This is a genomic window from Pseudomonas putida (assembly GCA_041071465.1).
Lineage (GTDB): Bacteria > Pseudomonadota > Gammaproteobacteria > Pseudomonadales > Pseudomonadaceae > Aquipseudomonas > Aquipseudomonas putida_P.
This window is the reverse complement of record CP163498.1, coordinates 3,964,119-4,021,789: the sequence shown is the minus strand read 5'-3', so window position 1 is coordinate 4,021,789 and position 57,671 is coordinate 3,964,119. Positions and strand designations below refer to the sequence as shown.

Annotated in this window: 43 protein-coding genes and 4 pseudogenes (2 of these 47 cut by a window edge); 23 read left to right on the top strand and 24 right to left on the bottom strand. The window is 62.9% G+C overall.

Going from position 1 to position 57,671, the window contains the following annotated elements; all coding sequences use genetic code 11:
• From mqo to AB5975_18530, 3 genes are all read right to left on the bottom strand, one after another.
• Positions 1 to 884 carry the 5' portion of a malate dehydrogenase (quinone) gene (gene mqo, locus AB5975_18540; GenBank protein XDR18616.1) on the bottom strand. 697 nt of this gene lie to the left of the window's left edge, so the window shows 884 of its 1,581 coding nt (coding positions 1–884); its start codon is at positions 882 to 884; the stop codon falls past the left edge of the window.
• A 184-nt stretch (positions 885 to 1,068) separates the two neighbouring features.
• Positions 1,069 to 2,685, bottom strand: coding sequence for a methyl-accepting chemotaxis protein (locus AB5975_18535; protein XDR18615.1), 1,617 nt, complete (start codon positions 2,683 to 2,685; stop codon positions 1,069 to 1,071).
• 170 nt (positions 2,686 to 2,855) lie between these two features.
• Positions 2,856 to 4,619: an ABC transporter transmembrane domain-containing protein gene (locus AB5975_18530; GenBank protein ID XDR18614.1), complete on the bottom strand. Its 1,764-nt coding sequence runs from the start codon at positions 4,617 to 4,619 to the stop codon at positions 2,856 to 2,858.
• 209 nt (positions 4,620 to 4,828) lie between these two features.
• Between AB5975_18530 and AB5975_18525 the strand changes: the two genes are divergently transcribed.
• Positions 4,829 to 5,002, top strand: coding sequence for a PA1571 family protein (locus tag AB5975_18525; GenBank protein XDR18613.1), 174 nt, complete (start codon positions 4,829 to 4,831; stop codon positions 5,000 to 5,002).
• A 59-nt stretch (positions 5,003 to 5,061) separates the two neighbouring features.
• Here AB5975_18525 and pdxB read toward each other — a convergent pair whose 3' ends face one another.
• The 3 genes from pdxB to rlmM all read right to left on the bottom strand — a co-directional run bounded on the left by pdxB (position 5,062) and on the right by rlmM (position 8,402).
• Complete coding sequence (gene pdxB, locus AB5975_18520) at positions 5,062 to 6,204, bottom strand: 4-phosphoerythronate dehydrogenase PdxB (protein XDR18612.1); 1,143 nt, start codon at positions 6,202 to 6,204, stop codon at positions 5,062 to 5,064.
• A 60-nt stretch (positions 6,205 to 6,264) separates the two neighbouring features.
• Positions 6,265 to 6,507: a sulfurtransferase TusA gene (gene tusA / locus AB5975_18515; GenBank protein XDR18611.1), complete on the bottom strand. Its 243-nt coding sequence runs from the start codon at positions 6,505 to 6,507 to the stop codon at positions 6,265 to 6,267.
• 830 nt (positions 6,508 to 7,337) lie between these two features.
• On the bottom strand, positions 7,338 to 8,402 hold the full coding sequence (rlmM, locus tag AB5975_18510; GenBank protein ID XDR18610.1) for a 23S rRNA (cytidine(2498)-2'-O)-methyltransferase RlmM: 1,065 nt from the start codon (positions 8,400 to 8,402) through the stop codon (positions 7,338 to 7,340).
• A gap of 224 nt (positions 8,403 to 8,626) precedes the next feature.
• Between rlmM and acnA the strand changes: the two are divergent.
• Positions 8,627 to 11,367: pseudogene (acnA, locus tag AB5975_18505) on the top strand (aconitate hydratase AcnA).
• 161 nt (positions 11,368 to 11,528) lie between these two features.
• Positions 11,529 to 13,094 carry a methyl-accepting chemotaxis protein gene (locus AB5975_18500; GenBank protein ID XDR18609.1) on the top strand — a complete coding sequence of 522 codons (1,566 nt, stop codon included), beginning with the start codon at positions 11,529 to 11,531 and terminating at the stop codon, positions 13,092 to 13,094.
• Positions 13,095 to 13,181: 87 nt separating this feature from the next.
• Here AB5975_18500 and AB5975_18495 read toward each other — a convergent pair whose 3' ends face one another.
• From AB5975_18495 to AB5975_18475, 5 genes and pseudogenes are all read right to left on the bottom strand, one after another.
• On the bottom strand, positions 13,182 to 14,066 hold the full coding sequence (locus tag AB5975_18495; protein ID XDR18608.1) for a pseudouridine synthase: 885 nt from the start codon (positions 14,064 to 14,066) through the stop codon (positions 13,182 to 13,184).
• Positions 14,067 to 14,117: 51 nt separating this feature from the next.
• Complete coding sequence (locus AB5975_18490; protein XDR18607.1) at positions 14,118 to 14,426, bottom strand: transcriptional regulator; 309 nt, start codon at positions 14,424 to 14,426, stop codon at positions 14,118 to 14,120.
• 65 nt (positions 14,427 to 14,491) lie between these two features.
• Positions 14,492 to 14,923, bottom strand: coding sequence for a D-Ala-D-Ala carboxypeptidase family metallohydrolase (locus AB5975_18485; GenBank protein ID XDR18606.1), 432 nt, complete (start codon positions 14,921 to 14,923; stop codon positions 14,492 to 14,494).
• A gap of 107 nt (positions 14,924 to 15,030) precedes the next feature.
• Complete coding sequence (locus AB5975_18480; GenBank protein ID XDR18605.1) at positions 15,031 to 15,270, bottom strand: glutaredoxin family protein; 240 nt, start codon at positions 15,268 to 15,270, stop codon at positions 15,031 to 15,033.
• 73 nt (positions 15,271 to 15,343) lie between these two features.
• A pseudogene (locus tag AB5975_18475) lies at positions 15,344 to 16,551 on the bottom strand (ammonium transporter).
• Positions 16,552 to 16,863: 312 nt separating this feature from the next.
• Here AB5975_18475 and AB5975_18470 point away from each other — a divergent pair.
• From AB5975_18470 to dacB, 8 genes are all read left to right on the top strand, one after another.
• Positions 16,864 to 17,178: a YqjD family protein gene (locus tag AB5975_18470; GenBank protein XDR18604.1), complete on the top strand. Its 315-nt coding sequence runs from the start codon at positions 16,864 to 16,866 to the stop codon at positions 17,176 to 17,178.
• A 9-nt stretch (positions 17,179 to 17,187) separates the two neighbouring features.
• Positions 17,188 to 17,562 carry a phage holin family protein gene (locus AB5975_18465; protein XDR18603.1) on the top strand — a complete coding sequence of 125 codons (375 nt, stop codon included), beginning with the start codon at positions 17,188 to 17,190 and terminating at the stop codon, positions 17,560 to 17,562.
• Entirely contained in the window at positions 17,559 to 17,888 is a 330-nt protein-coding gene (locus AB5975_18460; protein ID XDR18602.1) for a hypothetical protein, read from the top strand. Before AB5975_18465 ends, AB5975_18460 begins: the two co-directional genes overlap by 4 nt.
• Positions 17,889 to 17,969: 81 nt before the next feature.
• Entirely contained in the window at positions 17,970 to 19,301 is a 1,332-nt protein-coding gene (locus tag AB5975_18455) for a deoxyguanosinetriphosphate triphosphohydrolase (GenBank protein ID XDR18601.1), read from the top strand.
• A gap of 283 nt (positions 19,302 to 19,584) precedes the next feature.
• Positions 19,585 to 20,202, top strand: coding sequence for a response regulator (locus AB5975_18450; GenBank protein ID XDR18600.1), 618 nt, complete (start codon positions 19,585 to 19,587; stop codon positions 20,200 to 20,202).
• Between the two features lie 8 nt (positions 20,203 to 20,210).
• Entirely contained in the window at positions 20,211 to 23,843 is a 3,633-nt protein-coding gene (locus tag AB5975_18445; protein XDR18599.1) for a transporter substrate-binding domain-containing protein, read from the top strand.
• 41 nt (positions 23,844 to 23,884) lie between these two features.
• Positions 23,885 to 24,229, top strand: coding sequence for a YggL family protein (locus AB5975_18440; GenBank protein XDR18598.1), 345 nt, complete (start codon positions 23,885 to 23,887; stop codon positions 24,227 to 24,229).
• Between the two features lie 199 nt (positions 24,230 to 24,428).
• Entirely contained in the window at positions 24,429 to 25,886 is a 1,458-nt protein-coding gene (gene dacB, locus AB5975_18435) for a D-alanyl-D-alanine carboxypeptidase/D-alanyl-D-alanine-endopeptidase (protein ID XDR18597.1), read from the top strand.
• A gap of 69 nt (positions 25,887 to 25,955) precedes the next feature.
• Here the strand turns inward: dacB and AB5975_18430 are convergent, their stop codons facing one another.
• Positions 25,956 to 28,346 (bottom strand): diguanylate cyclase, encoded by a 2,391-nt coding sequence (locus AB5975_18430; protein ID XDR18596.1) that lies wholly within the window; start codon positions 28,344 to 28,346, stop codon positions 25,956 to 25,958.
• 94 nt (positions 28,347 to 28,440) lie between these two features.
• Entirely contained in the window at positions 28,441 to 30,633 is a 2,193-nt protein-coding gene (gene rlmKL, locus AB5975_18425) for a bifunctional 23S rRNA (guanine(2069)-N(7))-methyltransferase RlmK/23S rRNA (guanine(2445)-N(2))-methyltransferase RlmL (GenBank protein ID XDR18595.1), read from the bottom strand.
• 560 nt (positions 30,634 to 31,193) lie between these two features.
• Here rlmKL and AB5975_18420 point away from each other — a divergent pair.
• On the top strand, positions 31,194 to 31,409 hold the full coding sequence (locus AB5975_18420; GenBank protein ID XDR18594.1) for a ribosome modulation factor: 216 nt from the start codon (positions 31,194 to 31,196) through the stop codon (positions 31,407 to 31,409).
• 96 nt (positions 31,410 to 31,505) lie between these two features.
• On the opposite strand, the gene AB5975_18415 is transcribed toward AB5975_18420, so the two are convergent.
• Entirely contained in the window at positions 31,506 to 32,531 is a 1,026-nt protein-coding gene (locus tag AB5975_18415) for a quinone-dependent dihydroorotate dehydrogenase (protein XDR18593.1), read from the bottom strand.
• A gap of 137 nt (positions 32,532 to 32,668) precedes the next feature.
• On the opposite strand from AB5975_18415, the gene AB5975_18410 reads away from it, so the two are divergent.
• The 5 genes from AB5975_18410 to cobA all read left to right on the top strand — a co-directional run bounded on the left by AB5975_18410 (position 32,669) and on the right by cobA (position 38,324).
• Positions 32,669 to 33,883: a CmpA/NrtA family ABC transporter substrate-binding protein gene (locus tag AB5975_18410; GenBank protein ID XDR18592.1), complete on the top strand. Its 1,215-nt coding sequence runs from the start codon at positions 32,669 to 32,671 to the stop codon at positions 33,881 to 33,883.
• Between the two features lie 11 nt (positions 33,884 to 33,894).
• The gene (locus AB5975_18405) at positions 33,895 to 34,470 is read left to right on the top strand and encodes an ANTAR domain-containing response regulator (GenBank protein ID XDR18591.1); all 576 of its coding nucleotides are present in this window, start codon (positions 33,895 to 33,897) and stop codon (positions 34,468 to 34,470) included.
• A 203-nt stretch (positions 34,471 to 34,673) separates the two neighbouring features.
• Positions 34,674 to 35,885, top strand: coding sequence for a nitrate/nitrite transporter (locus AB5975_18400; protein ID XDR18590.1), 1,212 nt, complete (start codon positions 34,674 to 34,676; stop codon positions 35,883 to 35,885).
• A gap of 1 nt (position 35,886) precedes the next feature.
• On the top strand, positions 35,887 to 37,557 hold the full coding sequence (locus AB5975_18395; GenBank protein XDR18589.1) for a protein kinase: 1,671 nt from the start codon (positions 35,887 to 35,889) through the stop codon (positions 37,555 to 37,557).
• Between the two features lie 26 nt (positions 37,558 to 37,583).
• The gene (gene cobA, locus AB5975_18390; GenBank protein XDR18588.1) at positions 37,584 to 38,324 is read left to right on the top strand and encodes a uroporphyrinogen-III C-methyltransferase; all 741 of its coding nucleotides are present in this window, start codon (positions 37,584 to 37,586) and stop codon (positions 38,322 to 38,324) included.
• A 96-nt stretch (positions 38,325 to 38,420) separates the two neighbouring features.
• On the opposite strand, the gene AB5975_18385 is transcribed toward cobA, so the two are convergent.
• The 8 genes from AB5975_18385 to ppsA form a co-directional block, all read right to left on the bottom strand.
• Entirely contained in the window at positions 38,421 to 39,455 is a 1,035-nt protein-coding gene (locus tag AB5975_18385) for an OmpA family protein (protein ID XDR18587.1), read from the bottom strand.
• 111 nt (positions 39,456 to 39,566) lie between these two features.
• Positions 39,567 to 40,133 (bottom strand): RNA polymerase sigma factor SigX, encoded by a 567-nt coding sequence (gene sigX / locus AB5975_18380; protein ID XDR18586.1) that lies wholly within the window; start codon positions 40,131 to 40,133, stop codon positions 39,567 to 39,569.
• Positions 40,134 to 40,247: 114 nt separating this feature from the next.
• On the bottom strand, positions 40,248 to 41,072 hold the full coding sequence (locus AB5975_18375) for a mechanosensitive ion channel domain-containing protein (GenBank protein XDR18585.1): 825 nt from the start codon (positions 41,070 to 41,072) through the stop codon (positions 40,248 to 40,250).
• A gap of 2 nt (positions 41,073 to 41,074) precedes the next feature.
• Positions 41,075 to 41,347, bottom strand: a complete 273-nt coding sequence (locus AB5975_18370; protein XDR18584.1) for a CrfX protein — start codon at positions 41,345 to 41,347, stop codon at positions 41,075 to 41,077.
• 87 nt (positions 41,348 to 41,434) lie between these two features.
• The gene (locus tag AB5975_18365) at positions 41,435 to 42,430 is read right to left on the bottom strand and encodes a zinc transporter ZntB (protein ID XDR18583.1); all 996 of its coding nucleotides are present in this window, start codon (positions 42,428 to 42,430) and stop codon (positions 41,435 to 41,437) included.
• A gap of 27 nt (positions 42,431 to 42,457) precedes the next feature.
• A complete protein-coding gene (gene rraA, locus AB5975_18360) occupies positions 42,458 to 42,949 on the bottom strand; it encodes a ribonuclease E activity regulator RraA (protein XDR18582.1) in 492 nt (163 codons plus the stop codon).
• 157 nt (positions 42,950 to 43,106) lie between these two features.
• Entirely contained in the window at positions 43,107 to 44,099 is a 993-nt protein-coding gene (locus AB5975_18355; GenBank protein ID XDR18581.1) for an alpha/beta fold hydrolase, read from the bottom strand.
• Positions 44,100 to 44,200: 101 nt separating this feature from the next.
• Positions 44,201 to 46,576 carry a phosphoenolpyruvate synthase gene (ppsA, locus tag AB5975_18350; GenBank protein XDR18580.1) on the bottom strand — a complete coding sequence of 792 codons (2,376 nt, stop codon included), beginning with the start codon at positions 46,574 to 46,576 and terminating at the stop codon, positions 44,201 to 44,203.
• A 191-nt stretch (positions 46,577 to 46,767) separates the two neighbouring features.
• Here ppsA and AB5975_18345 point away from each other — a divergent pair, with 191 nt between their 5' ends.
• On the top strand, positions 46,768 to 47,586 hold the full coding sequence (locus AB5975_18345; GenBank protein XDR18579.1) for a pyruvate, water dikinase regulatory protein: 819 nt from the start codon (positions 46,768 to 46,770) through the stop codon (positions 47,584 to 47,586).
• A gap of 165 nt (positions 47,587 to 47,751) precedes the next feature.
• On the opposite strand, the pseudogene AB5975_18340 reads toward AB5975_18345, so the two are convergent.
• Positions 47,752 to 52,619: pseudogene (locus AB5975_18340) on the bottom strand (NAD-glutamate dehydrogenase).
• A 273-nt stretch (positions 52,620 to 52,892) separates the two neighbouring features.
• Here AB5975_18340 and AB5975_18335 point away from each other — a divergent pair.
• Positions 52,893 to 53,246, top strand: a complete 354-nt coding sequence (locus tag AB5975_18335) for a hypothetical protein (protein ID XDR18578.1) — start codon at positions 52,893 to 52,895, stop codon at positions 53,244 to 53,246.
• Positions 53,247 to 53,254: 8 nt separating this feature from the next.
• Here the strand turns inward: AB5975_18335 and AB5975_18330 are convergent, their stop codons facing one another.
• On the bottom strand, positions 53,255 to 54,160 hold the full coding sequence (locus AB5975_18330) for a LysR family transcriptional regulator (GenBank protein ID XDR18577.1): 906 nt from the start codon (positions 54,158 to 54,160) through the stop codon (positions 53,255 to 53,257).
• A 123-nt stretch (positions 54,161 to 54,283) separates the two neighbouring features.
• Between AB5975_18330 and lysA the strand changes: the two are divergent.
• The 4 genes and pseudogenes from lysA to AB5975_18310 form a co-directional block, all read left to right on the top strand.
• Positions 54,284 to 55,515 (top strand): annotated as a pseudogene (lysA, locus tag AB5975_18325) (diaminopimelate decarboxylase).
• A 108-nt stretch (positions 55,516 to 55,623) separates the two neighbouring features.
• The gene (locus AB5975_18320; protein ID XDR18576.1) at positions 55,624 to 56,124 is read left to right on the top strand and encodes a sigma-70 family RNA polymerase sigma factor; all 501 of its coding nucleotides are present in this window, start codon (positions 55,624 to 55,626) and stop codon (positions 56,122 to 56,124) included.
• Positions 56,125 to 56,128: 4 nt separating this feature from the next.
• Positions 56,129 to 57,064 carry a FecR domain-containing protein gene (locus AB5975_18315; protein XDR18575.1) on the top strand — a complete coding sequence of 312 codons (936 nt, stop codon included), beginning with the start codon at positions 56,129 to 56,131 and terminating at the stop codon, positions 57,062 to 57,064.
• Positions 57,065 to 57,174: 110 nt separating this feature from the next.
• Positions 57,175 to 57,671 carry the start of a TonB-dependent siderophore receptor gene (locus AB5975_18310; protein ID XDR18574.1) on the top strand. It continues 1,990 nt past the right edge of the window, so 497 of the gene's 2,487 nt are visible here — the first part of the coding sequence; it begins with the start codon at positions 57,175 to 57,177; its stop codon lies beyond the right edge, outside the window.

Genomic DNA, 57,671 nt, shown 5'->3' with positions numbered 1-57,671 from the left:
TCGGTCATCAGGAACTGGCCCCCCACCGGGAAGCCCGCATAGCCTTCGGCCTCGGGGATGCCCGACTTCTGCAACAACTTCAGTGCGCCGCCACCGGCACCAATGAAGACGAAGCGGGCATTGACAGCCTTCTCCTTGCCGCCGTTGGCCAGGTCGGCCACGACTACATGCCAGGTGCCATCGTCGTTACGTACGATGTCACGCACTTCATGACGCACATTCAGCGACACGTTGGGGTTGCGAGTCATTGCAGCGAACAGCTGGCGGGTGATTTCGCCGAAGTTCACGTCGGTGCCGATGGCCATGCGCGTGGCGGCGATCTTCTGCCCCGGGTCACGGCCTTCCATGACCAGCGGCGCCCATTGGCGAATCTGCTCGTGGTCCTCGGAGATTTCCATGCCGCGGAATAGCGAGCTGTGTTGCAGGGCATCGACGCGCTTGTGCAAGAAGGCAATGTTCTCGTCTCCCCAGACGAAACTCATGTGCGGCACATTGTTGATGAACGATCTTGGGTTGTTCAGCACGCCCTGCTCGACCTGGTAGGCCCAGAACTGCTTGGACACCTCGAACTGCTCGTTCACCCCCACGGCCTTGCTGATGTCGATGCTGCCATCCTTGCCGACGCTGGTGTAGTTCAGCTCGCAGAATGCAGAGTGACCGGTGCCGGCGTTGTTCCAGGCGTTGGAGCTTTCTTCGGCGACCTGGTCCATGCGCTCGTAGACGTCGACCTTCCAGGACGGTTCCAGCTCGGTGAGGTAAGTGCCCAGGCTGGCACTCATGATGCCGCCACCGATCAACAGCACGTCGACGGTTTTCTCAGGTTCGGCAGGTTTGGAGCAGCCGATGACGCCCAGGCAGAGGAACGTCAGCAGAAATTTCTTCATTGATGTTATCCAGTTGTTGTGTGCACGCGCGCCGCTTGGAGCAGGGAATGTGCCAACTGGGGTTGGGCTAACAAATATGGGGTAAAACGAAGGGTCGCATGGCGGCAACCCGCCACAGGGCAATGGTTTTAGCGGTCTGGTGGCGGATTTCCCCCAGGGGCCGAGTGACGGCCCCTTTTCAAGGTCAGGCGCTCAGGCGCGAGGTGACTTCGCCCAGTTGCCCCGACAAACCATGCAGGCGATGCCCCGCCTGCTCGGTATGGTGCACCGCTTCCTGGTTGGCCGTGGCAATGCGGGTAATCTCGATCAGGTTGCGCGAGATATCGTCGGCTACGCTGGTCTGCTCTTCAGCTGCCGTGGCGATCTGCCGGTTCATGTCGCGTATCGCCTCCACAGCCTGGGTGATACGTTGCAGCATCTGCCCGGCCTGCTCGACCTGTTCAGCCCCTTCCTGGCTTCGCTGCTGGCCGCTTTCGATGGCCTTCACCGCCTCCACCGCCCCAGACTGTACCGCTTCGATGATCTGGTTGATTTCGGCAATCGACGCCGCCGTGCGCTGGGCCAGGCTGCGCACCTCATCGGCGACCACCGCAAAGCCGCGCCCGGCTTCACCAGCACGGGCCGCCTCGATGGCCGCGTTGAGCGCCAGCAGGTTGGTTTGCTCGGCAATGCCACGAATCACTTCCAGCACTTTGCCAATGCGCGTGCTGTCATGCTCCAGATCGCGGATCACCGACGCCGTGCCAGCGATTTCACGGTTGACCACACCGATGATGTCGATGGTCTGCTGCATCACCTGCTCGCCCGCCTGGGCGCTGTGGTCGGCGTCATCCGCTGCACGGGCTGCCTCGGCGGCGTGGCGAGCCACCTCCTGTGCGGTGGCGGACATCTCGTGCATGGCCGTCGCCACCTGGTCGGTACGCTGGAACTGGTCATGAGTACCGCGAGCCATGTCGCCGGCAATACTGCGCAACTGGCCACTGGCGCCTTCCAGCTCCTGCGCGTTGTCCTGCAACCGGCCAACCGTGTCGGCCAGGAAATCGCGCAGGGTGTTGGCCGCCCGCGCCAGCCGCCCCAGTTCGTCCTCACGGCGGCTGTCGACCCGGGCGGCAAAGCGGCCTTGGCTGAGTTGCGCAACATACTCGATCAACTGGCGGATCGGCTCGATCAGGCTGCGATTGACCAACCACAGGCTAAGCAGCCCCACCAGCACCGCAGAAGCCAGCATCACCAGCAGGCCCAGCCATACCGTGCGCTCGGCGCTGGCGCTGATGCTCATCGCACGCTGGCGGGCATCGGCACGCAGTTGCTCGACCAGTTGGCTCATCTGCTCACTGGCGGCGCGATCCACGCCCTTCACCGCCTGGTCGCCTGCTACCGGGTCGCCACCTGCGGCAAGGAAGGCCTGCCGCCCCTGCGCATAGGCCTGGCCCAGCTGGCGGTGGCTGTCGCGCAATTGCTGTAGTGGCTCCTTGAGCCTGGCGTCGCTGCTGTCGATTAGTTGCCCGAGCAATTGTTGCACCTGCTGCTCGCGGGCCTGGAACTGCTGCCAGTACTTGTCCATCTCTGCCGGTTGGCGCCCGCGCAGCAGCACGTTCTTCCATTCCTGCACCTGGATCTTGAACTGCAGGTTGGCTTCGTCAATCAATTGCGAGGCCCGCAGCGGCCCGTCCACCAGCTCGGCGTAGCCACGCACGCTGGACGACAGAAACTGGAAACACACCAGGGCGATCAGCAGCATCGCCACCACGCTGCCGCCGAGCAGCGAGAGAATTTGCACTCTGAGGGATTTACGCAACATCGAGGGTCTCGGAACCAGAGGGGTAGGCTGAGGCCGCTGTACAGCCCCATTACTGGCAGGCCAAAAAAAGGCTGCCATCAAGCAATGGCAGCCAGGTCAAGCACTTACGCAACAGTTGAGGCAGATACTCTCAGGCAATTACTACAAAAATATTACAAAGCCGCGACAAGCTAACCGGTGGTGAACTGCAGCGCTGCCAGCCGCGCATACAGCGGGCTTTCCTCGATCAACTGACGGTGAGTGCCCACCGCCACTACCCGACCCTTGTCGATGACCGCGATGCGCTCGGCATGCTGCACCGTGGCCAGACGATGGGCGATCACCAGCGTGGTGCGCCCAGCCATCAGGCTGGGCAGCGCTTGCTGGATCAAGTGTTCGCTTTGCGCGTCAAGGGCACTGGTGGCTTCGTCCAGCAACAGGATCGGCGCATCGACCAGCAATGCCCGGGCAATCGCCAGGCGCTGACGCTGCCCGCCGGAAAGCCCTATGCCGCCTTCCCCTAGCGGTGTCTGGTAGCCCTGCGGCAGTTGTTGGATAAACGCGTCGGCGTGGGCACCGCGAGCTGCGGCTTCGACTTCAGCCAAGGTTGCCTCGGGCCGGCCATAACGGATGTTGGCCTCCACCGTGCCACGGAACAGCGACGGGTTTTGCGCCACCAGGGCGAACTGCCGGCGCAGTTGGTCAGGATCGAATTCGGTAAGCGCCTGGCCATCGAGCAGAATGCGCCCTTGCTGGGGGTCGTAGAAGCGCAGCAACAAATCGAACAGGGTCGACTTGCCTGCCCCCGAGGGGCCGACCAGCGCTACGGTCTGCCCGGGCTCGATGGCCAGGCTCAGGCCGTCCACTGCCGCCACCGTGGGCCGTGACGGGTAGGCGAACACCACCTGCTGCAGCTCGATACGCCCGCTGGCCCGCTGCTGTGGTTGCGCCTGTACCACGGCGGGCGGCAGGATCGCACTGTGCGCCGCCAACAGTTCGGCAATGCGCTCGGCCGCACCTGCGGCGCGCTGCAGCTCGCCAATCACTTCGCTGAGCGTACCGAAAGCGCTGCCGACGATCAGGCTGTAGAACACGAATGCAGCCAGTTCGCCTGCGGAAATACGCCCGGCGATCACATCCATGCCCCCGACCCACAGCATCACACCCACCGCCCCCAGCACCAGCACGATCACCAAGGTGATCAGCCAGGCACGCTGAGCAATTCGCTTGCGGGCCACAGTAAACGCCGCTTCGACTGTGCCGGCGAACAGTTCGCGGTCGTGCGCCTGGTGGTTGTAGGCCTGCACAGTCTTGATCTGCCCAAGCGTCTCGGCCACGTAGCTGCCTACATCGGCGACCCGGTCCTGGCTTTGCCGTGACAGGCTGCGCACCCGACGGCCGAACAGCAGAATCGGTGCCAGCACCAGCGGCAGGGCCACCACCACGATGCTGGTGAGCTTGGGGTTGGTGATGAACAGCAACACCACGCCGCCAATGACCATCAGCGCGTTGCGCAGGAACATCGACAGCGATGAACCGATGACCGATTGCAGCAGGGTGGTGTCCGCTGTCAGCCGTGACTGGATCTCGGAGCTGCGGTTGTCTTCGAAAAAACCTGGGTGCAGACCGATCAGGTGGTCGAACACGGCACGACGGATATCGGCCACGCAGCGCTCACCAATCCACGACACCAGGTAGAAACGGCTGAAGGTGCCCACTGCCAGGGCCAGCACCAGCACCAGGAATAGCCCGATGGTCTGGTTGAGCTGGTGCACGGAGCGCGTCATGAAGCCCTGGTCCACCAGCAAGCGGATACCCTGGCCCATGGACAACGTAATGGCGGCGGTAACCACCAAGGCCAGCAAGGCCAGCAGCACTTGCCGACGATAGGGGCGTACGAACTGCCAGGCCAGGCGCAAGGCACGGCGTTGACGTGGGGAAACCGATTCGGGCATGGCGACGACCACAATGCTGGGGAAACCGCAGACTACCATTCATCCCGAGCGGGGGAATGGCTTCAGGGTGCTATAACGCATTGGTCTAAGCAGATGATGGAGCTTTCACAGGGTTTCTGTTGGACTGTTGCTGCCGTGACACAGAAGCTGTCACAGGCCAGTCACGGCACAAGGCTACCCTGAGCTCGAACCTGAAGAGGAGACAGTGCATGAGCTTGCAGCATGGCAGTGACAACCAGAAGCCCCAGACCACTCAGCAATCACAGGTATGCGGTTCGATCATCGACGCCAAGGGACGTGAAGTGCCCATCACCGAGCAGATGATCCAGCAGGCCTGCAAGGCCCTGGAAGAAAGCCGGGTCGAGCGCGTACGCAAAGGTTGATCGGCGAATTTTTTGCAACCCGGCGCTTGCGCCGGGTTTTTATTGCTCGGCAAGGTCGCTTAGACCAACGCCCCACCCAAGGCACTGACCAGCTGCGCCAACTGCGGCGACTCCCCGCGCAAGCGCACTGCCAGCCCCTCGATTTCGCGCCGTGGCGGATAGTGCTTGCGCAACTGGTCGAACGCCGCTCGCTGTAACTGCGGGTCATCGCTCAGGCTACGACGGAAATCGGCATCGTCGCGGCGCGGGTCGTACACGGCGCGGCACAGGGTGGCCAGCGCCCAGGCCGGGTCGGTACTGGCATCCAGTTCGACCTGCGCCAGTGCTGGCCGGGGCAACAGGTCGGCCAGTTGCACCTGCTCGTCTACTCCCAGGAAGCGGCAAAGCGCCTGGTAGATCTGTGCCGTGCCACGTTGGCGACCATCGAGGCTGTAGCCGGCAATGTGTGGCGAAGCCAGGGTGCACAGGTCGGCCAGCTGCAAGTCGACCTGCGGTTCACCTTCCCACACATCCAGCACCGCATGCACGTCTTCGCGGTCCAGCAGCAGCTCGCGCAGGGCGATGTTGTCCACCACCGGGCCACGGCTGGCATTGACCAACCAGGCCCCAGGGCGCAACTGTGCCAGCTGCGCCGGCCCCAGCAGGTGCCAGGTGGGGTGTTCGCCGCCGCGCTGCAATGGGGTGTGCAGGCTGATCACATCACACTGCTGCACAATGGTTTCGAGGCTGACGTAGTCTCCACCCTCGGCGGCTTGGCGCAACGGGTCGCAGACCAGCACCTTCCAGCCCAGCCCGTGCAGTACCCGCACCAGGCGCCCCCCCACCTCTCCCGCGCCCACAACGCCGTAGACGCGTTCGGCCAGCGCTACGCCATCCAGCTCGGCCAGGGTCAGCAAACTGCCCAGCACGTAATCGACCACGCCCCGGGCATTGCAGCCCGGCGCGCTGCTCCAGGAGATACTGGCTTGGGCAAAGTAGTCCAGGTCCAGGTGATCGGTGCCGATAGTGCACGTGCCGACAAAGCGTACACGGCTGCCTTCGAGCAGTTGGCGGTCGACTTTGGTCACCGAGCGCACCAGCAGGATATCGGCGTCCTTGACGCTGGCGGCATCGAGGCTTCGGCCGGGGTAGCGGCGAATTTCACCGAAACCCTGGAAGAAGGCATCGAGCAGCGGGATGTTCTCGTCGGCAACTATCAGCATGGCGCTCTCCTGTCTGGGGAACGCAGTGTAGGCGGTACGCCGGGCTTGATCCAGAGCGATTCAGTCGGCTTTTTTGCGGATCCAGTACAGGAACGTGCCGGCGTCTTCTTGCTGCTGTAGCAGCTCATGGCCGAGGAAGTTGCAGAACTTGGGAATGTCGCGGCGTGTCGACGGGTCGGTGGCGATGACCTTGAGCAGGCCGCCGGCGGCCAGGTTACGCACGTGCTGGTGCAGCATCATCACAGGTTCCGGGCAGTTCAGGCCGGTGGCATCGAGGACGGCGTCGGGGGTGAAATCGGTCATGGGGGGCTCCGAAAATGATCGTTATTGTCGCGCATAGCGCGACGCGGTCCAAGCACCGCTTACGAATCGCGCTACGCGCCCGCTCTCCCTCGCCTCGCTCTTGATCTTGATCTTGATCTTGATCTTGATCTTGATCTTCGCGACTTCAGGAGGCCGAACGCAGGCCTTGCGGAGGGAGGTGACGGGCATGGATGCCCGTCAAGCGCTGGGCCCCAGGATGGGGCCTGCAGCGCGGTCCTCCCGGGAGCAAGGCCGGAGTGAGGGAACCCCGGAGCGCAGCGTAGGGGCCGGATGATGGGAGCGCAGCGTTTTTTGGTTACTTTTTGTCGCGTTTGACAAAAAGTGACTCGCCGTAAGGGCGAAAGGGTGAGTCAGTGTCGCCATCGCAAACGGACTGTTCGCTGAGTCAAAACAGTCAAAACTGCCTTGCTTCTTGCTTCTTGGATGTGGGCCTTCACACCGAGTAAACATTCATTCACTCAGGTGGCGCAAAGTCACCTTTCCGCCCTTACGGCGGGTCCCTTTTTGTCGTGGCAAAAAGGAACCAAAAACCGTCCGCTCCCATCATCCGGCCCCTGCGCTGCGCTCCGGGGTCCCCTCGCTCCGGGCTTGCTCCCGGGAGGACCGCGCTGCAGGCCCCATCCTGGGGCCCAGCGCTTGACGGGCATCCATGCCCGTCACCTCCCTCCGCAAGCCCTGCGCTCGGCCTCCTGAAGTCGCAACCTGCGTCGCCTGGACTATCGCGCGCTTAGAAGCAAAAGCCGAAGCAAGAGCAAAGAGCAAAGAGCAAAGAGCAAAGAGCAAAGAGCAAAGAGCTAGGCGCGCTGTGCTTAGCGCGGTTTCAAATCAAGCCGACGCAGGTGACAAGTCACTTCCTCCCGGTCGTGATACAGCTGCTTGCAAGCAATCGACACCCGAATTTTGCGTGCCTTGAACGTCGCCTCCATGCGGTCGAGCAGCCGCCGTACTTCGGCATAGCGCTGCTTCATCGGCAATTTCAAGTTGACCACCGCCTCGCGACACAGTCCCTCCCCCAGCCAGGTCTCGATCAGTGAGGTAGTACGCGCCGGCTTCTCGACGATGTCGCACACCATCCAGTCCACCGGCTGCTTCGGCTGCCAGGTGAACCCATCAGCCATCAGGTGCTGAACCAGCCCAGTATCCATCAGGCTTTCGGCCATCGGCCCGTTGTCGATCGCCGTCACCAACATGCCACGGCGCACCAGCTGATAGGTCCATCCCCCCGGCGAGGCCCCCAGGTCGACGCCGGTCATGTCATCACCCAGGCGCTGTTCCCACTGCTCACGCGGGATGAACTGATGCCAGGCTTCTTCCAGCTTGAGGGTCGAACGGCTAGGCGCCTCGCGGGGGAACTTCAGGCGCGGAATCCCCATGGGCCACAACGCGCTGTTGTTGGCTGGGGCAACACCGACAAAGACCCGCCGGCCACTGATGAAGCTGAGCAGCAAGCGCGGCCGACTGGCATCGTCGACCAGCCGGCCGGCCTTCTCCAGCGCCTTGCGCAACGGCACTTCGAACTTGCGGCAGAAGGTGGACAATTCCTTGCCTTCATTGCTGTCCAGCACCTCCAGCCACAGGCTGCCGAACACCGGGAAATCGGCCAGCTGCGACAGCAGCACACTGATGCGGTCAGTTTCCGGCAACTCGACAAAACCACCACGGGCCCACTGCCGCGGGAAAATCAGCTGGTTGAAGCGCAGCTCCCCCATCAACCGCTCGGCACCGCCCTCCTCGCTGCAGACAAACTCGGCGCTGGCACTTTGCGGCTTGCTTTTGGCATAGCCGGAAACACCCAGGCGGGCGGCATGTTCGCTGATTTCGGCGCAAACCTCACCCTCGAAACCGGGCCGGCAATGCATGAACAGGGTATTCATTTCTCACTCCACTACGGCTGGCGCACCACAGGCGCCGGCAGGGCGGCGATGATAAAGGAAGTTCGGAACCTGCGACATGCCCCGCCGGTCCAGAAAAGGGTCAGTTAGGCGAAACCGGTCTAACCTGACCATTCAGCCAGGTCCGTGCCGTGCGGACCGATATAGAGCGGTGCTACCGGCAAACCGTGAGTAGTTGCCGGGCACCGGTGCAGAAGGAGTTGGCAATGCCCTCGCTCGATAGCCTGAACACGCTCAAGCCCCTCAAGGTCGGTGACCAGACCTACCACTACTTTAGCCTCACCGAGGCCGCCCGCCAGCTGGGTGACCTGCAGCGCCTGCCCATGTCGCTGAAGGTGCTGCTGGAAAACCTGCTGCGCTGGGAGGACGGCCATACCGTCACCGGCGACGACCTGCGCGCCCTCGCCCAGTGGCTGGGCGAGCGGCGTTCCGACCGCGAAATCCAGTACCGCCCGGCGCGGGTGCTGATGCAGGACTTCACTGGTGTACCGGCCGTGGTCGACTTGGCCGCCATGCGCGCCGCCATGGCCAAGGCCGGTGGTGACCCACAACGGATCAACCCGCTGTCTCCGGTAGACCTGGTGATCGACCACTCGGTGATGGTCGACCGCTACGGCACGCCGCAAGCCTTCAGCGAAAACGTCGACATCGAAATGCAGCGCAATGGTGAGCGCTACGCCTTCCTGCGCTGGGGCCAGAGCGCCTTCGACAATTTCCGCGTGGTGCCACCGGGCACCGGCATCTGCCACCAGGTCAACCTGGAGTACCTGGGCCGCACAGTGTGGACCCGTGAGGCCGACGGCCGCACCTATGCCTTCCCCGACACCCTGGTCGGCACCGACTCGCACACCACCATGATCAACGGCTTGGGCGTGCTCGGCTGGGGGGTCGGTGGCATCGAGGCGGAGGCCGCCATGCTCGGCCAGCCGGTGTCGATGCTGATCCCCGAAGTCATCGGCTTCAAGCTGACCGGCAAGCTGCGCGAAGGCATCACTGCCACCGACCTGGTGCTGACGGTGACGCAGATGCTGCGCAAGAAGGGCGTGGTGGGCAAATTTGTCGAGTTCTACGGCGACGGCCTGGCTGAATTGCCCCTGGCCGACCGCGCGACCATTGCCAACATGGCCCCGGAATACGGCGCTACCTGTGGTTTCTTCCCGGTCGACCAGGTCACCCTGGACTACCTGCGCCTGTCGGGCCGCCCCGAAGCGACCGTACAGTTGGTCGAGCAGTACTGCAAGGCTCAAGGCATGTGGCGCTTGCCCGGCCAGGAGCCGTTGTTCAGCGACACGCTGGCACTGGACATGCACGAGGTCGAAGCCAGCCTGGCCGGGCCGAAACGGCCACAGGACCGCGTGGCACTGGGCCAGGTCAGCCAGGCCTTCGACCATTTCATCGAGCTGCAACCCAAACCACTGGCCAAAGAAGTTGGCCGCCTGGAAAGCGAAGGCGGCGGCGGTGTGGCAGTGGGCAACGCCGACCAGGCCGGTGAGATCGACTACAGCCATCAGGGCCAGACTCACACCCTGCGCGATGGCGCCGTGGTGATTGCCGCAATCACCTCGTGCACCAACACGTCGAACCCCAGCGTGATGATGGCTGCCGGGTTGGTGGCGAAAAAAGCGCTGGAAAAAGGCCTGCAACGCAAGCCCTGGGTCAAGAGCTCGCTGGCGCCGGGCTCCAAGGTTGTCACCGACTACTTCAAGGCAGCCGGGCTCACGCCTTACCTCGACCAGCTTGGTTTCGACCTGGTCGGTTATGGCTGCACCACCTGCATCGGCAACTCCGGCCCGCTGGACGAAGCGATCGAGAAGGCCATCGGCAGCGCCGACCTCACCGTGGCCTCGGTGCTATCGGGCAACCGCAATTTCGAGGGCCGCGTGCACCCCCTGGTCAAGACCAACTGGCTGGCTTCGCCGCCGCTGGTCGTGGCCTATGCGCTGGCCGGTAGCGTACGCATGGACCTCACCCGTGATCCGCTGGGCACCGGCAAAGACGGCCAACCTGTGTACCTGCGCGATATCTGGCCCAGCCAGCAGGAAATTGCCGAAGCAGTGGCCAAGGTCGACACGGCAATGTTCCACAAGGAATACGCCGAAGTGTTCGCAGGTGATGCGCAGTGGCAGGCCATCGAGGTGCCACAGGCCGCCACCTACGTGTGGCAGGCTGACTCCACCTACATCCAGCACCCGCCGTTCTTCGACGGCATCGGCGGGCCGCCACCAGCCATCGCCGACATCCACGGCGCGCGGGTGCTGGCACTGCTGGGCGACTCGATGACCACCGACCACATCTCCCCCGCTGGCAACATCAAGGCCGACAGCCCGGCCGGGCGCTACCTGCGCGAACAAGGCGTAGAACCACGCGACTTCAACTCCTACGGCTCGCGGCGTGGCAACCACGAGGTGATGATGCGTGGCACCTTCGCCAACATCCGTATCCGCAACGAAATGCTGGGGGGGAAGAAGGCGGCAACACCTTGCACGTGCCCACTGGCGAGAAGTTGTCGATCTATGATGCGGCCATGCGTTACCAGCAGGAAGGCACCCCGCTGGTGGTGATCGCCGGCCAGGAATACGGCACCGGCTCGAGCCGCGACTGGGCAGCCAAGGGTACCAACCTGCTGGGTGTCAAAGCCGTGCTCGCAGAAAGCTTCGAGCGTATTCATCGCTCCAACCTGGTCGGCATGGGCGTGCTGCCTCTGCAATTCAAGGCCGGGAACGACCGCAAGCAGCTGGGGCTCACCGGCAAGGAGCAAATCGATGTGCTGGGTTTGAACGGCGCGCAGATTCGCCCGGGCATGAGCTTGCCCTTGCGCATCACCCGCGAGGATGGCCAGCAGGAACAGATCGACGTGTTGTGCCGGATCGATACCCTGAATGAAGTGGAGTATTTCAGGGCCGGGGGCATTCTGCATTATGTGTTGCGTCAGCTGATTGCTGGCTGAGGTGCCTGGCTGAAGATATGCAGCGCCTGTGAAATCGAGCGCCGCCCGCGCGGCGCTCGATTTCACAGGCGCCATAGCTCCAACGACGCTCCATTAAATAATCATTCAATAAAACCAGCCGCTTGCCGATAACCGTCCAAAGCCCTGCGGACTATCAACCCATGCGTAACAACCAGCCGATTACCCAGAGAGAACGGACTTTCCCTGCCCAGCAGCGGTTGATCTCCACCACCAACGCCAAGGGCGTGATCACCTACTGCAACGATGCCTTCATCGAAATCAGCGGTTTCACCCGCGAAGAGCTGACGGGCGCGCCGCACAACCTGGTACGCCACCCCGACGTGCCGGCTGCAGTGTTTGCCCACATGTGGCAAACCCTCAAGCAGGGCCAGCCATGGATGGGTATCGTCAAGAACCGCTGCAAGTCTGGCGACCATTACTGGGTCAACGCCTACGTCACACCCATCTTCGATAACAACCAAGTTGTCGGCTTCGAGTCGGTGCGAGTCAAACCCACCGCCGAGCAGATCCGTCGCGCCGAAGGCCTGTACCAGCGCATCAACCAGGGCAAGCCGGCCGTACCTCGCAGGGACAAGTGGCTGCCAGTGCTGCAGGACTGGCTGCCGTTCATCCTCATCAGCCAGGTAGGCTTCCTGATCGGCAACTGGCTGGGCCATTCCTGGGGCTTTGCCCTGGCTGCCGGGCTATCCGTGCCCTTGGGCCTGCTCGGCCTGAGCTGGCAGCAACGCGGCCTCAAGCGCCTGTTGCGTCTGGCCGAACAGACCACTTCCGACCCGCTGATCGCACAGATGTACACCGACAGCCGTGGCGTGCAGGCGCGCCTGGAAATGGCCATGCTCAGCCAGGATGCCCGCATGAAAACCTGCCTGACCCGCCTGCAGGACAGTGCCGAGCACCTCAGCGACCAGGCGCGTCAGTCCGATGCCCTGGCGCACAAGAGCTCCTCGGGGCTGGAACGCCAGCGAGTGGAGACCGAGCAGGTTGCCGCTGCGGTAAACCAGATGGCCGCCACCACTCAGGAAGTAGCCAACCACGTGCAGCGTACTGCCGACGCCACCCAGGAAGCCAACCGCCTGACCAGCCAGGGCCGGCAGATTGCCGGGGAAACCCGCGAGGCCATTGAACGCCTGTCGGCGGCGGTGGGCGAAACCGGCCAGACGGTGACGCAACTGGCCAAGGACAGCGATGAAATTGGTGGCGTGGTCGACGTGATCAAGGGTATCGCCGACCAGACCAACCTGCTGGCGCTGAATGCGGCCATCGAAGCGGCGCGTGCCGGTGAAATGGGCCGCGGCTTTGCCGTGGTAGCCGATGAAGTGCGCCAGCTGGCCCAGCGCACCGCCGAATCCACCGGGCAGATCCACGGCCTGATCGCCAAGTTGCAACAAACCGCCAGCAATGCCGTGCTGACCATGGAAACCGGCCACCGCCAGGCGCAGGAAGGTGTCGACCGGGTGATGCAGGCTGACGAAGCATTGGTGGGGATCAGCGAAGCGGTGGCCAACATCACCGACATGGCCACCCAGATTGCCGCAGCGACCGAGGAGCAGACCGCAGTGGCTGACGAAATCAGCCGCAACATCAGCACCATTGCCGAACTGGCCGACCAGACCGCCGAGCAGGCGCAGCACTCGGCACTGCTTAGCGAGGAACTGACCAGCACGGCAGGGAGCCAGTATTCGTTGGTGGAGCGGTTCAACCGCTGATTGCAGCAGGCTTGCGCCGTCCCTGTAGGAACGCCCTTTCGCGACACAAGGCTGCCTGCAGGGACCGCGTAAGCCCGGCTTGCTGCATTACCAGTCCAACTGCAAGCGGCTTTCGAAAAAGCGCTCTTCGCCGCTTAGCGGGTCGTCGAAACGCAAGCTGTGCGCCAACAGTTTCAGCGGTCGCTGATAGTCATCTTCTTCGTTGCGCAACTGCGGATAGAAAGGGTCGTTGCTGATCCCCGCCCCCAACGCTGCCATGTGCACGCGTAGCTGATGGGTCTTGCCTGTCACTGGCGACAAGCCATAGCGCCACAGCTCACCGTTCTTTTCCAGCACTTGGGCCAGGGTTTCACTGTTGGCCTCGCCCTCAACTTCGTGCATGCGAAAAAACGGCTCGCCATGCACCAGGCGGCTTTTGTGCACAAGTGGAAATGCATGCTGCGGCAGGGCAGCGGCAATGGCCTGGTAGCGCTTGTCGATACGCCGCTCGGGGAACAGTCGCTGGTAGGCGCTGCGGCTTTGCGGGTTGGCGGAAAACAGCACAAGCCCTGCGGTGTGCCGGTCAATGCGGTGCAACGGCACCAAATGTGGGTTGCCCAGACGACGGATCAGTCGGCGCAGCAAGGTCTGCTCGACGTACTCACCCGTCGGCGTCACCGGTAGGAAATGCGGTTTGTCGGCCACCACCAAGTGCTCGTCCACATGCAGCACCACCTCCTGCACCGGGATTGGCCGTTCGTTCGGCACTTCGCGGAAGTAGTGCAAACGCATGCCACGCTTGTAAGGCAGCTCGGCGGAAACCGCCTGCCCCTCGGCATTCAACACCCGGCCACGGGCAAAGCGGTCAAGCCACTGGGCGCGGTCGATGGCCTTGAAATGGTCACACAAGCAATCGAGCACTGTCGCCCAATTACCGGGTGGCAGGCACACCGTGCTGGCTTGCTGGCGGGCGGGGTCGAAAGGCGTGGTCATGGCAAGGCTCGTAACGTTCACGGCCGCGCATTATCGCCCAAGCCCGCGCCCTCAACCAGCCTCGGCCACTGCCTCGCTGCGTTCCTTCAGCCAGCGCAGCACCTGCACAGGTTCCCAGCGGCCAGGGTCATAGAGGGCATAGAGCAACCCCTGGTAGCCCACCACATCCAGCCCACGGTGGTAACCGGCACGCTGGAACAAGGCCTCGATCTCGGCGAAGCAGGTATTGAAGTGGACCTTGCCGAACGGCGTGCGGTCGTCGGTCACCAGGCCTTCGAGGCGCAGTTCCAGAACGGCGTCGGCCACCCGCTCCACGGGCATGCGGTTGACGCTGTACTTGAGTTGCTCGACGTTGAGCATGGCTTCACCTCAATACTGTATTTATATACAGCATACGAACATACCCTTGCTGCCGTCAATGCGCTTCATTGCAGCCCCGCCAGGTAGCCGCTCCCTTTGCGTATGGTCAGCACCTGTCTACGCGGCGTGTCTCGCGTCACTGACAGATGCACCCACTTGTCGAATTCCAGAATGAGTTGATCGAAGGGCACGCCACTTTCGCTGATCCGCCGCACGGTCTCACGCGGGCTGACCTCGACCACCGTGAAGTCCGCCGCCAGCCCTTGCACATGCTGGCTGCTCACGGCACCGCCGATCAGCCGGTTGACCTTTTCACTGCGATAGCCGCTGCTGACAATGATGGGCGCGTCGAACAGTGCACGTACCTGTTCCAGCGCACAGCACAGCAACAGCAGGTTGGCCCTGGCTTCAGGGGGTGGGGTGTTATCGAATCCGTCCCTGGCGGCGAGCTGGGAAACGGTCATTTCATCGAAGGTGAAATGGGGAGTGATCAACATGGCGAGCGATTCCGATGATGGAGAAGGTCTGGGCGCCAGTGCGCCGGAACCTGATCATCAGCTCGCTTCACAGACCATGGAGCAGGGTTGCAACTCCTCTGCGGCCTTCATTGCCCAAGAAAGGCCACCACCTGTTCGGCATCGAACGGCCAGTGCAACTCGGCGCTGTTGTCGCAGCGCCGCAGCACCGGAATGATCAAGCCATAGCGCTCGAACAAGGACTCGCTCTCGGCGATGTCGACCAGTTCCACCAGCAGGCCGTGATCGACGAAAGGCATCAGCACAGCCTCGGCCACTTCGCACAGGTGGCAGCCGAGGGTGCCGAACAGTTGGCATTCAGGCAGCATGGAGCAGATCCCGGTTTGGCATGCAGAGAAACCTATTCTAGGTCTGTCGCGCCCGTCATGCACCTGACCTGGCTCAATCCTGGCTGGTGGCGCCAATACGGTGCAACGACAAGTCCGCGCCCTGGAACTCCTGCTCATGGCTCAAGCGCAGGCCGTGCAGCGCACGAATTGCCCCGTACACGGCAAAGCCACCGACCAAGGCCACCAGCACGCCCATCAGGCTGCCCAGCAGTTGGCTGACCAGGCTGACACCCCCATGCCGCCCAACGCCACCTGGCCGAAGATGCCGCAGGCAATGCCACCCCACACACCGCACAAGCCGTGCAATGGCCACACGCCGAGTACGTCGTCGATCTTCCAGCGGTTCTGCGCTGCGGTGAAGGTCCAGACGAACAGCGCACCCGCCACCAGGCCCGTGGCCAGTGCGCCAATCGGGTGCATCAGGTCGGAGCCGGCGCAAATTGCCACCAGCCCGGCCAGCGGCCCGTTGTGCAGGAAGCCCGGGTCGTTGCGCCCGGCCAGCAGGGCCGACAGTGTGCCGCCGACCATGGCCATCAGCGAGTTGATCGCCACCAGGCCGCTGACACCCTGCAAGGTCTGGGCGCTCATGACGTTGAAGCCGAACCAGCCGATGATCAGGATCCACGAGCCCAGTGCCAGGAAAGGAATGCTCGACGGCGCAAACGCCACCAGCCGCCCATCGCGGTAGCGCCCACGGCGCGCACCCAGCAACAGCACCGCCGCCAGCGCCAGCCAGCCGCCCATGGCATGCACCACCACAGAGCCGGCAAAGTCATGGAACGGCGCGCCGAAGCGTGCTTGCAGCCAGGCCTGCACGCCCAGGTTACCGTTCCATACCACACCCTCGAAGAACGGGTAGACGAACGCCACGATCAACGCCGTGGCACACAGCTGCGGAACGAAGCGCGCCCGCTCGGCGATACCACCCGAGATGATCGCCGGGATCGCCGCCGCGAAGGTGAGCAGGAAGAAGCACTTGACCAGCGCATAGCCATGGTCGGCAGCCAGGGTCGCCGCTGGCTGGAGGAAGTTGACCCCATAAGCGATCCAGTAGCCTATAAAGAAGTACACCAGCGCTGAAATGGCAAAGTCGCTGAGGATCTTCGACAAGGCGTTGACCTGGTTCTTGTGGCGCACCGTGCCCACTTCGAGGAACGCGAAGCCGGCATGCATGGCCAGCACCAGAATGGCGCCCATGAGTATGAACAGGGTGTTGGAACCGTGGACCAGGGAGTCCATCGCGCTGTGCATGTTTTCCATGAAATAGGCAGACCTGCTGAAAAGGCACCAGGACAGTTCAAGAACCTGCATCCCTGCACCGAATCGGTGCCAGCCCCCTGCCCTGCTTCGGTGAGCCGGGCGAAGCCTGCGTGGTTTTTTCTTGGGTTTGTCGTGGATTGGGTTAAGGTTTATCGGTATTCGCTGCGTATGGCGCCCTGAAACGGCGCAAAACCCGCCAGAGGCGCCCGCAACGTGGCAAAGGCTTAGCAAGGCCCATACCAGCACCGGCACTTGAACCTTCCACGCGTGCTGTTACTCGAACTACCAACACTCATCGACAGGGAGAGACCCATGGCCAGCAAATCGGCAAAGACTGCACAAGAGATATTGATGGCTGACTTCCAGGCCTTGGTGCGCGACACCGAGAAGCTGCTGGCGGACACCGCCAACCTGGCCGGAGACCAGGCCGACGAATTGCGCGAACAGATTCACGACCGTCTGGCCCAGGCCCGCGAAACCCTGCAACTGACCCAGGACTCGGTGCGTGATCGCGGCCAGGCGGCGCTGGGCAGCGCCGAGCAGTACGTACAGGAAAACCCGTGGCAGGCGATCGGCATCGCGGCCGGCGTCGGCCTGTTGATCGGCCTGCTGGCCAACCGGCGCTAAGGGGTTCCCATGGAGAATGAAGCCAACGCTTCCGGCGCCTCGGGCAGGCGCCTGGGCGCGGCCGCGCTGGGACTGCTGCACAGCCACATCGAGCTGTTCGGCATCGAGCTGCAGGAGCAGAAAGGCCGGACCTTGCGCCTGCTGCTGTTCGCCGGGCTGGGCCTGGTGTTCGCCCTGCTGCTGCTGACCGCACTGTCCGGGCTGCTGCTGGTGCTGCTGTGGGACAGCTATCGACTGGCCGGGATCATCGGCCTGTGCGTGTTCTATGGCATTGCTGCGCTGTACTGCGGTGTACGCCTTAAGGCGGCGGTGTTCGACGAGTCATCGCCCTTCGGCGCCACCCTCGAAGAACTTGCCAAGGACCGGGAGCGCCTGTTGCCATGAGCCTGCCAGAACTGCCGAACACGCGTAACCCGCGAGAACTGCGCAAGGCGCTGTTGCGCCTGCGCATGGAGATGCACCGCCAGGAAATTCGCCACGAGTCCGGGCAGTTGCTTGAGCCGCTGCGCCGCGTACGCGGCATGGGCAGCTCGCTGCAAGATGGCCTGGGAATCAAGCATGCGCCCCTGTGGGGCATCGGCGCCGTGGTAGCGCTGGGCTTCCTCACGGGTAAAGGCGTGCGCAGCGGCAACCTGACGCGCCTGGTACGGTTGGGCACCAGCCTGCTGCCGCTGGTACGCCTGTACCTGCAAGGCAACCGCCGCCCCTGAACACGCGCGCAGCCTGCAGGAGCTGCCTTGTGCTGCCCCTACAGGCTATGCTGCTGGCTTCGAACGACCGGAGACCGCGCCTTGGACTGGCACACCCTGCTTACCCGCGAACGCCTGGGCAAAGCCCTGTACAGCGCCGATGAACTCGGGCGCAGCCCCTTCCACAAAGACCACGACCGCATCATCTTCTCTGGTGCCTTTCGCCGCCTCGGGCGCAAGACCCAGGTGCACCCGGTTTCCAGCAACGACCATATCCACACGCGCCTGACCCATTCGCTGGAAGTCAGCTGCGTGGGTCGCTCGCTGGGCATGCGCGTCGGCGAAACCCTGCGCGACAGCCTGCCGGACTGGTGCGCCCCCAGTGACCTGGGGATGATCGTGCAGTCGGCCTGCCTGGCCCACGACATCGGCAACCCGCCCTTCGGCCACTCCGGCGAAGACGCCATTCGCCACTGGTTCCAGCAGGCCGCCGGGCGTGGCTGGCTGGACGACATGAGCGACGACGAGCGAGCCGACTTCCTCAACTTCGAAGGCAACGCCCAAGGCTTTCGCGTGCTCACCCAACTGGAGTATCACCAGTTCGACGGGGGCACCCGGCTGACCTATGCCACCCTCGGCACCTACCTCAAGTACCCCTGGAGCGCCCGCCATGCCGACGCCCTGGGCTACAAGAAGCACAAGTTCGGCAGCTACCAGAGCGAACTACCCCTGCTCGAGCAGATAGCCCGCAAGCTCGGCCTGCCCCAACTGGAGCACCAGCGCTGGGCGCGCCACCCACTGGTTTACCTGATGGAAGCTGCCGATGACATCTGTTACGCGCTGATCGACCTGGAAGACGGCCTGGAAATGGAGCTGCTGCAATACGCCGAAGTCGAAGCGCTGTTGCTCGACCTGGTCGGCGAAGACCTGCCGGAAACCTACCGCCAGCTCGGCCCGCGCGACTCCCGCAGACGCAAGCTGGCAATCCTGCGCGGCAAGGCCATCGAACACCTGACCAACGCCGCCGCCCACGCCTTCGTCGAACAGCAGCAGGCGTTGCTGGCCGGGCGACTGCCGGGTGACCTGGTCGAGCATATGCACGGCCCGGCCAAGCGCTGCGTGCTGCAGGCCAAGGACATGGCACGCAACAAAATCTTCCAGGACAAGCGTAAGACCCTGCACGAAATCGGCGCCTACACCACCCTGGAAATACTGCTGAACACCTTCTGCGGTGCGGCACTCGAACAGCACGGAGGGCGCACGCCATCGTTCAAGAGCCGCCGGGTGCTGGACCTGATCGGCAACAACGCACCAGACCCGCACGCCTCGTTGCACAGCGCCTTCCTGCGCATGATCGACTTTATCGCCGGCATGACCGACAGCTACGCCAGTGAAATGGCGCGGGAAATGACCGGGCGCTCCAGCCCGACCTGAACCACGTCGGTGCAGCCTGGGCTCGGCCCAGCGCTGCTCCGCGTGTTGCAGGAAACTTCCTACGCATGCTGGCTGAAAACTAAACACCACGTATAAATATCAATGAAAAGTTACTAAGTGCGCTTTGACATTGCGTTAAGCATGCCTATTTCGTAGCCCGTTTTGTTTTATCTTGTAAGCCATTTCCCATATGGCGCTAACAGCCCTTCCTCCCATGCCAGACGACTTCCAACTGCGATAAGGTGCCACCTGTCACCGTCAATCGACCGCAGGGAAGTTGAACATGCACTCCATATTTATTGTTGACGACCACCCGGTCATCCGCCTGGCCGTCCGTATGCTGCTGGAAAACCAGAACTACAAAATTGTCGGCGAGTCGGACAATGGCGTAGACGCCATGCAGATGATCCGCGAGAGCAACCCCGATCTGGTCATCCTCGACATCAGCATTCCCAAGCTAGACGGCCTGGAGGTGCTTTCCCGGTTTCAGTCCATGGCCCTGCCCTTGAAGGTGCTGGTATTGACTGCACAATCCCCGGCATTGTTTGCCGTACGCTGCATGCACTCGGGTGCCGCAGGTTACGTGTGCAAGCAGGAAGACCTGAGTGAACTGCTCAGTGCTATCAAAGCCGTACTGGCCGGTTATAACTATTTCCCCAGCCAGGCCATTAAGCACAACCAGGTGATCGATACCGACTTGCAACTTTTTCGCCAGGTAAATGACCGTGAATTGATGGTACTGCAACTTTTCGCTCAAGGCCGCAGCAACAAGGAAATTGCCAAGGGCATGTTTCTCAGCAGCAAGACCGTCAGCACCTACAAGAAGCGCCTCATGCACAAGCTACAGGTCAACACGCTGGTCGACTTGATCGAAATGGCCAAGCGCAATGCGCTGGTCTGAGAGTGGTCATGACCTGCGCGCTCGCCCGCCTGTTGCTCGCGCTGCTGCTGTTCAGCGGTGGGACACAGGCTGCCCATCTTGAAGCCTCGTCCTTTACGTTGCTGGCACGCACATCGTCCGCCCCGGCTCAGCCCCGGCTCACGACCGAACAACGGCAATGGCTGGAAGGTCGTCAGGAACTGGTGCTGGGTACCTCGGCCCCCGACTATCCGCCGTTTGACATCACCAGTGGCGGCCATGATTACCAGGGCCTGACCGCCGACTACGCCAGCCTGATCGGCAAAGCCCTGCAGTTGCCGGTACGGGTGCTGCGCTTCTCCAGCCGACAGGCTGCGGTAGAGGCGCTCAGAAACGGCGATATCGACCTGCTGGGCAGTGCCAATGGGTACGAGGCGGACAATGACGCCCTGGCGCTGTCACACCCCTATGCCATCGATCAACCGGTACTGGTAACGCGTGAAGACGAAAACTGGGCGCTGGACCTGGACCTGACCGGCATGCGCCTGGGCATGCTCTACCACTACCTGCCCAGACAGGAAGTGCTCAGCGCCTACCCCAAGGCAGAGCTGCTGGCCTTTGGTTCTTCCAGCCAGGCATTGAACGCCGTGGCGTTCGGCCAGGCCGACGTGTTCATCGGTGACACCATCTCCACGCACTACCTGCTCAACCGCGGCCACCTGCCACGTCTGCGCATGGCCAACTTCAGCAAGCATGAGGCCATCGGCTTCGGCTTTGCCCTGCGCCAGCAGGATACCCTGCTGTTGGAACTGGTGAACGCCGTCCTCGACAACCAGCCCCCAGCCCTGCGCGCCAGCATCTTCAAACGCTGGAGCGCCGGCAGCGACCTGCTGTTGACCGACCGCAACCTGCAGTTGAGCGAAAGCGAGGAACAATGGTTGCAGGATCACCCGGTGATGCGTGTGGTCATCGACGACACAGCTGCCCCGCTATCCTATTTCGACGACGCGGGGCATTTTCGCGGCATCACCGCCGACCTGCTGGAGCTCATTCGCCTGCGCACTGGTTTGCGTTTCGAAGTACAGCGCGCCAGCGGCATCGCCGACATGATCGCTCGCCTGAAGGATGGCCGGGCGGATGTGATTGCTGCATTGGCTACCACGGAGGTGGGCGAGGACAACCTCCAACTAAGCCGTCCCTACCTGGAAAGCACCTATGTGCTGGTCAGTTGCAAGGACAATCCGGCCTTCAATTCGCTGGATCAACTGCAAGGTCATCGCATCGCCATCGCCCGCTACAGCGCCATGGACGCCATGCTGTCGCGGCACTATCCGCAGGTCGGCTGGGTCGAGACCGAAAGCGCGTTCTACTCGATGGCGTTACTCAACAGCGGTGCCGTAGATGCGGTGATCACCACCCTGATAGATGCTAACCACGCCTTGGCCAGCAACCCCGAACTGGTGATCCGCACCTCGATCGGTAGCGAACCGGCCAATTTCGCGATGGCCACCACTGCCCAGTCACCTGCGTTGGTGTCGATCCTCGACAAGGCCCTGCTGAGCATCTCACCGGAGGAGCTGGGGGTAATCAACAACCGCTGGAGCGGCTTTGGCCGACATGAAGATAACAACGTCAGGGACTATAGCCAGCTTGCCCTGCAGGTGGTGCTGGGCACGGCCCTGCTTCTGCTGCTGGCCTTGCTCTGGAACGCTCGCCTGCGCCTGCAGATTCGCCAGCGTCAGCATGCCGAGCGTGCGCTGAACGACCAGCTGGCATTCATGCGTGCCCTGCTTAACGGCACCCCCCACCCGATGTATGTGCGTGACCGCGAGGGGTGCCTGAAAAGTTGTAACTACAGCTACCTCGAAGCCGTGCAGGCCAGCTCTGATCAGGTTATCGGCAAACAGCTGGACTGCAGCCTGTTCGCCGATAGCGAGCAGACTCGGCAGATCCAGGCTGATCACCTGGAAGTCATGGCCGCGGGCTCACCGCTGATCAAGGACCGTCCACTACGGATCAAGGGTCGGGAACTGACCATCTACCACTGGATCTTGCCGTACCGCGACTCCCTGGGTGAAGTGCAGGGCATCATCGGCGGCTGGATAGACATCAGCGATCGCCGCCAACTGGTCATGGATCTGCGCCAGGCCAAGCAGCAGGCGGACGATGCCAACCGCGCCAAAAGCACGTTTCTGGCCACCATCAGCCACGAAATTCGCACCCCGATGAACGCCGTCATCGGCATGCTCGAGCTGGCAGTCAAGCGTGCCGACCAGGGCCGGGTGGACCGCAGCGCGCTGGAACTGGCACACCATTCGGCCAAGGACCTGCTGGGCCTGATCGGCGATATTCTGGATATCGTACGGATCGAGTCCGGGCACTTGTCCCTGGCCCCGGAGGCGGTCGACCTGGCGGCCTTGATCGAATCGGTGGGGCGCATTTTCGATGGCCAGGCGCGGCAAAAAGGCCTGGTCCTGGAAGTGATGATCGCGCCGGCCGCACGTTGCCACGTTCTGCTTGACCCCCTGCGCTTCAAGCAGGTGCTGTCCAACCTGGTGAGCAACGCCATCAAGTTCACCGAGCACGGCCAGGTGCGTATTTGCGTCGACCTGCTGAACGAGGGCGCTGACACGCCAGCAACGCTGGAGCTTGAAGTGCGCGACAGTGGCATCGGCATCCACGCCGACGACCTGCAGCGCCTGTTCAACCCGTTCATTCAGGCCAACCCGCACAGCCAGGGCGCCCGTGCAGGTACCGGGCTGGGCCTGGCCATCTGCCGCAACCTGTGCGACATGATGGGCGCCAACCTGTCCATCAAGAGCCTGGAAGATGTCGGCACCCAGGTGCGGCTGAAGATGCCATTGCTACGGGTCGATGGCGCCGTGCTGCCGGCACCGTTGCCCGAGCACCTCGATGTCCCCGACCCACGGCTGAACGTGCTGGTGATCGATGATCACCCGGCCAACCTGCAGCTGATGGCGCAACAGCTTGCCTACCTGGGCCTGGAACACAGCAGCGCCCGCGATGGCCGCGAGGGCCTGGCCACCTGGCGAGCGGGCGAATTCGATGTCGTGGTACTCGACTGCAACATGCCGCACATGAACGGTTACCAACTGGCGACGGCCGTGCGCACCGAAGAACGCCATGGCAAGCGGCCACGCTGCACCATCCTTGGCTACACCGCCAACGCACAGCCGGAAGTACGCCGCAAGTGCCTGAGCGCAGGCATGGACGACTGCCTGCTCAAGCCCATCAGCCTGAGCACCCTCAGCCAGCGACTGGCGGGTATTCGCCCTCGCCGCCAACACCGCCCCCGACGCAAGCTGTACCAGCTGGACGGCCTGGCCGCCGTGGTAGGGCCTGACCCACTCGAGCGCCAGCGCTTCCTGCTGGCCTTGCAGCAGAGCCTGCAGGCCGACCTCGCCAGCTTGATGATGCTGCATCCGCAACATGACAGCGGCGCGATCACCGAGCACGCCCACAAGGTGCTGAGCGCCGCGCGCATGCTGAAAGCCCCTTACCTGATGGCGGCCTGCGAAGCGCTTGAAGCCGCTGGTTTGCCCACTGCCCAGGTGCGCTTGCGGCGCCAGGCACTGGCACGGCATATGTGCCGCGTGGAACGTGCGCTGACCAAGGAGTTGGCCACAAGCACAGATACTCAGGCAGGCAGCCAAGCGTGTTAACTGGTAGACTGCGCGGCGTTATTACCTAAGAGGATTGTTTCATGGCCACAAACCGCTCCCGTCGTCTGCGCAAGAAGCTGTGTGTCGACGAGTTTCAGGAATTGGGCTTCGAGCTGAACCTGGAATTCAAGGAAGATCTGGATGACCAGGCAATCGATGCTTTCCTCGACGCGTTCCTGGAAGAAGCCATGGACGCCAACGGCCTGGATTATGTAGGCGGTGACGATTTCGGCCTGGTTTGCTCGGTCAAACGTGGCTCGGTCAGCGAAGAACAGCGTGCTGCCGTTGAAGCCTGGCTCAAAGGCCGTAGCGAACTGACCAAGATCGAAGTCAGCCCGCTGCTGGACGCCTGGTACCCGGAAAAGCCGATCAACAAGGCTGAGTGAGACTTGTCAGCTTCGTGCTGAAAGGTTGATTGCTGAAAAGGCCACCCCCCGAGGTGGCCTTTTTATTGGCGATGCTTTTCCGTCGAACGTGGCGCATCGACGCTGCGCTTGGGGCATAATGCGTATTCTTTACGTCGTGGGGCCATCATCTCTTACAGCCCCAAAGCCCTTTTCCCTCGCCGCAGGGTATTTACTCACTATGATCAAAACGCTTCGTCCCCTCTTTCTCGCCGGCTTGCTGTTGCCAATTGCCTTGCCCAGCCACGCCGCCGCCGTCAATACCACCCTGCCTGCCAAAGTGCAGCAGGCACTCAAGGCCAACAAGCTGCAGGACACTGCGCTGTCGCTGGTGATGCTGCCGCTGGACGGCCCCGGAACCCCGACCGTGTTCAATGCCGATGTTTCGGTGAACCCGGCCTCGACCATGAAACTGGTCACCACTTACGCCGCCCTCGAGCTGCTGGGCCCGACCTTTCAGTGGAAAACCGAGTTCTATACGGACGGCACCCTGAGCAACGGGGTGCTCAACGGTAACCTGTACCTCAAAGGTGGCGGGGACCCCAAACTGAACATGGAAAAGCTGTGGTTGCTGATGCGTGACCTGCGCGCCAATGGCGTGCGCACCGTCACCGGTGACCTGGTGCTGGACCGCAGCCACTTCGTGCAGCCCAACCTGCCGCAGTTCAACGACGACGGCGGCGATGAAAACAAGCCGTTCCTGGTCAAGCCCGACTCGCTGCTGGTCAACCTCAAGGCCCTGCGCTTCGTCGCCCGTAACGACGGCGGCAAAGTTACCATCGCAGTGGAACCACCGATTGCCAGCATCCGTATCGACAACCAGGTCAAGGCCGTGGCATCGAAACAGTGCACCGGTGATGTGCGCTACAACCCGGTGCCCCAGGCCGACGGCATCAGCGTGACGGTCAGCGGCCAGTTGGGTGACGGCTGCAACTCGCAGACTTACCTTTCGCTGCTCGACCACCCGACTTACGCCGCCGGTGCCGTGCGCGCGATCTGGAACGAACTGGGTGGCAGCATTCAGGGTGGCGACCGCATCGAGAATGTCCCCAAAAGCGCTCGCTTGCTGGCCCGCGCCTTCTCGCCAGACCTGGTGGAGGTGATCCGCGACATCAACAAATACAGCAACAACACCATGGCCCAGCAGCTGTTCCTGAGCCTTGGCGCGCAGTTCCGCACCGATGCCGATGGCGACGACGCCCGCGCCGCCCAGCGCGTGGTGCGCCAATGGCTGGCCAAAAAGGGTATTACCGCGCCGCACCTGGTAATGGAAAACGGCTCTGGCCTGTCGCGTGCCGAACGGGTCAGTACCCGGGAAATGGCTGCCATGCTGCAGGCTGCCTGGAAGAGCCCTTACGCTGCCGAGTTCATGAGCTCGATGCCGCTGGTGGGCATGGACGGCACCATGCGCAAGCGCTTGAAGCGCACCGCCATGACCGGTGAAGGGCACATCAAGACCGGTACGCTGAACACCGTACGGGCGATTGCCGGTTTCAGCCGCGACAGCAACGGCCATACCTGGGCGGTGGCGGCGATCCTCAACGACCCAAAACCGTGGGGCGCCTCGCAGGTGCTGGACCAGGTGTTGCTGGACCTGTATCGCCAGCCGAAGCTGGCTGGCAGCACAGCAGCCAACTGATGGGTTGGTCGGTACCGGCCCTTTCGCGGCTATAGCCGCGAAAGGGCCGGCATTGACACCTAACAGCTATCAGGCCGACTCCCCTTCCACCCGGTCCCGCCCGGCCTGCTTGGCCGCATACACCCCTGCATCGGCACGCAACAGCAAGGCATCGGCACCCTCCTCTGGTCGCCATCCCGCCACCCCAAAACTCGCGGTTACCCTGCCCACGCCCTCCACCGGCATATTGCGTACGCCTTGCCACAGCTCGAGCGCCAGCAGCCGCGCCTGCTCGGCATCGCTGCCCGGGCACAGCACCATGAATTCCTCCCCGCCCAAGCGGCAGAACACATCGGTACGCCGCAAACGTTGGCCGATGCGCTGGCACAGGCTACGCAACACCCGATCGCCGACCGCATGGCCGAAACGGTCGTTGATGCGCTTGAAGTGATCGATGTCGAGCATGATCACCGCCAGCGCCAGGCCATCGCGCTGGGCCCGCTCCAGTTCGACCTTGAGCCGCTCCTGAAAGTAACGGCGGTTGTGGATGCCGGTCAGCGAATCGGTAACCGACAGCGCCCGCAGCTCTTCTTCCACACCCTTGAGGTCGGAAATGTCCGTCAGGTAGCCATGCCACAAGGTACAGCCCTGCTCACCCACTTCCGGCGTCGCCTCACCACGCACCCAGCGCAATCCGGCCCGAGGCAGGCAGACCCGATACTCCTCGCGCCAGGGTGACAGGTGTTCGGCCGAGTAGCGCACCGAACGGCGCACACGCTCCAGGTCATCGGGGTGGATGCGCTCGAACACCACCGTGGCATCCTCGCGCAACTGCTGCAGATCAACCTCGTAGATGTCATACAGGCCCATGCTGGCATACGGGAAGCACGAATGGCCGTTGGCATCCAGGCGGTATTGGTAGATGCCGCCTGGCACCTCGGCGCTGAGCTTTTCCAGCAACCGGTCACGCGCCGCCAGCGCCTCATGCACCCGACGCCGCTCGGTGACATCAATACAGATGGCCAGGTAGCCAACCCACAAACCCTGCTCGTCGAGCATGGCGGTAACCAGCATGTTGGCCAACAGCTGGCTGCCATCGGCACGTAGCAAGGTCCACTCACCGGGCTCTGCGCCGTGCTCCTGCACCGTTTCGGCGAACATTGCCTGGCCGCCAGCAATCGGGCGACCAAAGCGCAAGCTCAACGCATGGGCACGCAGGTTCAGCTCCTCGGGCAGCACCAAATCCTCAAGGCGCAACTGCCCGATCGCTTCGCTGGCCGGGTAACCGAGCATGCGTTCAGCACCGGCATTGAAGGTGCTGATAATCCCCTTGAGGTTGGTGGCGATGATCGCCACCTGGGTTGCGGCATCCAGCACACTGCGCAGCTGATTGTGGGTGCCGCGCAACGACTGCTCGCTGACCTGCAACTCGGCAGTTCGCTGCTCGACCAAGGCCAGGGCGCGCTGACGCTGGCTGAACAGGCTATAGAGCAGCACGCTGAGCAGCAGGCTCAACAACCCGCCCAACAAACTCACCGCCAGCACCGCCGAGGAACGGTTGGCCTGCACGAACGCCTGGCTCGGCAAAATGCTCAGCTGGAAATGGTGATCGGCCAGGTGCAGCACCTGGTTGCTGGCCAGCGCCAGGGAGGCGACCGGGTTCTGCGAATCGAACATCACTTCGGGGCCTTGCAACCCAGACGGGTCGGTGATGCGCACGACCAGGTTGTCATCGGCCGCTACCGGTCGAGCGTCGCTGACCAGCTCGCGCATGCTCAGCAAGGCCATCACATAACCTGCTGCCGCGCCGTGGGGGTTGGCATCGGAAAACACCGGCGCCACCATCAGCAGGCCGCGCGCGTACGAAGGGATATCGTACATGGCCAAGGGTTCGGACACAGCCATGCTGCCAGGCCCGAGCGCCCGCGCCAGGGCTGCCTGGGGTGCCCCCTGTCCGGCAAGGTCCAGCCCATAGGGCAGCCCCGGCATTTCACCGGATTGGGTATACAGCACCGGAAAGTAATGGTCGCGCGGCGGCGCGGGGCGCCACTGGCCTTGTGCGTCCTGGTCTCGGATCACATAGCCTGGGCCCGAGTGCTCACTGGCGTGGCGCTCGAACTCGGCGCGCTGCGCGGCTTCGACGCGTGGTGCCCAAGCGTAGGCCAGGGTGCGCTGCAGCAACGGCCGGGCGTAACCGTCAAATTCGTGCGGGGTAACTTCGTTGGAAAAACTGAAGAAACGCCGCAGGCCGTCCAGGCGTTGCTCTTGTTCATCGAAGCGCTCGGCAATGCGGCTGGAGCGTTCGCTGGCCAGCAACTCGAAACGCTGGCGCAACTGCTGCTTGTAGAACGTCTGCGCGGCAAGCGCCAGGGCGGCCGTCAACAGGCCGCCCGCCACCAAGGCCACCAGTGCCACCGCCCAGGCGGACACCGCCTCTGTGCACAGGCCAAGCAACCGCGCACGCACGCCATACTTTGACATACACCCATCTCGTCACGTCAGCGTCCTGCGGATTATCTTGCCCTGCCCTCAGTTATAGCTATTGGCCATTAGCCGCGCAATGTACCTCGTCGGCTCAACGCAATTGCAGGCGCCAGGCGCGGTGGATCCGGTTGTTACGGGCAAAGTCCGGGTCCAGCGTCTGGGCGGTGATTTCCTCCACGGCATAACGTGCCATCAGATGCTCGTCCAACTGGAACTTGCGGAAGTTGTTGGAGAAATACAGCACGCCGCCCGGTGCCAGGCGGGCCATGGCCAGGTCCAGCAGTTGCACATGGTCACGCTGCACGTCGAACACGCCTTCCATGCGTTTGGAGTTGGAGAAGGTTGGCGGGTCGATGAAGATCAGGTCGTAGCTGTCGCGGTTACCTTCCAGCCAGGCCATCACATCGCTCTGCTCAAGGCGGTTGCGCTCGGAGTAGCCATTGAGCGCCAGGTTGCGCCGTGCCCAGTCCAGGTAGGTTTTCGACAAGTCGACACTGGTGGTGCTGCGCGCACCGCCCTTGGCCGCATGCACGGTGGCCGTGGCGGTGTAGCAGAACAAGTTGAGGAAGCGCTTGCCGGCCGCTTCGCGCTGAATGCGCATGCGCATCGGGCGGTGGTCGAGGAACAGCCCTGTATCGAGGTAGTCGGTAAGGTTGACCAGCAACTTGACGCCACCTTCGTTGACCTCCTGGAAACGGCCCTCGGTCGCCTGGCGCTCATACTGGCGCGTGCCGCTCTGGCGCTCGCGTCGTTTGAGCACCACACGTTGCGGCGAAATGCCCAGCGCCTGCGGGATAGCCGCCAGTGCATCGAGCAGGCGCGCCTGGGCCTTGTCCGGGTCGATCGAACGTGGCGCAGCGTACTCCTGCACATGGACCCAGTCCTGGTACAGGTCGACCGCCAGGGCATATTCGGGCATGTCGGCATCGTACAGGCGGTAGCAGTCGATCTGCTCGCGACGGGCCCACTTGCCCAGTTGCTTGAGGTTTTTCTGCAGGCGATTGGCAAACATCTGCGCCCCTTCCGACAGCCGCGCCGGCTCGCTGGCCTGCGGGGCCTGCTGGCGGACTTCGGTGCCTTCAGGCTGCGCCTCACGGCGTTCGCCAGTGACGAACTGGTCAGGCTGCACCTTGAATAGCAACAGCTTGCACGGCAAGGCGCCGTTCCAGAACGCGTATTGCTTGTGGCTGCGAATACCCATGCGCTTGCCCAGCTGCGGTGCGCCGGTGAACACCGCCGCCTCCCAGCCCATGCAAGCCTGGCGCAGGCGCTCGCCGAGGTTCTGGTAGAGGTACAGCAGGCTGGCCTCGTCACCCAGACGCTCGCCGTAGGGCGGGTTACTGATGACCAGGCCTTTCTGGTTCTGGTCCGGGCGTGGCTCGAACGTGCTGACTTCGCCCTGGTAGATCTTCACCCAGTCACCCAGGCCGGCACGCTCGACGTTGTTGCGGCCCGGCTGGATCAGCCGCGGGTCGGCCTCGTAGCCACGGATCCACAGAGGTGGCTTGGCGAGGCCAGCCTGCGCGCGGGCCTGCGCTTCGTCATGCACCTTGCGCCACAACGCCGGCACGTGGCCGAGCCAGGCACTGAAGCCCCAGCGTTCACGTTTGAGGTTGGGGGCGATGTCGGCAGCGATCATCGCCGCCTCGACCAGGAAGGTACCCACGCCGCACATTGGGTCGGCCAGTGCGCCGCCTTCGGCGGCAATGCGCGGCCAGCCGGAACGGATCAACACCGCTGCCGCCAGGTTTTCTTTCAGTGGCGCGGCGCCCTGCTGCAGGCGGTAGCCACGCTGGTGCAGGCTGTGGCCGGACAGGTCGAGGGAGAGGATGGCCTCGCCGCGGTCCAGGCGCAGGTGCACGCGCACGTCCGGGTCGATCTTTTCCACCGACGGGCGCAGGCCCTCGCGATTGCGCAGCTTGTCGACGATCGCATCCTTGACCTTCAGCGCACCGAAGTGGGTGTTGTCGATGCCCGAGCCATGGCCGCTGAATTCAACCGCCAGCGTGCCGTCAGCCGCCAGGTGGTCGGCCCAGTCGACGGCATTGACGCCATCGTAAAGGTCATCGGCGTTCTTCATGCTGAAGCGCTTGAGTACCAACAGTACCCGGTTGGCCAGGCGAGACCATACGCACAGGCGGTAGGCGGTTTCCATGTCGGCGGCGCCGCGAATGGCCGAGGTGTGCTCGCGCACCTCTTCAAGGCCAAGGCCCTTGGCCTCTTCGGCAAGCAGGCCTTCAAGGCCTTTAGGGCAGGTGAGATAAAGTTCGAAACGGTCCGACATGAGTATTCCAGAGCCTTGGGCTATTTGACTGACGAGGCAACGCATCGCCCCGCGATGTTTGCCGCACGCCTTTCCAGCAGACGTGCGGGTGACCCTTTTTGGCACGAAAGCGTGCCGCGAAAGGCCGGGCCGCCTGACCGAGCCACGCTTGGCCAAGTGGCAAAGACAGCTTAGATCATCAGGCAGTACGAGAAATTCTGGCGATTGCCGGGCAGATGTGACCCTTCGTCGCATTTCAAATTATTTCTGTCATCCGCGAGCACCGCTGGCCAAATGACGTCATTGATCGGCAAACCCCGATCATAGCGGGCTCAACGCCAAATAAGGTTGAGTCGCATTTATTTACTTATCCTTTCACCCTCAGAAAGGTTACGTGCTTATGACAAATTGATCATTCACACCGTGACTCGCATTCGTTAGAACTGGTCTTAGGCCGCATCGCAACGAGGCGGCACCTTCAGCTCGCCACGCCGGCAGCGAGCGCAAACCGGCAGAAAGACTCTGCCCGGCCTCGGAGAGGCCGACGGGACATTACAGTCAACAAGTGAGGGCAACACCCTATGAGAAGACTTAAGCGTGATCCGTTGGAAAGAGCATATTCACGTGGCTACCAATACGGGGTCACCGGCAAATCCCGCGAACTTTGCCCGTTCAATCTTCCTTCTGTTCGCCAAGCCTGGATCAACGGCTGGCGCGAAGGTCGCGGTGATAACTGGGACGGAATGACTGGCACCGCTGGCATCCATAGACTCAACGAAAATCACGCCGTTGGCTGATCGAGGACACTGAATTCGATTTACCATGCACGCCCCATCCGGGCGGCGGGCGAAGGCCCAGGGGCCCCTTGATGGGGCCCTTTTTTTGCCTGCCGATTATACCCGTGGCATGGCGGCGATAGCGTCCACCGCCTCGCGGATCAGCGCAGGCCCCTTGTAAATGAAGCCCGAGTAGATCTGCACCAGGCTCGCCCCCGCAGCGATTTTTTCGGCGGCATGGCGGCCTTCGGTAATGCCACCGGCGGCAATGATCGGCAACTTGCCACCCAACTCGCCTGCCAGCACCTTGACGATGTGGGTACTCTTCGCCAGCACCGGCGCGCCCGACAGCCCCCCCGCTTCGCCACCATGCGGCAGCGCTTCGACACCTTCACGGCCCAGCGTGGTGTTGGTGGCGATCACCGCATCCATGCCCGACGCCATCAGCGCAGCGGCCACCAGCGCGGTTTCTTCATCACTCATGTCCGGGGCAATCTTGATTGCCAGTGGTACACGCTTGCCATGGGTGACGGCCAGTTGCTCGCGGCGCTCGGCCAAGGCATCGAGCAACTGCTTGAGCGAATCGCCAAACTGCAGGCTGCGCAGGCCCGGAGTGTTTGGCGAACTGACATTGACCGTAATGTAGCTGGCAGCCGTGTACACCTTGTCGAGGCAGATCAGGTAGTCATCGACGGCACGCTCGACTGGCGTGTCGAAGTTCTTGCCGATGTTGATGCCCAGCACCCCGTTGTAGCGCGCGGCACGTACCCGCTCTAGCAGGTGATCAACGCCCAGGTTGTTGAAGCCCATGCGGTTGATGATGGCCGTGGCTTCCGGCAAACGGAACAGCCGCGGCTTAGGGTTGCCCGGCTGCGGACGCGGGGTGACAGTGCCAATTTCGACAAACCCGAAACCCAGTTGGGCGAAACCGTCGATGGCCGCACCGTTCTTGTCCAGGCCAGCCGCCAGGCCAACCGGGTTGGCGAAGTTCAAGCCCATGACCGAAACCGGCAATGCCGCCGGTTGCTTGCACAGCATGCCGTTGAGGCCGAGACGGCCACCGGCGCCGATCAGGTCCAGGGACAAGTCGTGGGAAGTTTCCGGGGAAAGCTTGAACAGCAGCTGGCGGGCCAGGGTATACATGGGCGGGCAAGGCTCAGGGTGAGTGAGGGTGCGATTATAGCCAGCACGGGCCTGGCAGGACAGCAAATCGTGGGAGCGCTTGGCACATGGGTTGCACCAATCCACCCACAGCCTTATCAGTACTGGCGAGGACCCTTGTGAACACCGCACCCCGAGCAACGCCCCTGGCCTGGGTCAACGGCAGCGACGCGCCAGAAAAGCCCAGCCTGAACATCGGTTACATGGCCCTGACCGACTGCGCGTCGGTAGTGGTCGCCGCCACCCAGGGCTTCGCCCAGCAGCACGGCCTTACTCTCAATCTCAAGCGCCAGGGCTCGTGGGCCGGGTTACGCGACAAGCTGGTCAGCGGCGAACTGGACGCCGCGCATTGCCTGTATGGCCTGGTCTACGCCGTACACCTGGGCATCGGTGGCGTGCCCGCCTACGATATGGCCGTACTCATGGGGCTGAACCAGAACGCCCAGGCCATCAACCTGTCGCCGGCCCTGCAGCGCAAGGGTGTGACCAACCCTGAAGCGCTGGCGCGCCTGGTGCACCAGCATGGCGCACGCCTGACATTCGCCCAGACCTTCCCCACCGGCACCCATGCCATGTGGCTGTATTACTGGCTGGCCAGCCAAGGTATCCACCCACTGCGCGACGTCGACAGCGTAGTGGTGCCACCGGCGCAGATGGCTGCACACATCCAGGCCGGGCGCATTGACGGTTTCTGCGCGGGTGAACCGTGGGCCGCCGACGCTGTGGCCAAGGGCCAAGGCTTCACCTTGGCCACCAGCCAGTCGATCTGGCCGGATCACCCGGAAAAGGTCCTGGCCTGCGCGCGCGCCTTTGCCGAGCAGTACCCCAACAGTGCCCGCGCGCTGATCAAGGCGATCCTCGCGGCCAGCCGGTTCATCGAGCAAAGCCCGGAAAACCGCCGCAGCACCGCGCAACTGCTCAGTGGCAGCGCCTATCTGGATACCCCACTGGACACCATAGAACCGCGGCTGCTCGGCCACTATCAGGACGGCCTGGGCAACCATTGGCAAGACCCGCACGCCCTGCGCCTGTTCGACCAGGGTCGGGCCAACTGGCCCTACCTGTCCGACGGCATGTGGTTCATGACCCAGTTCCGCCGCTGGGGGCTGCTGCGCGAAGACCCCGACTACTTGGGCGTGGCCCGTCAGGTCCAGCAGCTGCGGCTGTACAGTGAGGCCGCGCAAAGCCTGGGCATCGCCTGCCTGGAGCTACCGATGCGCAGCAGCCTGCTGATCGACGGCACCCGCTGGGACGGCAGCGACCCCTACGGCTATGCCCGCAGTTTCAGCCTGCACGCCTTGGGCGACCAGCCCAATGCCCGTGTCGGCCTGTGAGGGAGACCAGCATGTTGCGCATCCTGCTGATCGACGACACCCAGAACAAACTCGGCCGCCTCAAGGCAGCATTGAGCGAGGCAGGCTTCGAAGTCATCGAAGCCCCAGACCTGACCATCGACCTGCCCGCCTGCGTCGAAACAGTGCGCCCGGACGTGGTGCTGATCGACACCGACTCACCCGACCGCGATGTGATGGAGCAGGTAGTACTGGTCAGCCGTGACCAGCCACGCCCCATCGTGCTGTTTACTGACGAGCACGACCCCGGAGTGATGCGTCAGGCGATACAGGCAGGGGTGAGCGCCTATATCGTAGAGGGCATCCATGCGGCGCGGCTGCAGCCGATCCTGGATGTGGCCATGGCCCGCTTCGAAAGCGACCAGGCACTGAAAGCGCAGCTGCTGGCGCGCGATCAGCAACTGGCCGAGCGCAAGCGTATCGAGCAGGCCAAGGGCTTGCTGATGAAGATGAAGGATTGCAACGAAGAGCAGGCGTACACCTTGATGCGCCGACAGGCCATGAGCCGGCAGCAGAAGCTGATCCAGGTGGCCGAACAGATCATTGCCATGCACGAGATGCTGGGGTAATGCGCCTGGCCTGAGACCTCACAGGCACTGAAAACCCATAGGCACGCCAACACTTGGCCCATCTCTTGCTGAACAAACATCACCGGTAGCCAACGGCGGTTGCCCCACTTAATTCCCGACAAAGACGTCGCTCTCCCCTCCACCCCCGTGGAGCGGGTGGCGGCGTCTTTTTCGTTCCGTTGCATTGCCGAGTGAGGTGTTCGATGAGTACCAGCTTCTGGAAATCCGGGCATGTGCCCACGCTGTTCGCCGCGTTCCTGTACTTCGACCTCAGCTTCATGGTGTGGTACCTGCTGGGCCCACTGGCGGTGCAGATTGCTGCCGACCTGCAACTGAGCGCACAACAACGGGGCCTGATGGTGGCCATGCCGATCCTGGCCGGGGCTATCCTGCGCTTTGCCATGGGCGTGCTGGTGGACCGCCTGTCACCCAAGACCGCCGGCCTGATCGGCCAGGTGGTGGTTATCGTCGCACTGGCCGCAGCCTGGCACCTGGGCGTGCACAGCTATGAACAAGCGCTGCTGCTGGGGGTGTTTCTGGGGTTCGCGGGTGCTTCGTTCGCTGTGTCGCTGCCACTGGCTTCGCAGTGGTACCCGCCACAGCACCAGGGCAAGGCCATGGGCATCGCCGGCGCCGGCAACTCTGGCACCGTGTTCGCCGCCCTGCTGGCGCCGGCGCTGGCTGCAGGCTTTGGCTGGAACAATGTGTTCGGCTTTGCGCTGATCCCGTTGACACTGGCGCTGGCGGTGTTCGCCCTGCTGGCGCGTAACGCCCCACAACGGCCCAAACCGAAAGCCATGGCCGACTACCTCAAGGCCCTGGGTGACCGAGACAGCTGGTGGTTCATGTTCTTCTACAGCGTCACCTTCGGTGGCTTCATCGGCCTGGCCAGCGCCCTGCCCGGCTATTTCAGCGACCAGTACGGCCTGAGCCCGATCACCGCCGGCTATTACACCGCAGCTTGCGTGTTCGCCGGCAGCCTGATGCGCCCGCTCGGCGGCGCGCTGGCTGACCGTTTTGGCGGCATCCGTACCCTGTTGGGTATGTACAGCGTGGCAGCTATCTGCATCGCCGCAGTTGGTTTCAACCTGCCCTCTGCCGCAGCCGCACTGATGCTGTTCGTCAGCGCCATGCTTGGCCTGGGCGCCGGCAACGGCGCGGTGTTCCAGCTGGTGCCGCAACGCTTTCGCCAGGAAATCGGTGTAATGACCGGGCTGATCGGCATGGCCGGCGGCATTGGCGGTTTCCTGCTGGCGGCCGGGCTTGGCACTATCAAGCAGCACACCGGCGACTACCAACTTGGCTTGTGGCTGTTCGCCAGCCTGGGCCTGCTGGCGTGGTTTGGCCTTCATGGCGTGAAACAGCGCTGGCGCACCACCTGGGGCTCGGCTGCAGTCACGGCAGCACGGGTCTGAGATGAGCCTGCAATTGAGCTTTGCCCAAGCCAGCGCCACTGGGCCTCGCGCGGAAAACCAGGACGCCCTGCGCCTGGTTACCCCGGCGCCAGAGCTGGCCGCCAGCAAAGGCTACCTGTTCGCCCTGGCCGATGGCGTCAGCCAATGCGCCGACGGCGGCCTGGCAGCGCGAGCCAGCCTGCAGGCGCTGGCCCTGGATTACTACGCCACTCCGGCCACCTGGAGCGTCGCCCAGGCCCTCGACCGCCTGTTGCTGGCGCAAAACCGCTGGTTGCGTGCCCAGGGCAGCGGCCAGCCATTGCTGACCACCCTTAGCGCGCTGGTGTTGCGCGGCCGGCGCTTTACCCTGGCCCACGTTGGCGACTGCCGGGTGTACCGCTGGCACGATGAGAACCTGCAGTGCCTTAGCGAAGACCATGTATGGGACCAGCCGGGCATGCAGCACGTACTCAAACGCGCGCTGGGCCTGGACCAGCACCTGCTGGTGGATTACCTGGAAGGCGAGCTGCAGCCGGGCGAGTGCTTTCTGCTGCTCAGCGACGGGGTCTGGGCCAGCCTGGGCGAGCAACACATCCAGGCCGTGCTGCGCGAGCAGCCTGATCTGCAACTGGCCGCCGACACCCTGGTTGCCAGCGCGCACCTCAATGGCAGCCAGGACAACGCCAGCGCCTTGCTGGTGCACGTCGAGCAACTGGGCCCAGCCAACCTGGGCGATACCCTGGCACAGCTGCAAGAATGGCCAGTGCCCGGCCCGCTGCGTGAAGGCCAGGTGATAGACGGCTGGAAGGTTGAAAAACTGCATGCACACAGCCGCCAGTCCCTGCTGTACCAAGTGCGCGATAGCCAGAACCAACCGTGGCTGCTCAAAACCCTGCCCGCTGCGCGCGAACAGGAAGCGGGGGCAGCGCAAGGCCTGTTGCTGGAGGAGTGGTTCCTGCGCCGCATCGCTGGCCGGCACTTCCCCGAGCTGCACGCCGCCAGCCAGCGCCAGCACCTGTACTACGTGATGCGCGAATACCCCGGCCAAAGCCTGGCGGCACTGCTGGCCGCACACGGCCCGCTGCCTTTGGCGCAATGGCTGGAGGTCGCTCGGCAACTGCTACAGGCAGTTGGCGTGCTGCACCGGCGCAACTTGCTGCACCGCGACATCAAGCCCGACAACCTGCACCTGGGCCGCGATGGCCAACTGCGCCTGCTGGACTTCGGCCTGGCCTATTGCCCGGGCCTGTCCGAAGACCCGCTGCACGAGCTGCCCGGCACGCCCTCGTACATCGCCCCGGAAGCGTTCGATGGCCTGCCACCCAGCCCGCGCCAGGACTTGTATGCAGTGGGCGTGACGCTGTACCACCTGCTGACCGGCCACTACCCGTACGGCGAGATAGAAGCCTTTCAACGCCCGCGCTTCGGCCAGCCGGTCAACGCCTCGCGCTATCGCCCCGACCTGCCGGAATGGTTGCAGCACAACCTGCAACAGGCCCTGGCGGTCGACCCTGCCCAGCGCTTCGAAACCGCCGAGCACTGGTTGCTGCTGCTCGAACGCGGCGACCGTCAGGAACTGCCCAGCCGACCACGCCCACTGCTTGAGCGCGAGCCGGTGAAAGTGTGGCGCACGCTGGCCCTGCTGTCGTTGCTGATCAATCTGATACTGCTGCTTACCCTGCTCAAGGGCTGACGCAACTTGCCGATGAGGACACCTCGATGAATGCAAAAATATGGTTGGTGGGTGCCGGCCCTGGTGACCCTGAACTGCTCACCCTCAAGGCTGTGCGAGCTTTGCAGCAAGCCGCCGTGGTCCTGATCGACGACCTGGTCAACCCAGCGGTGCTGGCGCACTGCCCGCAAGCACGGGTGATTGCCGTGGGCAAGCGCGGCGGCTGCCGCTCTACACCGCAGGCGTTCATCCAGCGCCTGATGCTGCGCCATGCGCGACAGGGCCGCTGCGTGGTGAGGCTCAAGGGCGGCGACCCCTGCATCTTTGGCCGTGGCGGTGAAGAGGCGCTGTGGTTACGCGGGCATGGCATCGAGGTAGAGCTGGTCAACGGCATTACCGCCGGCCTGGCCGGCGCAACGCAGTGCGGGATCTCCCTGACTTCGCGCGGTGTCAGCCGGGGCGTCACGCTGGTGACGGCGCATACCCAGGATGACAGCGCACTGAACTGGGCGGCATTGGCCCAGGGCGGCACGACGCTGGTGGTGTACATGGGGGTAGCGCGGCTGGAGCAGGTGCGCCAGGGCTTGCTGGATGGTGGCATGGCGCCAGGGATGCCGGTGGCGATGATCGAGAATGCTTCATTGCCGCAACAGCGAGCGCACAGGAGTGACGTGCGGAGAATGGTCGAGGATGCGCACGGGTTTGGCTTGCGCAGCCCGGCAGTGCTGGTGATTGGAGAGGTGGTTGGGGAGCAGCAGATTCTGCGACTGGACGCAATCGCGGGCTGAATGCCTGTCCCTACAGGAGCAGCCTTTGAGCCCGGATAAAACCCAGGCAAAGAAAAACCCGGCCGAGGCCGGGTTTTTCATGAAACATCAGGCCAATTACTTGGACTGAGCTTCTACCTGAGCTTCAACGCGACGGTTGATAGCACGGCCTTCTTCGGTGGCGTTGTCAGCAACCGGACGGGTTTCGCCGTAGCCAACCGAGTCAACACGGCTGGATTCTACGCCGTACTGCTGGGTCAGGACTTGCTTGACAGCGTTGGCACGACGCTCGGACAGCTTCTGGTTGTAAGCGTCTGGACCCACGGAGTCAGTGTGACCTTCAACCACGGTGGTGGTTTGTGGGTACTGCTTCATGAAGTCAGCCAGGTTTTTGATGTCGCCGTAGCTGTTTGGCTTGACGACCGACTTGTCGAAGTCGAACTTGACGTCCAGCTCAACACGAACGACTTCGGCAACAGCCGGGCAGCCGTCGGCGTCAACGGTAACGTTGGCCGGGGTGTCTGGGCACTTGTCGACGTTGTCGCAAACGCCGTCGTTGTCGGAGTCGGAGCAAACTTCAGCAACTGGAGCTGGAGCGGCTTCGGCTTGCTTCGGGCTACCGCCGAAGTTCAGGCCAACACCAACGCTTGGGGCCCACTCGGTGTCGCCCTGGTCGATGTTGTACTGAGCTTCTACGCCGGCACGGGCGTAGAACATGTCGGTGATGTACCACTTGGCGCCAGCGCCAACGTTGGCGAAGGTGGAGTGGTCACGACCGCCACGGCCGGTCTGGCCCAGCGACTGGTGCGAGAAACCAGCGGAAACGTACGGACGGATAGCGTCGTACGGGTTGTTGAAGTGGTAAACGGCGTCCAGGGCGGTGTTCGAGCCCTTGATGTTCTTGCCGTCTTCGCCACGAGCGTTGTGCACTTCGTCGTAGCCCAGACGCAGTTCAACGTCGTCGGTCAGGAAGTAACCGATCGAGCCGCCGAACAGGTTGCCGTCGTTCTTGAAGTCGCGCTGGCTGTCGAAGAATTCTTTCTTGTAGAAAACTTCGGTCTCGACGGCGCCTTGACCTTGTGCCATAGCGCCAATCGAGGTGGCGGCTACGAGCGAACCAATGGCCAAGCCCAAGGTGTTTTTCAATTTCATCCGTTAAATCCCCATCTGGTGATAGTTAAGCAGTCCCACCACAAACAAGGGGGACAACTCGACGGCAAGTCTAGCAGAACTCGCCGATCCGTTAGAGATATTTGCACGCCACTAAGTTTCATCGAGGCCAGCAAATTTCTCACGAAGCTTGTCTAGCGCGCGCTTGTAACGCATTTTCGTCGCGCTAAGACCCATGTGCATGATGTCGGCAATTTCCTGAAATTCCAATTCTGCGACAAAACGTAGCACCAGAATTTCCCGGTCAATCGGGTTCACATGCACCAACCACTTGTCCAGCCCGCCTTTTTCTTCCGGCTTCGGGGCCTTGTCTTCAGACGCCTCTTCAACAGGGTCCAGGCTCAAGGCATCCATTAACCGACGTTTACGGCGCTCCTTGCGGTACTGGGTAATGCACTCGTTGTAGGTGATGCTGTAGAGCCAGGTCTTGAACTTGGATTTACCCTCGAAGTTCTTCAGCCCATACAGCACTTTGAGCATCACCTCCTGACAGACATCGTCCGCGTCCCGGTCGTTCCCCAGATAACGCGCACAGACGTTGAACAGGGTCCGCTGGTAGCGCCGCATGAGCTCCTCATAGGCGCGGGTAACGTGGTACAGCTCCTCATGCGAACGCGCCACCAACTCTTCGTCGGTGAGCTCGCGGGGGTCATAACGCATGGGCGGCGAATGAACTTTATTCAAAACGAATCTGGCCGACAGTCAGGTCAATGTCGCCGCGCCGACCCCGTGGGTCGAATTTCGCGGCGGCATACATTAACAGCTTTTGTGCGGTTAGCGGCTATTGACACGCTGTTCAAGCAGCTCGCGGTTAGACAGTGACACCAGTTCGCCATCATCGGTCAGCAGCGTCGTCTTCACCGTACCGATCTCCTCGATATGCCCTTCGACCTCTCCAATCCGCACTTGCTGGCCTACCTGGTACAGCTCGCGCACATAAATACCGGCCAGGATCTGCCCGGCGATTTCGCGGCTGCCGAGGCCCATGGCCAGCGCAACGGCCAGACCAACGGTAATCAGCCCAATAACGATGACGTGGTTCAGCAGGTCGGTTTTCACCTCCAGCTGGCTGATGGCTACCGAGATGCTGATGATGATCACCAGGCCCTGGGTAATACGCCCAAGCCCCGCCGAGTACTCTAGGCCGATACCTTCGGCGGCGCCACGAACCAGACCGTTGGCAACCTGTGCCAGCAGCACGCCAGCCAGCAGCACCAGGGCGGCGCCGAATACCTTGGGCAGGTACAGGGCGAGCATGTCGAGGGTGGCCGAAACCCGTTCCAGGCCCAGCGACTCAGCGGCCGAGACAAGGAAGATGAGCAGCACGAACCAGTAGACGATCTTGCCGATCAAGGTCGAGATCGGCACTTGGATGCCAACCCGACCAAGCATCTTGGTGAGGCCAGTGCCGGCCATCAGGCGGTCCAGGCCAAACTTGGCCAGCAGCTTGGACAGCAGCGTGTCGAGCAGCTTGGCCACCACGAAACCGAGCAGCACCACGACCAGCGCGCCGAACAGGTTAGGGATGAAGTTCGCCACCTTGGTCCAAAGGGCGGTCATCGCGGTGACCAGGCTCTGGGTCCAGAGATCGAGTTCCATATTCAATCGGCCTTATCTGCTTTGCTGCCAGTGGCAGCGTTGCGGGAAGAGTGTCGACGCACCGGCGCGACATGCGCCGAGCCATTGTTCACGGCAATCAGCAGCGCCTGGCACCAGCGGCCAAGCAGGCTGAACAGATCGCCCGCGCCAACTTGGCGGTTGGCGGTTTTCAGCACGCGACCCAGGCAAGCGGCATCGTCCCGGTCATCCCGGTCATTGCCGGAGGGTGACGCTTTGAGCAGGTCGCGCAGGGATTCTTCAAACGGATCGTGCATAGGCACCTCGCGCAGTATCAGCAAGAGACGAGGTAGCCCGGCAATGGGTCACACATCCGATTGGGACGAATGTTTCAAAATGCACGCCTAGACCCATCGCAACCGCCGGAACAGCCACCACTGCCCCACCGCCAGCCCTAGCACAACGATGCAGGCGAACAAAAAACCCAAAGGATTATCCGCCCCGGGTATGCCGCCGACATTGATGCCCAGCAGCCCGGTGATGAAGCTCATGGGCAGGAAGATGCAGGTGATGATGCCGAAGCGGTACATGGTGCGGTTCATCCGCTCGCTACGCCGGCGGTCTTCGCTTTCCAGCACCAGCGCGGCACGCTCGCGGGTCAGTTCCAGCTCTTCGAGGTAGCGGATCAGGCTGTTGTTCAGCTCGTTCCAGTAATCGGCATCGGCATCGGCAAACCAGCTCCATTTGCTGCGCGACAACTGGGCGTAGATCTCCCTTTGTGGGGCGAGGAAGCGGCGCAAGCCGGCGGCACGGCGGCGAATTTGCTGCAGGCTGCCTTGCTCTGGAGTATACCGTTCGTCGGATTCGACCTTTTCTTCCTCCAGGTCGACCAGCTCGGACAGGTCACTGACCAGGCCCTGGACCTTTTCGGTCAGCAGTTCACCCATCAACAGCAACAGCTCAGAGGCGGATTTCGGCCCCCTGCCCTGCTCCAGCAGCTGCAGAATTTCGTCGCTGGCACGCAACGGCCGCAGGCGCAGCGAGATGACCCGCTGAGCCTCGGCGAAGATACGTACCGAAACCATGTCTTCGGGCTCTGCGCCGGGGTTCAGGTTGACCCCGCGCAGGAACAGCAACAGCTGTTCGTCCGCCATGGGCAGCAGGCGTGGCCGGGTGTTTTCTTCCAACAGCAGGTCGCAGGCAAACTCGCTCAGGCCGCTGTCATGCAACAGCCAGGTGCGGGTTTGCGGATGGCTGCGGTCCCAGTGCAGCCACAGGCTCTGCTCCGGCTGCAGCTGCAGGTCGTCCAGTTCGGTACGGGCAATCGAGCGCGCGCCGCCTCTGCCATCGAGCACCAGGGCATGCACCAGCCCCCACTGCGCGTTGTCTTCCTCGAACATCAAAGCTCCATCAGCGCGTGCGGCGCATCACTCCGGCATTTCCAGCGGGCTTGGCGATACCAGAACACCATTGTTGTCGGCATATACGTATTCGCCCGGGCGGAATGTTACCCCGGCGAAGGTCACCACCACGTTGAGGTCGCCGATACCGCGCTTGTCGGTTTTCATTGGGTGGCTGGCCAGGGCCTGCACGCCGACATCGGTCTGGATCAACACGTCGACGTCACGCACGCAACCGTAGATCACCAGGCCTTCCCAACCATTCTTGGCGGCCTTTTCGGCCAGCATGTCGCCGAGCAGTGCACGGCGCAGCGAACCACCGCCATCGACCACCAGCACCTTGCCCTTGCCGTCAAGTTCGACCTGTTCCTTGACCAGCGAGTTGTCCTCGAAGCACTTGATGGTGACGATCTGACCACCGAACGAATCGCGGCCGCCGAAATTGCTGAACATCGGCTCCAGCACTTGCACCAGGTCCGGGTAGGCGTCACACAAGTCGGGCGTTACGTAATGCTGCATGGGAAGCTCCTGTCAGTCACAACGAAAGCGGGTATCGGCCAAGGCTACACCGTGGAGGCTGTCGCAGTCATCCGGGACCGGGCAGTCATTTGTATTCATCCTGTACCGGCCTCTTCGCGGGCGCGTCCGCGAAAAGGCCGGTACAGGCAGAGCAGAGTCAGCTGGCGGGCACCGGCTCCACTGCCAAGGTGGACTCATGCACCGGCAACAGCGGGTCGCGCAACCAGCGTTCCACCAGCGGCCATACCTGCACCTGCGCGGCCTTGCTTACCAGCATGTCGACATGCCCGAAGGCATCGAAGCCTTCCTCACGCCCCAGCCGCAGGAACTGCTTGCGCTCACCACCCAACTGCTCGAACAGCTTGCGACAGGCCCATACCGGGTCCTGGAAGTCGCCCGCACCGGCCACCGCCAGCAACGGCACATCCACCTCTGCGAGCCCCGCCCACCAATCGTGCTTCTTGTCGCCAAAACGCCCGAACAGACCGTGCCAGCGCATGCTCTCCAGAGCCAGGCCTATGGGCTCGTCTTCCGGCCCACGCTTGAAGCGCGGCCCCGATATCTGCCCCCAGCGCTTGAGCAGCAGTTTCGCGCCCCAGGCCAGCGGTGGCACTTTCAGCGGCCAATAGACGCGGCTGATCTGTGTACCGAACAGTGCCACGCTGGCCACCTGCTCGGCAGCCAGGAAACCACCGCCCAAGGCGGCCGCCAGCGTGGTGCCGCCAAGAGAATGGCCCACCCAATGCGGTGCCTGGCCCGACTGTTCGCGCACGAATGCGTTGATCAGTGGCAGGTCTTCACGGGCATACGCAGCAACACTGTTGTGCTTCCAGGCCTGGTTACGCGGCGACAGGCCGTGGCCACGCATTTCCGGGATCCACACATCGAAACCGGCGCGCGCAAGGTAGGCGCCCAGACCAACCCCTTTGGGCGAATACCAGAAACGCCGATTGGAAAAACTGCCATGCAGGAGAATGACCGGCACGCCCTGAGCCTGACCTTGGTCGGCTAGCCCCAGCCGGGTGACGGCCAGTTCGACGCTGGGGTCCGGGCCGTTGCCGGCCTTGATCCGGTACACGTCTTCGCTGAGGTCGCCGCGGCGCTCGGCACTGAGCAGGGCCACGGGGAAAAGAATGCTGCTGCTTTGCATAAGGTTGCTTGGTGCACAAAAAAGGGCGGGGTCCATTGCTGGAGCTCGCCCTGGAAAAACCAGGCGGGAGGACGCCAGACGCCCCCCCGCGTTTTACCGCATCAGGCCGCGCCCTGGCCTTCGGCCAGGAAGAACCAGGTTTCGAGTACCGAGTCCGGGTTCAGCGACACGCTTTCAATGCCCTGCTCCATCAGCCACTTGGCCAGGTCCGGGTGGTCCGATGGGCCCTGACCGCAGATGCCGATGTACTTGCCGGCCTTGTTGCACGCGGCAATGGCGTTGGCCAGCAGCTTCTTGACCGCAGGGTTACGCTCGTCGAACAGGTGGGCAATGATGCCCGAGTCGCGGTCCAGGCCCAGGGTCAGCTGGGTCAGGTCGTTGGAGCCGATCGAGAAGCCGTCGAAGTATTCCAGGAACTCTTCGGCGAGGATGGCGTTGGACGGCAGCTCGCACATCATGATCACGCGCAGGCCGTTGTCGCCGCGGGCCAGGCCGTTCTCGGCGAGCAGGTCGACAACCTGGCTGGCTTCGCCCAAGGTGCGCACGAACGGCACCATGATTTCGACGTTGGTCAGGCCCATTTCGTTGCGCACACGCTTCAGCGCACGGCACTCGAGTTCGAAGCAGTCACGGAACGATTCGCTGATGTAGCGCGAAGCACCGCGGAAGCCCAGCATCGGGTTTTCTTCTTCCGGCTCGTACAGCTTGCCGCCGATCAGGTTGGCGTACTCGTTGGACTTGAAGTCCGACAGGCGCACGATGACCTTTTTCGGGTAGAAGGCCGCCGCCAGGGTGCTGATGCCCTCGACCAGCTTCTCGACGTAGAAGCCAACCGGGTCGTTGTAGCCGGCGATGCGCTTGTCGACGCTGTCTTTCAGGTCGGCAGGCAGGCCCGCATAGTTCAGCAGCGCCTTGGGGTGCACACCGATCATGCGGTTGATGATGAATTCCAGGCGCGCCAGGCCGACACCGGCGTTGGGCAGCTGGGCGAAGTCGAATGCGCGGTCCGGGTTGCCGACGTTCATCATGATCTTGAACGGCAGCTCGGGCATGGCATCGACCGAGTTCTGCTTGATGTCGAAGCCCAGCTCACCTTCGAAGATGAAGCCGGTGTCACCTTCGGCGCAGGATACCGTCACGCCCTGGCCGTCTTTGAGTACCTGGGTGGCGTTGCCGCAACCGACTACCGCCGGAATACCCAGCTCACGGGCGATGATCGCCGCGTGGCAGGTACGGCCACCGCGGTTGGTGACGATGGCGCTGGCGCGCTTCATCACCGGCTCCCAGTCCGGGTCGGTCATGTCGGAGACCAGCACGTCGCCCGGCTGGACCTTGTCCATTTCCGATACGTCGTTGATCACACGAACCTTGCCGGCGCCGATGCGCTGACCAATGGCACGGCCTTCGACCAGCACGGTGCCTTTTTCTTTCAGCAGGTAGCGTTCCATGACGTTGGCGCTGGAGCGGCTCTTCACCGTTTCAGGGCGGGCCTGGACGATGTACAGCTTACCGTCGTCACCGTCCTTGGCCCACTCGATGTCCATCGGGCGCTGGTAGTGCTGCTCGATGATCATGGCCTGCTTGGCCAGCTCGCTGACCTCGTCATCGCTCAGGCAGAAACGTGCGCGTTCGGCACGGTCGACTTCGACGGTCTTGACCGAACGGCCGGCCTTGGCTTCTTCGCCATAGACCATCTTGATCGCCTTGCTGCCCAGGTTGCGGCGCAGGATGGCCGGGCGGCCGGCCTGCAGGGTGTTCTTGTGTACGTAGAATTCGTCAGGGTTGACTGCACCCTGCACCACGGTTTCGCCCAGGCCATAGGCGCCGGTGATGAACACCACGTCGCGGAAGCCCGATTCGGTGTCGAGGGTGAACATGACGCCAGCGGTGCCGGTTTCGGAGCGGACCATGCGCTGCACGCCGGCAGACAGGGCGACCAGTTTGTGGTCGAAGCCCTGATGCACGCGGTAGGCGATGGCGCGGTCATTGAACAGCGAAGCGAACACTTCCTTGGCCGCGCGGATCACGTTATCGACGCCGCGGATGTTCAGGAAAGTTTCCTGCTGGCCGGCAAACGAGGCGTCCGGCAGGTCTTCGGCAGTGGCCGAGGAGCGCACGGCAACGGCCATGTTGTCGTTGCCGGCGGCCATTTCGGCGAAGGCCGTACGGATTTCCGAATCCAGACGTGCCGGGAATTCGGCTTCCATGACCCACTGGCGAATCTGCGCGCCGGTTTTGGTCAGGGCGTTGATGTCATCCACGTCCAGTGCGTCGAGCGCGGCGTGAATCCTGTCGTTCAGACCACTCTGTTCGAGAAAATCGCGGTACGCCTGCGCCGTAGTGGCAAAGCCGCCCGGCACCGATACACCAGCACCGGCAAGGTTGCTGATCATCTCGCCCAGGGATGCGTTCTTGCCCCCCACATGCTCCACATCATGGACGCCGAGCTTATCGAGGGAAACTACGTACTCTACCAAGGTGATCTCTCCACTAACTGTGTTGGAAAAGCTCAAAAGGCGCCCGCCTGTCTTCTGTGACTTGGCCGGGCGTTTGTGGCCTGTACCTGGAAAATAGGCTCTGCAAATGTGGCAGAATGTCGACAGCCGCATTCGGCAAACCGAATTTATCATATCCAAGAATCTTCATCAGCTTAAGGCCCAGATCGCAAATGAAACGAACCGCGTTCTTCATCTCCGACGGCACCGGTATCACTGCCGAAACCCTGGGCCAGAGTCTGCTCGCGCAATTCGAGAGCATTCCGTTCAACAAATTCACCCGTCCCTACATCGATTCGCCAGACAAAGCGCGGACCATGGTCCAGCAAATCAACGCTGCGGCCGAGCGTGACGGGGTACGCCCGATCATCTTCGACACCATCGTCAACCAGGACATTCGCGAGATTCTGGCAACGTCGAATGGCTTCATGATCGACATCTTTTCTTCGTTTTTATCCCCACTTGAGCAAGAATTGACCGCCCATTCGTCGTATTCCGTGGGCAAATCGCACTCGATCGGCGGCAACTCAAACTACATGGAACGCATCGAGGCGGTGAATTTCGCCTTGGATAACGACGACGGTGCGCGCACCCACTACTACGACAAGGCCGACCTTATCCTGGTTGGCGTGTCTCGCTGCGGCAAAACCCCTACCTGCCTGTACATGGCCATGCAGTTCGGCATCCGCGCCGCCAATTACCCGCTGACCGAGGACGACATGGAACGCCTGCAGTTGCCGGCGGTGCTGAAAAAGCACCACAACAAGCTGTTCGGCCTGACCATCGACCCCGACCGCCTCACCGCCATCCGCCACGAGCGCAAGCCCAACAGCCGCTATTCCAGCTTTGCCCAGTGCGAATTCGAAGTGCGCGAGGTGGAGAGCCTGTTCCGCAGGGAGAACATTCCCAACATCAATTCCACGCATTTTTCGGTGGAAGAGATTTCGGCGAAGATCCTGGTCGAGAAAGGGGTGGAGCGCAGGTTCAAGTAAGCCTGCACCGGCCTCTTCGCGGGTAAACCCGCCCCCACAGGGACCTCACTGCCCTCAAGCCCTGTGATATCCCTGTGGGAGCGGGTTTACCTGCGAAAGGGCCAGCCCAGGAATACAAAAAAGCCCCGGCATCACTGCCGGGGCTTTTTCATTTCAGCCTGGTGTTCAGGACGGCACCACCGCCGCCTGCCCGCTCATGGCCAGGTCGACCAGCTCGCGGTTGGCCACCGCGTACATCGCATAGTCGGTGCCAGTGGCATTGCGCAGGTCGTCGAGCATGGCGCGCCAGCGCTCCACCATCACCCGATGCTGCTCGGCCCACAGTGCCACACGGGCGTCCATGTCTTGCGGGGCATCGGCCATCTGCAGTACCGAGATGGTGATCGCCCGCTGCTGAAGGTCGATGTCGTCGCGGAACGCCTCGCGGGCCAGCGCCTGCCAGTTGTTTTCCACCGGCAGGTTGCTGATTTCCTGCAGGTACCAGGTCAGGTCCAGCGAGCTGCCCACGGCGAAGAACGCCTTGGCCACCTGCGCCGGATCATGGCCGGTGACGTCGGCCGCTTCGATGATCGGCAGCAGGGTGTACAGGTGGCTGGTACCGGCCACCATGCGCGCCAGCAACTCCGGCACACCGGCCTCGACGAAGCCCTGATAGCGCGCACCATCCAGCGCTCGCGGGTCGGGCCTTCGAGCAGCTCGTCCAGCTTGAGCCCCAGTTGCGCGATCTTCGGCCCGAAGTGCGCGGTGTCGCGCCCGGCGTCCTGTTCGTTGCGGCGACTACGCAAGAACCAGCGCGTGGCACGACGCCCCAGGCGCATCAGCTCGTCCATCAGGGTGAGCTGGATTTCTGCCGGCACCTGGTAGTCCAGTGCCTCGATCTGGCGGAACCAGTGCGGCAGGTGGAAGATATCGCGCACGATCACATAGGCCCCTGCAACGTTGGCCGGGCTCATCCCGGTCGACTCCTTCAGGCGCTGGACGAAGGTGATGCCCATGTTGTTGACCAGGTCGTTGGCGATCTGGGTGCTGACGATTTCGCGCTTCAGGCGATGGCGGCGCATGGCCTCGGCGAACTTGCTGACCAACGACGGTGGGAAGGCGGTTTCCATGTCGCGGGTCAGGTAGTCGTCGTCCGGCACCAGCGACTTGAGCAGTTGCTCCTTGAGGTCGATCTTGCTGTACGAGATCAGCACCGACAGCTCGGCGCGGGTCAGGCCCTGGCCGGCGGCCAGGCGCTCGGCCAGCTGTTCTTCGGACGGCAGGAACTCGATGGCGCGGTCCAGCTTGCCACGCGATTCCAGGTCGGCCATCAGGCGCTTGTATTCGGCAATCCGCTCGCGGGCACGGCGGGCCGCCAGCGACAGCGCCTGGGTCTGCTTGTAGTTGTTGCCCAGCACCAGGCCGGCCACTTCATCGGTCATGCTACCCAGCAGCTGGTTGCGCTGCTTCTCGGTCATGTCGCCACCCTGCACCACTTCGTTGAGCAGGATCTTGATGTTGACCTCGTGGTCGGAGCAGTCCACGCCGCCGGCGTTGTCGATGAAGTCGGTATTGGTGGCGCCGCCGTTCAGGCCGAATTCGACCCGGCCAAGCTGGGTCATGCCCAAGTTGCCGCCCTCGCCCACCACCTTGCAGCGCAGTTCGTTGCCATTGACCCGCAGTGCATCGTTGGCCTTGTCGCCAACATCGGCGTGGCTTTCGCTGCTGGCCTTCACATAGGTACCGATACCGCCATTCCACAGCAGGTCCACCGGCGCCTTCAGCAGCGCGTTCAGCAGCTCGGTCGGGGTCAGGCGATCGGCTTCGATGGCGAAGCGCTCTTTCATCTGCGGGCTGATGGCGATGCTCTTGGCACTGCGCGGGAAGATCCCGCCGCCTTCGGACATGATGCTGGCGTCGTAATCGCTCCAGGCCGAACGCGGCAGGTCGAACAGGCGCTTGCGCTCAGCGAAGCTCGATGCCGGCTCAGGATTCGGGTCGATGAAGATATGCAGGTGGTTGAACGCCGCCACCAGCTGCAACTTGTCGGACATCAGCAGGCCGTTGCCGAACACATCGCCGGCCATGTCGCCCACGCCGATGACGGTGATTGGGTCTTCCTGCACGTTGATGCCGCGCTCGCGGAAGTGGCGCTGCACGCCCACCCAGGCGCCACGTGCGGTGATGCCCATCTTCTTGTGGTCGTAACCGGCCGAGCCGCCCGAGGCAAAGGCATCACCCAGCCAGAAGCCGTAGTCGATGGCGATGCCGTTGGCGATGTCGGAGAAGGTCGCGGTGCCCTTGTCGGCCGCCACCACCAGGTACGGGTCGTCATCGTCGTGACGCACCACGTTGGCCGGCGGCACCACGCCACCGTCCTTGAGGTTGTCGGTGATGTCGAGCAGGCCGGAAATGAAGATGCGGTAGCACGCCACGCCTTCGGCGGCGATCTCGTCACGGCCGCCGCCCAGCGGCAGGCGACGCGGCAGGAAGCCGCCCTTGGCGCCAACCGGCACGATCACCGAGTTCTTCACCTGCTGGGCTTTGACCAGGCCCAGCACTTCGGTGCGGAAGTCCTCTTCGCGGTCGGACCAGCGCAGGCCGCCGCGGGCGACGTTGCCAAAGCGCAGGTGCACGCCCTCTACGCGCGGTGAATAGACGAAGATCTCGAACTTGGGCACCGGTTTGGGCAGTTCGGGGATCAGTTTGGGGTTGAACTTGAAGCTGAAGTACGACTTGTTCTGGCCGTTGGCGTCCGGCTGGTAGAAGTTGGTGCGCAGGGTGGCCTTGATAAGGTCCAGGTAGCGCCGCAGGATGCGGTCTTCGTTGAGCACCTGGACATCGTCCAGCGCGGTCAGGATGGCCTGTTCCAGGCGCTGCTGCTTGTCGTCCAGGTCGTCCTGGGTGAGCTTGCGCGCCAGGTAGAAGCGGGTCTTGAACAACCGGGTCAGCTCGCGGGCGATGTCGGTGTGGTTGTTCAGGGTGCTGGCGATGTAACCCAGGTCGAAGCCCAGGCGGATCTGCTTCAGGTAACGGGCGTACGCGCGCAGCAGCGCCACGTCGCGCCACGGCAGGCCGGCAGTCAGCACCAGGCGGTTGAAGGCGTCGTTTTCGGCGTCACCGCGCACGATATGGATGAAGGCATCCTGCAGGGTGTCGTTGAGCTGCTGGATATCCAGGCTCAGGCCTTCGCTGTAGGTGAAGGCGAAGTCGTGGATCCAGTACTCGCGGCCATTGGCATGGCGCAGGCGGTAGGGGAACTCGCCAAGCACGCGCAGGCCAAGGTTTTCCAGGATCGGCAGCACATCGGACAGCGCCAGCGGGGTGTCGGCGTGGTACAGCTTGCAGTGCAGGATGCGCTCACCCACTTGGGTCAGCGGCTGGTAGAAGCTCATCGCCAGTGGCTTGCTTTCAGACAGGTTCAGCACATGCTGCAGGTCGACCACGGCCGAGTGCGCGGCGAAGCGCTCGCGGTAACCGGCCGGGAAGCCTTTGGGGAAGTCGGCGAGGATGTTGGTGCCCTGGGCTTCGCCGAAGTTCTCCACCACCAGCGCCGAGTAGTCGTCATGCCACGAGCGGCACGCCTGGACCACTTCACGCTCGAGCTGCTGCGGGTCGATGTCGATGCGGTTCTTTGGGTCGACCCGTAGAATCAGTTGCACACGGGCCAGTACCGATTCGGAGAAGAAGGTCCAGAACTCACAGTCGCTGGCCTTCAGGCGCTCCATCAGCACCTGCTGGATCTTCTGCCGCACTTCGGTGGAATAGATTTCCCTTGGTACGTAAGCCAGGCAGTAGCAGAAGCGGCCGTACGGGTCCTTGCGCAGGAACACGCGGATCTTGTTGCGCTCCTGGATCTGCACGATCGCCATGACCGTGCTGAACAGCTCATCGATTGGTGTCTGGAACAGGTCGTCGCGCGGCAGCACTTCCAGCACCTGCGCCAGTTCCTTGCCCAGGTGGGCCTTGGGATCGAAGCCCGAGCGGCGCTCGACTTCGGCCACCTTCACGCGGATGTACGGAATGGCATGCACGCTTTCGCCATACACCGAGGAGGTGTACAGGCCCATGAAGCGGTGTTCCTTGACCACCTTGCCATCGGCATCCAGCTGGCGGATCGACACGTAGTCAGGGTAGGCCGGGCGGTGTACGCGGCTGGGCAGTGCAGCCTTGGCGAACGACAGCAGCAGCGGCTCGTTGAGGTAGGCCACGGCGTAGTCTTCGATGCGCAGCTCTTCTGTCGTCAGGCCCACACGCAGGCGGCGCGGCAGGCCAAGGAACGACTGCTCGTCGTACACCATCTGGCCGCCATCGGCGTCGCCCTTGACGGTGAACTCTTCATAGCCCAGGAAGGTGAAGTGGTTATCCAGCAGCCATTCGAGGAAGGCTTTGACTTCGCCCTTTTCGTGTTGCGCTGGGCCAAAGGCGGTCTGCTCCACCTGCGCCACCACTTCACGCAGCTTGGCCTTCATCGGTTCGAAGTCGGCCACTGCCACCCGTACTTCGGCCAGCACCTGCTCGATTTCTCGGGTCAGCACCGTCAGCTCGGCGGCGTTGGCGCAGCGGTCGATCTCCAGGTACATCAGCGACTCGTGGCGCACGCCCTCGCCCTGGGTGCCCTTGGGCAGCAGTTCAAGCAGCTCGCCCTTGGCACCACGGCGCACGCTGAGCACGGTGGTCTGCAGGGTGTGGATACTGTAGCCGCGGCGGTTGAGCTCGGTGCGCACCGAGTCGACCAGGAACGGCAGGTCGTGGTGCAGCACCTCGACCACGGTATGGGTCGATTGCCAGCCGTTGCGTTCGTAATCAGGGTTGTACACGCGCACTTGCGGGTACTCGGGGTCGAAACGCTCGATGATGCGCCAGGCTGACAGGGTGCAGCCGGCCAGGTCGGAAAGCCTGCGCTGGGTGAGTTCGTCCAGAGAGATGATGCCGAAGAACTGCTCGGCGAACAGCGTCACTTGTGGCAGGGACTGTTCGCTGATGTGCTGCGCCAGGGCCGCTTGCAGTTGATGCTGGAAGTCGGCTTTGCTGGCTGCGGTGAAGAACGCCATCTGTGGTACTCCGCTTGGGCTTTGTAATAGTTGAAGCGTCGCTGCGTGCGCCGTGTACGGATCAACGATAGCCAACCCGTGGCAAGGCGGACGGTAAAACCAGGCGTTGAACGTGCGCAGGCACGCCCAGGGCTCGCCGAAGCTTAACGACTGATCGGTCATCAACGCTTGCAGCGCTGCGACAATTTCGGTCAAGGGGCGGTAACTTTACGTTTATGCCTGTACGCAAGACTGTCAGAATTCCCTTCCGTTTCCTTTGATCCGAGCCTGCTCATGCAAATCAACACCGCACTGCTGTTCGCCACCCCTTGCGATGACGAGGAAGACAACATGGCGACCCTGTGCTGCCACAGCGACAAGGGTCAGATGTTTCTGCTTACCCGCTACCCGGACGAAGACACCGTCGACCTGACCCTGGATGACGAGCCGTCGACGCTGGATGGGCTGAAAGTCACCCTGAGCGCCAAGCGCCTGCTGATCGAAGTGGCGGCCGGCGACCGGGATGCATTGAAGGGGGACGAGGTGCTGGAAATCAACCTGACCAGCGCACTGAGCGACATGGATGAAGTGAAGCAAACCCTGGAGAACATCCTGGCCGGGACCGGGACCTTCGTCTGCGAGCTCTGAGCCCGAACCTACCGCAACGCCGCCTGCATCGCCTGCGCCTGCTCCCGCAACGCCTCGCAAAACGGCTCCACCGCCGCCGAGGCCGGCCGGTGGTCCGGGCGTATCAGCATCACCTGGTACGGCACCGACACCCGTAACCTGCGGATCGGCAGCCCGCCCTGGGCCGCCTCCAGCCCGCTCAGCGGATTGATGATCGCCACCCCCAGGCCTTGCCTGACCATGGCGCACACCGACGCGGCGCTGGTGGTCTCGATGATGGTGCGGCGGTTAACCCCCGCTGCACGAAAGTGCTGGTCCAGGCGCTGGCGGTAGGTGTCCAGGCTGGCCAGGTTGATGAAATCGACCTCGTGAAAATCGCTCAGTTCCAGCTCGGTCTTGGCCTGTAACGGGTGATGCTCGGGTAACACGCACACCATGTTGGCGCTGAACAGCAATTCACCATAAGCGCCGCGCGGTATCTGCTCGACCTCGGTCAGGCCAAGGTCGTGCTGCTGGGCAACCAGCGACTCCTCCAGCAAGGGCGACTCCTGCGCCAGGATGCTCACGCTCACGCCCCGGTGCTGCTGGTGAAAGCGCTGACAGGCCTTGGGCAACAAGGTCTGTGAAAACAGCGGCAGGCAGGTGATGGCCAGCCGCCCCTGCTCGAAATTGCGGATGGCCTGGGCAAAGCGATCGATGCGTTCCAGCCCGACATAGGCACGCTCGACCTCTTCGATCAACAGCAATGCCTGGGCCGTTGCCACCAAACGCCCACCTTCGCGCTCGAACAGATTCAGCCCGGTCACCTGCTCCAGGCGCGCCAGCTCGCGACTGACAGTGGGCTGCGAGGTGAACAGCAGCCGCGCCGCGCCGGTGACACTGCCTGCGGCCATGATGGCGCGGAACACTTCGATATGGCGGACGGACAGTTTCACGGCAGCACTCGGTGGGTCGACAATGGGCATATCAAATATGAATGGCCATCAGAAAAATAGCTATTTTTCTGAATTCCTGCTTTGCCTCATGCTCGTGGCCTTTCTTATAGGAGTAGCGCCACCATGACCGCACCCTTCACCCTCCTGGCCGAAGCCGTCCGCCAGCACGGCTCGCCGCTGTGGGCGTACGACACCGGTACCATCGCCGAACGTGTCGAGCAGTTGAAGGTGTTCGACACCGTGCGCTTCGCCCAGAAAGCCAATCCCAACCTGCATGTGCTGCGCCTGATGCGCGCCCATGGCCTGGTGCTGGACGCCGTGTCGCTGGGCGAAATGGAACGGGCCTTCGCCGCAGGTGCCAGCGTGGGCGGTGACCCTGCCGGCGTGGTGCTGACCTGTGACGCACTGGACCGCCCCACCCTGGAACGCGTGGTGGCCTCGAAAATCGAAGTCAACGCCGGCTCCATCGACATGCTGCGCCAACTCGGGGAGCGCTCGCCCGGCCACCGCGTCTGGATCCGTATCAACCCAGGCTTCGGCCATGGCCACAGCCGCAAGACCAACACCGGCGGTGAAAACAGCAAGCATGGCATCTGGCACGAAGAGCTGGACGAGGCGCTGGCGTGCATCAAGGCGCACGGCCTGCACCTGGTGGGCGTGCACATGCACATTGGCTCGGGAGTGGACTACCAGCACCTGGAGCAGGTGGCTCGCTCGATGATCGAGCTGATCGGCCGCCTGGGCGTGGACATCGAAGCCTTCTCCATTGGTGGCGGGCTGTCCACCCGTACCGCAAAACCGACAAGCCAGTCGACCTGCAACGCTATGCCCAGACCTGGGCAGTGGCGCGCAAGGAAATCGAAGCGATGCTCGGCCACCCGGTGCGCATGGAAATCGAGCCGGGGCGCTTCCTGGTGGCCGAGTCGGGCTACCTCGTGGCCGAAGTGCGTGCCGTCAAGCAAGTGGGCCGCAATACCTTCGTCATGATCGACGCCGGCTTCAACGACCTGATGCGCCCGGCGATGTACGGCGCCTACCACGGCATGACCCTGCTCGATGCCAACGGCCAGCCGGTGGACCGTCCACGGCAACCGACCGTGGTGGCCGGGCCGCTGTGCGAGTCGGGTGACGTGTTCACCCAGGATGACCAGGAACTGACCCCGCAGGAGCTGCCCCAGGCACAGGTGGGCGACCTGCTGGTGATCCACGACGCCGGTGCCTATGGCGCGTCGATGTCGTCGAACTACAACAGCCGGCCGCTGCTGCCGGAGTTTCTGATCGAGGACGGGGCACTGCGCATGATCCGTCGGCGCCAGACTGTGCAGGACCTCCTGGACTTGGAAGCGGGCTTTTAACCGCCGCATCATCGGGGGCCGCCCTGCGGCCCCAAATGCCCCCTTGCAATCGCCCTGGCTCATCGCGACAATGCGATCAATTCCTATTCATATTGCGAATTTGACGCCATGTCGACGCTCGATCATCAGGCCCTGCATCAGCTCTACAGCGAAAACAACGGCTGGCTGAAGGGCTGGCTACGCGCCCGCCTGGGCAACGCCGCCGATGCCTCCGACCTGGCGCACGATACCTTTTTGCGGGTGATGACCGCGCGCAATCAATTGCCGATCCGCGAGCCGCGCAGCTACCTCAGCGCCATCGCCCGTGCGCTGCTGATCGACAAGGTCCGCCGCCGCACCATCGAACAAGCCTATCTGCAGGCCCTGGCCTTGCGCCCGGAACCGGTGGAGGTTTCGCCAGAGGTGCGCTTGTCCATCATCGAAATGCTGGTAACCGTGGACAGCCTGCTCGACGAACTCGGCGCCAAGACCCGCGCCATCTTCCTGGCGGTGCAACTGGAAGGCCTGACCTACGGTGCTGCGGCCGAGCGCTTCGGCGTGTCGGTGACCACCGTGAAGAATCACCTGATCAAGGCCATGACCTGCTGCCTGCTGGCAGTCGAAGGCTGAGCCGATGGATCTCAAGACACTCGAAGCCGCTGCCACCTGGTATGTACAGCTCAACGACGGCGCCAACAGCGAGGCCCGCACCCAGGCCTGGCGGCAGTGGTTGCAGGCCAGCCCACAACACGCTGCCGCCTGGGCGCGAGTAGAAAAGCTGCAGCAACAGTGGGCCATGCTGCCACCACAGGCGGCGCTGTCCAGCCTCGGCGCGGCACAGGCGCAGCGGCGCGAAGTGCTGAAGGTGCTGAGCCTGTTGCTGGCGATGGGCGCAGGTGGCTGGCTGGCCGCCGAGCAGGTGCCCTATCGCTCCCTGCTGGCCCAACAACGTACCGGCAGCCGCGAACGAAGCACCCTGCAATTGGTGGATGGCTCGCAGTTGGAGCTGAACGTGGGCACCGCGCTGGACGTGCGCTATGACGCGAAAGTGCGGGCGATTCAGCTGTATCAAGGGGAAATTCTGGTCCGCCCGGTCAGCGACCTTCAGCAACGCCCATTCATCGTGCACACCGATGACGGCAGCGTGCTTGCCCGCAGTACCGAGTTCAGCATCCGCAAACTTGCGCGCCAGACCCGCGTGGGCGTGCTTCAGGGCAGCGTCGAGGTACGTCCACAGCGCCACCTTGATCGGCTGCTGCAACTGCAAGCGGGCCAACAAGTGAGTTTTGACCAGGATGACTTCGCCACCGCCCAGGCTCTACCCGCCGATTCCACGGCCTGGCTGCAGGGCATGCTGAGCGTTAACGACTGGCGGCTGGGCGACTTCATCGAAGAACTGGGGCGCTATCGGCCAGGCGTGCTGCGCTGCGCCTCCGCAATCCGGGCCATGAGTATCTCCGGAGCATTTCGCATCGATGATACCGATATCGCTTTGGCCAACCTGCCGAAAACCCTCCCTGTGAGGGTGCACTACCTCAGCCGCTATTGGGTGAGCGTGGAGCCTGCCTGAGCAGGCGCTGAAAAACCTACGCGCGAACCTTGCTGATTTCGATTCTCGTCCGTCCCTGACACAAGCCGCGACGACAGCGACTTTCTGCCATGACTCGGAAGGATCACGCAATGCCTCATCTGTACCCCACCCCTGCAACCAAACTGACCCAGGCCGTGCGCCTGGTGCTGTTCGGCATGTCCCTTGCCAGCGCGCCGTGCCTGCTGCTGATGCCTGCCCAGGCCATGGCTCAAAGCCAGACCGCCTACCATGTCCCCGCTGGCCCTTTGGGCAATGCCATAACCCAGTTTGGCGTGCAGGCGGGTGTGACCATTTCGTTCGACACCGAGCAGACCCGCAACCTGAGCAGCGCAGGCCTGGAAGGCAGCTACAGCGTCGAGGAAGGGCTGGTGCGGTTACTGAGCAATAGCGGCTTGCAGGCGCAGCGCCAGGGCAATGGCGGTTATGTGCTGGTGCCGGCAGACTACGGCACGGCCATGGAGCTGGGGCCGCTGAACATCGACTCCAATCGGCTGGATGCGACCAGCGAGGGCACCCAGTCATACACCGCCCGCGCAGTGACCATCGGCAAGGGCGTCCATACGCTGAAAGAAACCCCGCAGGCGGT

Coding starts and splice junctions, on each gene's coding strand:
- AB5975_18415 (XDR18593.1), bottom strand. CDS start 32,531: ATGTATACCCTGGCCCGCCAGCTGCTGTTCAAGCTTTCCCCGGAAACT.
- AB5975_18370 (XDR18584.1), bottom strand. CDS start 41,347: ATGCACGATCCGTTTGAAGAATCCCTGCGCGACCTGCTCAAAGCGTCA.
- AB5975_18430 (XDR18596.1), bottom strand. CDS start 28,346: ATGTCAAAGTATGGCGTGCGTGCGCGGTTGCTTGGCCTGTGCACAGAG.
- AB5975_18495 (XDR18608.1), bottom strand. CDS start 14,066: ATGACCACGCCTTTCGACCCCGCCCGCCAGCAAGCCAGCACGGTGTGC.
- tusA (XDR18611.1), bottom strand. CDS start 6,507: ATGACCGATTTCACCCCCGACGCCGTCCTCGATGCCACCGGCCTGAAC.
- AB5975_18440 (XDR18598.1), top strand. CDS start 23,885: ATGGCCACAAACCGCTCCCGTCGTCTGCGCAAGAAGCTGTGTGTCGAC.
- AB5975_18335 (XDR18578.1), top strand. CDS start 52,893: ATGCAAATCAACACCGCACTGCTGTTCGCCACCCCTTGCGATGACGAG.
- rlmKL (XDR18595.1), bottom strand. CDS start 30,633: ATGTCGGACCGTTTCGAACTTTATCTCACCTGCCCTAAAGGCCTTGAA.
- AB5975_18420 (XDR18594.1), top strand. CDS start 31,194: ATGAGAAGACTTAAGCGTGATCCGTTGGAAAGAGCATATTCACGTGGC.
- AB5975_18460 (XDR18602.1), top strand. CDS start 17,559: ATGAGCCTGCCAGAACTGCCGAACACGCGTAACCCGCGAGAACTGCGC.
- AB5975_18365 (XDR18583.1), bottom strand. CDS start 42,430: ATGTTCGAGGAAGACAACGCGCAGTGGGGGCTGGTGCATGCCCTGGTG.
- AB5975_18470 (XDR18604.1), top strand. CDS start 16,864: ATGGCCAGCAAATCGGCAAAGACTGCACAAGAGATATTGATGGCTGAC.
- AB5975_18490 (XDR18607.1), bottom strand. CDS start 14,426: ATGCTCAACGTCGAGCAACTCAAGTACAGCGTCAACCGCATGCCCGTG.
- AB5975_18375 (XDR18585.1), bottom strand. CDS start 41,072: ATGGAACTCGATCTCTGGACCCAGAGCCTGGTCACCGCGATGACCGCC.
- AB5975_18385 (XDR18587.1), bottom strand. CDS start 39,455: ATGAAATTGAAAAACACCTTGGGCTTGGCCATTGGTTCGCTCGTAGCC.
- AB5975_18485 (XDR18606.1), bottom strand. CDS start 14,923: ATGTTGATCACTCCCCATTTCACCTTCGATGAAATGACCGTTTCCCAG.
- AB5975_18445 (XDR18599.1), top strand. CDS start 20,211: ATGACCTGCGCGCTCGCCCGCCTGTTGCTCGCGCTGCTGCTGTTCAGC.
- AB5975_18320 (XDR18576.1), top strand. CDS start 55,624: ATGTCGACGCTCGATCATCAGGCCCTGCATCAGCTCTACAGCGAAAAC.
- AB5975_18315 (XDR18575.1), top strand. CDS start 56,129: ATGGATCTCAAGACACTCGAAGCCGCTGCCACCTGGTATGTACAGCTC.
- rlmM (XDR18610.1), bottom strand. CDS start 8,402: ATGAATACCCTGTTCATGCATTGCCGGCCCGGTTTCGAGGGTGAGGTT.
- AB5975_18400 (XDR18590.1), top strand. CDS start 34,674: ATGAGTACCAGCTTCTGGAAATCCGGGCATGTGCCCACGCTGTTCGCC.
- sigX (XDR18586.1), bottom strand. CDS start 40,133: ATGCGTTATGACCCCCGCGAGCTCACCGACGAAGAGTTGGTGGCGCGT.
- AB5975_18535 (XDR18615.1), bottom strand. CDS start 2,685: ATGTTGCGTAAATCCCTCAGAGTGCAAATTCTCTCGCTGCTCGGCGGC.
- AB5975_18405 (XDR18591.1), top strand. CDS start 33,895: ATGTTGCGCATCCTGCTGATCGACGACACCCAGAACAAACTCGGCCGC.
- cobA (XDR18588.1), top strand. CDS start 37,584: ATGAATGCAAAAATATGGTTGGTGGGTGCCGGCCCTGGTGACCCTGAA.
- AB5975_18345 (XDR18579.1), top strand. CDS start 46,768: ATGAAACGAACCGCGTTCTTCATCTCCGACGGCACCGGTATCACTGCC.
- AB5975_18355 (XDR18581.1), bottom strand. CDS start 44,099: ATGCAAAGCAGCAGCATTCTTTTCCCCGTGGCCCTGCTCAGTGCCGAG.
- pdxB (XDR18612.1), bottom strand. CDS start 6,204: ATGCTGATAGTTGCCGACGAGAACATCCCGCTGCTCGATGCCTTCTTC.
- AB5975_18530 (XDR18614.1), bottom strand. CDS start 4,619: ATGCCCGAATCGGTTTCCCCACGTCAACGCCGTGCCTTGCGCCTGGCC.
- AB5975_18450 (XDR18600.1), top strand. CDS start 19,585: ATGCACTCCATATTTATTGTTGACGACCACCCGGTCATCCGCCTGGCC.
- AB5975_18525 (XDR18613.1), top strand. CDS start 4,829: ATGAGCTTGCAGCATGGCAGTGACAACCAGAAGCCCCAGACCACTCAG.
- rraA (XDR18582.1), bottom strand. CDS start 42,949: ATGCAGCATTACGTAACGCCCGACTTGTGTGACGCCTACCCGGACCTG.
- AB5975_18395 (XDR18589.1), top strand. CDS start 35,887: ATGAGCCTGCAATTGAGCTTTGCCCAAGCCAGCGCCACTGGGCCTCGC.
- AB5975_18500 (XDR18609.1), top strand. CDS start 11,529: ATGCGTAACAACCAGCCGATTACCCAGAGAGAACGGACTTTCCCTGCC.
- dacB (XDR18597.1), top strand. CDS start 24,429: ATGATCAAAACGCTTCGTCCCCTCTTTCTCGCCGGCTTGCTGTTGCCA.
- AB5975_18480 (XDR18605.1), bottom strand. CDS start 15,270: ATGCTGCCTGAATGCCAACTGTTCGGCACCCTCGGCTGCCACCTGTGC.
- AB5975_18465 (XDR18603.1), top strand. CDS start 17,188: ATGGAGAATGAAGCCAACGCTTCCGGCGCCTCGGGCAGGCGCCTGGGC.